Annotated in this window: 51 protein-coding genes, 2 tRNA genes and 1 riboswitch; of the genes, 18 read left to right on the top strand and 35 right to left on the bottom strand. The window is 65.3% G+C overall.

Annotated features, from left to right (window positions below; genetic code table 11):
• Positions 1 to 125 precede the first annotated feature (125 nt).
• Positions 126 to 455, top strand: a complete 330-nt coding sequence (locus tag EV663_RS10730; protein WP_132951801.1) for a lipid-A-disaccharide synthase N-terminal domain-containing protein — start codon at positions 126 to 128, stop codon at positions 453 to 455.
• Here EV663_RS10730 and htpX read toward each other — a convergent pair whose 3' ends face one another.
• Entirely contained in the window at positions 456 to 1,379 is a 924-nt protein-coding gene (gene htpX, locus EV663_RS10725; protein ID WP_132951800.1) for a zinc metalloprotease HtpX, read from the bottom strand.
• Between the two features lie 139 nt (positions 1,380 to 1,518).
• On the opposite strand from htpX, the gene EV663_RS10720 reads away from it, so the two are divergent.
• The gene (locus EV663_RS10720; RefSeq protein WP_132951799.1) at positions 1,519 to 3,957 is read left to right on the top strand and encodes a Lon protease family protein; all 2,439 of its coding nucleotides are present in this window, start codon (positions 1,519 to 1,521) and stop codon (positions 3,955 to 3,957) included.
• Complete coding sequence (locus tag EV663_RS10715; RefSeq protein ID WP_132951798.1) at positions 3,954 to 4,586, top strand: hypothetical protein; 633 nt, start codon at positions 3,954 to 3,956, stop codon at positions 4,584 to 4,586. The genes EV663_RS10720 and EV663_RS10715 overlap by 4 nt, the downstream gene beginning before the upstream one ends.
• Before the next feature lie 658 nt (positions 4,587 to 5,244).
• Here EV663_RS10715 and EV663_RS10710 read toward each other — a convergent pair.
• The 5 genes from EV663_RS10710 to dctP all read right to left on the bottom strand — a co-directional run bounded on the left by EV663_RS10710 (position 5,245) and on the right by dctP (position 11,011).
• The gene (locus EV663_RS10710) at positions 5,245 to 6,762 is read right to left on the bottom strand and encodes a malonate--CoA ligase (RefSeq protein WP_132951797.1); all 1,518 of its coding nucleotides are present in this window, start codon (positions 6,760 to 6,762) and stop codon (positions 5,245 to 5,247) included.
• On the bottom strand, positions 6,759 to 8,051 hold the full coding sequence (locus EV663_RS10705; protein WP_132951796.1) for a malonyl-CoA decarboxylase: 1,293 nt from the start codon (positions 8,049 to 8,051) through the stop codon (positions 6,759 to 6,761). The genes EV663_RS10710 and EV663_RS10705 overlap by 4 nt, the downstream gene beginning before the upstream one ends.
• Positions 8,048 to 9,364 (bottom strand): TRAP transporter large permease, encoded by a 1,317-nt coding sequence (locus EV663_RS10700; RefSeq protein ID WP_132951795.1) that lies wholly within the window; start codon positions 9,362 to 9,364, stop codon positions 8,048 to 8,050. The genes EV663_RS10705 and EV663_RS10700 overlap by 4 nt, the downstream gene beginning before the upstream one ends.
• A complete protein-coding gene (locus tag EV663_RS10695) occupies positions 9,364 to 9,951 on the bottom strand; it encodes a TRAP transporter small permease (protein ID WP_132951794.1) in 588 nt (195 codons plus the stop codon). The genes EV663_RS10700 and EV663_RS10695 overlap by 1 nt, the downstream gene beginning before the upstream one ends.
• A gap of 76 nt (positions 9,952 to 10,027) precedes the next feature.
• Positions 10,028 to 11,011 (bottom strand): TRAP transporter substrate-binding protein DctP, encoded by a 984-nt coding sequence (gene dctP / locus EV663_RS10690; protein ID WP_132951793.1) that lies wholly within the window; start codon positions 11,009 to 11,011, stop codon positions 10,028 to 10,030.
• Positions 11,012 to 11,145: 134 nt separating this feature from the next.
• Here dctP and EV663_RS10685 point away from each other — a divergent pair, with 134 nt between their 5' ends.
• On the top strand, positions 11,146 to 11,802 hold the full coding sequence (locus EV663_RS10685; RefSeq protein WP_132951792.1) for a GntR family transcriptional regulator: 657 nt from the start codon (positions 11,146 to 11,148) through the stop codon (positions 11,800 to 11,802).
• A 184-nt stretch (positions 11,803 to 11,986) separates the two neighbouring features.
• Here EV663_RS10685 and EV663_RS10680 read toward each other — a convergent pair.
• Positions 11,987 to 12,062: transfer RNA gene (locus EV663_RS10680), tRNA-Lys, on the bottom strand.
• 128 nt (positions 12,063 to 12,190) lie between these two features.
• On the opposite strand from EV663_RS10680, the gene dapF reads away from it, so the two are divergent.
• The 6 genes from dapF (at position 12,191) to EV663_RS10650 (ending at position 17,704) form a co-directional block, all read left to right on the top strand.
• Positions 12,191 to 13,009, top strand: coding sequence for a diaminopimelate epimerase (dapF, locus tag EV663_RS10675; protein ID WP_243697942.1), 819 nt, complete (start codon positions 12,191 to 12,193; stop codon positions 13,007 to 13,009).
• Positions 13,009 to 14,277 (top strand): tRNA (N(6)-L-threonylcarbamoyladenosine(37)-C(2))-methylthiotransferase MtaB, encoded by a 1,269-nt coding sequence (gene mtaB / locus EV663_RS10670; protein ID WP_132951790.1) that lies wholly within the window; start codon positions 13,009 to 13,011, stop codon positions 14,275 to 14,277. Before dapF ends, mtaB begins: the two co-directional genes overlap by 1 nt.
• 79 nt (positions 14,278 to 14,356) lie before the next feature.
• Positions 14,357 to 14,647: a hypothetical protein gene (locus tag EV663_RS10665; RefSeq protein WP_132951789.1), complete on the top strand. Its 291-nt coding sequence runs from the start codon at positions 14,357 to 14,359 to the stop codon at positions 14,645 to 14,647.
• A 343-nt stretch (positions 14,648 to 14,990) separates the two neighbouring features.
• Positions 14,991 to 15,548: a ubiquinol-cytochrome c reductase iron-sulfur subunit gene (gene petA, locus EV663_RS10660; RefSeq protein ID WP_132951788.1), complete on the top strand. Its 558-nt coding sequence runs from the start codon at positions 14,991 to 14,993 to the stop codon at positions 15,546 to 15,548.
• 11 nt (positions 15,549 to 15,559) lie between these two features.
• On the top strand, positions 15,560 to 16,897 hold the full coding sequence (locus EV663_RS10655) for a cytochrome b (RefSeq protein WP_132951787.1): 1,338 nt from the start codon (positions 15,560 to 15,562) through the stop codon (positions 16,895 to 16,897).
• An 18-nt stretch (positions 16,898 to 16,915) separates the two neighbouring features.
• Positions 16,916 to 17,704, top strand: a complete 789-nt coding sequence (locus EV663_RS10650; protein ID WP_132951786.1) for a cytochrome c1 — start codon at positions 16,916 to 16,918, stop codon at positions 17,702 to 17,704.
• A gap of 106 nt (positions 17,705 to 17,810) precedes the next feature.
• On the opposite strand, the gene EV663_RS10645 is transcribed toward EV663_RS10650, so the two are convergent.
• From EV663_RS10645 to thiB, 3 genes are read right to left on the bottom strand one after another with little or no spacing between them, the layout of a single operon-like run.
• On the bottom strand, positions 17,811 to 18,503 hold the full coding sequence (locus EV663_RS10645) for a thiamine ABC transporter ATP-binding protein (RefSeq protein ID WP_132951785.1): 693 nt from the start codon (positions 18,501 to 18,503) through the stop codon (positions 17,811 to 17,813).
• A complete protein-coding gene (locus EV663_RS10640) occupies positions 18,490 to 20,061 on the bottom strand; it encodes a thiamine/thiamine pyrophosphate ABC transporter permease ThiP (protein ID WP_132951784.1) in 1,572 nt (523 codons plus the stop codon). Before EV663_RS10640 ends, EV663_RS10645 begins: the two co-directional genes overlap by 14 nt.
• On the bottom strand, positions 20,037 to 21,026 hold the full coding sequence (thiB, locus tag EV663_RS10635; RefSeq protein WP_132951783.1) for a thiamine ABC transporter substrate binding subunit: 990 nt from the start codon (positions 21,024 to 21,026) through the stop codon (positions 20,037 to 20,039). Before thiB ends, EV663_RS10640 begins: the two co-directional genes overlap by 25 nt.
• Before the next feature lie 40 nt (positions 21,027 to 21,066).
• A riboswitch (TPP riboswitch) is annotated at positions 21,067 to 21,178 on the bottom strand.
• 89 nt (positions 21,179 to 21,267) lie between these two features.
• Here thiB and aroC point away from each other — a divergent pair.
• Positions 21,268 to 22,368: a chorismate synthase gene (gene aroC, locus EV663_RS10630; RefSeq protein WP_132951782.1), complete on the top strand. Its 1,101-nt coding sequence runs from the start codon at positions 21,268 to 21,270 to the stop codon at positions 22,366 to 22,368.
• Between the two features lie 112 nt (positions 22,369 to 22,480).
• On the opposite strand, the gene EV663_RS10625 is transcribed toward aroC, so the two are convergent.
• The 3 genes from EV663_RS10625 to EV663_RS10615 all read right to left on the bottom strand — a co-directional run bounded on the left by EV663_RS10625 (position 22,481) and on the right by EV663_RS10615 (position 25,366).
• Positions 22,481 to 23,374, bottom strand: a complete 894-nt coding sequence (locus tag EV663_RS10625; RefSeq protein ID WP_132951781.1) for a DMT family transporter — start codon at positions 23,372 to 23,374, stop codon at positions 22,481 to 22,483.
• Positions 23,375 to 23,454: 80 nt separating this feature from the next.
• Positions 23,455 to 23,742, bottom strand: coding sequence for an HU family DNA-binding protein (locus EV663_RS10620; protein WP_132951780.1), 288 nt, complete (start codon positions 23,740 to 23,742; stop codon positions 23,455 to 23,457).
• Between the two features lie 139 nt (positions 23,743 to 23,881).
• Positions 23,882 to 25,366, bottom strand: coding sequence for an AMP nucleosidase (locus tag EV663_RS10615; protein WP_132951779.1), 1,485 nt, complete (start codon positions 25,364 to 25,366; stop codon positions 23,882 to 23,884).
• Between the two features lie 107 nt (positions 25,367 to 25,473).
• On the opposite strand from EV663_RS10615, the gene EV663_RS10610 reads away from it, so the two are divergent.
• Both EV663_RS10610 and EV663_RS10605 read left to right on the top strand, forming a co-directional pair.
• Positions 25,474 to 26,331, top strand: coding sequence for an SDR family oxidoreductase (locus EV663_RS10610; RefSeq protein WP_132951778.1), 858 nt, complete (start codon positions 25,474 to 25,476; stop codon positions 26,329 to 26,331).
• Positions 26,324 to 26,926 carry an exopolysaccharide biosynthesis protein gene (locus EV663_RS10605; protein WP_165910179.1) on the top strand — a complete coding sequence of 201 codons (603 nt, stop codon included), beginning with the start codon at positions 26,324 to 26,326 and terminating at the stop codon, positions 26,924 to 26,926. Before EV663_RS10610 ends, EV663_RS10605 begins: the two co-directional genes overlap by 8 nt.
• Here the strand turns inward: EV663_RS10605 and dxs are convergent.
• From dxs to EV663_RS10575, 6 genes are all read right to left on the bottom strand, one after another.
• On the bottom strand, positions 26,923 to 28,851 hold the full coding sequence (gene dxs / locus EV663_RS10600) for a 1-deoxy-D-xylulose-5-phosphate synthase (protein WP_132951776.1): 1,929 nt from the start codon (positions 28,849 to 28,851) through the stop codon (positions 26,923 to 26,925). The genes EV663_RS10605 and dxs overlap by 4 nt on opposite strands.
• A 31-nt stretch (positions 28,852 to 28,882) precedes the next feature.
• Positions 28,883 to 29,752, bottom strand: coding sequence for a polyprenyl synthetase family protein (locus EV663_RS10595; protein ID WP_132951775.1), 870 nt, complete (start codon positions 29,750 to 29,752; stop codon positions 28,883 to 28,885).
• Between the two features lie 3 nt (positions 29,753 to 29,755).
• Positions 29,756 to 29,998, bottom strand: a complete 243-nt coding sequence (locus tag EV663_RS10590; RefSeq protein WP_132951774.1) for an exodeoxyribonuclease VII small subunit — start codon at positions 29,996 to 29,998, stop codon at positions 29,756 to 29,758.
• The gene (locus EV663_RS10585; protein ID WP_132951773.1) at positions 29,995 to 30,930 is read right to left on the bottom strand and encodes a histone deacetylase family protein; all 936 of its coding nucleotides are present in this window, start codon (positions 30,928 to 30,930) and stop codon (positions 29,995 to 29,997) included. Before EV663_RS10585 ends, EV663_RS10590 begins: the two co-directional genes overlap by 4 nt.
• A 100-nt stretch (positions 30,931 to 31,030) precedes the next feature.
• The gene (locus EV663_RS10580; protein WP_243697941.1) at positions 31,031 to 31,747 is read right to left on the bottom strand and encodes a response regulator; all 717 of its coding nucleotides are present in this window, start codon (positions 31,745 to 31,747) and stop codon (positions 31,031 to 31,033) included.
• Positions 31,740 to 32,252: a MarR family winged helix-turn-helix transcriptional regulator gene (locus EV663_RS10575; protein WP_132951772.1), complete on the bottom strand. Its 513-nt coding sequence runs from the start codon at positions 32,250 to 32,252 to the stop codon at positions 31,740 to 31,742. The genes EV663_RS10580 and EV663_RS10575 overlap by 8 nt, the downstream gene beginning before the upstream one ends.
• Before the next feature lie 187 nt (positions 32,253 to 32,439).
• Here EV663_RS10575 and EV663_RS10570 point away from each other — a divergent pair, with 187 nt between their 5' ends.
• Entirely contained in the window at positions 32,440 to 33,306 is an 867-nt protein-coding gene (locus EV663_RS10570) for a branched-chain amino acid aminotransferase (RefSeq protein ID WP_132951771.1), read from the top strand.
• Positions 33,307 to 33,311: 5 nt separating this feature from the next.
• On the opposite strand, the gene EV663_RS10565 is transcribed toward EV663_RS10570, so the two are convergent.
• The 6 genes from EV663_RS10565 to EV663_RS10540 all read right to left on the bottom strand — a co-directional run bounded on the left by EV663_RS10565 (position 33,312) and on the right by EV663_RS10540 (position 42,972).
• Entirely contained in the window at positions 33,312 to 34,235 is a 924-nt protein-coding gene (locus tag EV663_RS10565) for a DMT family transporter (protein ID WP_132951770.1), read from the bottom strand.
• 64 nt (positions 34,236 to 34,299) lie between these two features.
• Complete coding sequence (gene queG, locus EV663_RS10560; protein WP_132951769.1) at positions 34,300 to 35,340, bottom strand: tRNA epoxyqueuosine(34) reductase QueG; 1,041 nt, start codon at positions 35,338 to 35,340, stop codon at positions 34,300 to 34,302.
• Complete coding sequence (gene fzlA, locus EV663_RS10555; protein WP_132951768.1) at positions 35,337 to 36,002, bottom strand: FtsZ-binding protein FzlA; 666 nt, start codon at positions 36,000 to 36,002, stop codon at positions 35,337 to 35,339. The genes queG and fzlA overlap by 4 nt, the downstream gene beginning before the upstream one ends.
• 53 nt (positions 36,003 to 36,055) lie before the next feature.
• On the bottom strand, positions 36,056 to 36,817 hold the full coding sequence (mtgA, locus tag EV663_RS10550) for a monofunctional biosynthetic peptidoglycan transglycosylase (protein ID WP_132951767.1): 762 nt from the start codon (positions 36,815 to 36,817) through the stop codon (positions 36,056 to 36,058).
• Positions 36,818 to 36,919: 102 nt separating this feature from the next.
• The gene (gltB, locus tag EV663_RS10545) at positions 36,920 to 41,458 is read right to left on the bottom strand and encodes a glutamate synthase large subunit (RefSeq protein WP_132951766.1); all 4,539 of its coding nucleotides are present in this window, start codon (positions 41,456 to 41,458) and stop codon (positions 36,920 to 36,922) included.
• A gap of 80 nt (positions 41,459 to 41,538) precedes the next feature.
• On the bottom strand, positions 41,539 to 42,972 hold the full coding sequence (locus tag EV663_RS10540) for an NAD(P)-dependent oxidoreductase (RefSeq protein WP_132951765.1): 1,434 nt from the start codon (positions 42,970 to 42,972) through the stop codon (positions 41,539 to 41,541).
• A gap of 227 nt (positions 42,973 to 43,199) precedes the next feature.
• Between EV663_RS10540 and EV663_RS10535 the strand changes: the two genes are divergently transcribed.
• Complete coding sequence (locus EV663_RS10535; RefSeq protein ID WP_132951764.1) at positions 43,200 to 44,003, top strand: undecaprenyl-diphosphate phosphatase; 804 nt, start codon at positions 43,200 to 43,202, stop codon at positions 44,001 to 44,003.
• Here EV663_RS10535 and EV663_RS10530 read toward each other — a convergent pair.
• On the bottom strand, positions 44,000 to 44,986 hold the full coding sequence (locus tag EV663_RS10530) for a complex I NDUFA9 subunit family protein (RefSeq protein ID WP_132951763.1): 987 nt from the start codon (positions 44,984 to 44,986) through the stop codon (positions 44,000 to 44,002). The two genes, EV663_RS10535 and EV663_RS10530, sit on opposite strands and share 4 nt — an antisense overlap.
• Positions 44,987 to 45,131: 145 nt before the next feature.
• On the opposite strand from EV663_RS10530, the gene EV663_RS10525 reads away from it, so the two are divergent.
• The 3 genes from EV663_RS10525 (at position 45,132) to EV663_RS10515 (ending at position 47,398) form a co-directional block, all read left to right on the top strand.
• A tRNA-Leu gene (locus tag EV663_RS10525) sits at positions 45,132 to 45,218 on the top strand.
• A 186-nt stretch (positions 45,219 to 45,404) separates the two neighbouring features.
• Complete coding sequence (locus tag EV663_RS10520) at positions 45,405 to 45,872, top strand: NUDIX hydrolase (RefSeq protein ID WP_132951762.1); 468 nt, start codon at positions 45,405 to 45,407, stop codon at positions 45,870 to 45,872.
• Positions 45,873 to 45,916: 44 nt separating this feature from the next.
• Complete coding sequence (locus EV663_RS10515) at positions 45,917 to 47,398, top strand: inorganic phosphate transporter (protein ID WP_132951761.1); 1,482 nt, start codon at positions 45,917 to 45,919, stop codon at positions 47,396 to 47,398.
• Positions 47,399 to 47,526: 128 nt separating this feature from the next.
• On the opposite strand, the gene EV663_RS10510 is transcribed toward EV663_RS10515, so the two are convergent.
• From EV663_RS10510 to EV663_RS10470, 9 genes are all read right to left on the bottom strand, one after another.
• Positions 47,527 to 49,002 carry a sodium:solute symporter family protein gene (locus EV663_RS10510; protein WP_132951760.1) on the bottom strand — a complete coding sequence of 492 codons (1,476 nt, stop codon included), beginning with the start codon at positions 49,000 to 49,002 and terminating at the stop codon, positions 47,527 to 47,529.
• Positions 48,999 to 49,208, bottom strand: a complete 210-nt coding sequence (locus tag EV663_RS10505; protein ID WP_132951759.1) for a hypothetical protein — start codon at positions 49,206 to 49,208, stop codon at positions 48,999 to 49,001. Before EV663_RS10505 ends, EV663_RS10510 begins: the two co-directional genes overlap by 4 nt.
• A gap of 171 nt (positions 49,209 to 49,379) precedes the next feature.
• On the bottom strand, positions 49,380 to 51,434 hold the full coding sequence (locus tag EV663_RS10500) for a 3'-5' exonuclease (RefSeq protein ID WP_243697940.1): 2,055 nt from the start codon (positions 51,432 to 51,434) through the stop codon (positions 49,380 to 49,382).
• Positions 51,427 to 51,810: a response regulator transcription factor gene (locus EV663_RS10495; protein WP_132951757.1), complete on the bottom strand. Its 384-nt coding sequence runs from the start codon at positions 51,808 to 51,810 to the stop codon at positions 51,427 to 51,429. Before EV663_RS10495 ends, EV663_RS10500 begins: the two co-directional genes overlap by 8 nt.
• Positions 51,807 to 52,337, bottom strand: coding sequence for a hypothetical protein (locus EV663_RS10490; RefSeq protein WP_132951756.1), 531 nt, complete (start codon positions 52,335 to 52,337; stop codon positions 51,807 to 51,809). The genes EV663_RS10495 and EV663_RS10490 overlap by 4 nt, the downstream gene beginning before the upstream one ends.
• Before the next feature lie 3 nt (positions 52,338 to 52,340).
• Entirely contained in the window at positions 52,341 to 54,185 is a 1,845-nt protein-coding gene (locus EV663_RS10485; RefSeq protein ID WP_132951755.1) for a DUF294 nucleotidyltransferase-like domain-containing protein, read from the bottom strand.
• Between the two features lie 116 nt (positions 54,186 to 54,301).
• Complete coding sequence (locus EV663_RS10480) at positions 54,302 to 56,089, bottom strand: sodium:solute symporter family protein (RefSeq protein WP_132951754.1); 1,788 nt, start codon at positions 56,087 to 56,089, stop codon at positions 54,302 to 54,304.
• Positions 56,090 to 56,095: 6 nt separating this feature from the next.
• Entirely contained in the window at positions 56,096 to 56,356 is a 261-nt protein-coding gene (locus EV663_RS10475; RefSeq protein WP_132951753.1) for a DUF4212 domain-containing protein, read from the bottom strand.
• 86 nt (positions 56,357 to 56,442) lie between these two features.
• A partial coding sequence (locus EV663_RS10470) for an AMP-binding enzyme (RefSeq protein ID WP_165910178.1) occupies positions 56,443 to 57,003 on the bottom strand: 561 nt, incomplete at its 5' end.

Raw genomic sequence — 57,003 nt, 5'->3', positions numbered from 1 at the left:
CGTTTCATATCGCGCCCGCGCCGCTTTGCCAGCACGTCACGACCCGCGGGGCCGGTTTGCGCTGTCTTTGCGTGCCGCGACCCACTATAGCGGGCACAGCGTGGCCCGCAGCCCCGGAAAGACCCATGAAAGAGACCCTGTTTTCGTTCCTCGCCATAGATAACTGGACCGAGTTCTGGTGGGTCATGCTTGGCCTTGCCGCACAACTGACCTTTGCCGCGCGCTTTATCGTGCAATGGATCGCCTCGGAACGCGCAGGCCGGTCCTACGTGCCGGTGGCGTTCTGGTACTTGTCGATCCTGGGCGGTGCGATCCTGCTGACCTATGCGATCTACCGAAAGGACGCGGTGTTCATCCTGGGCCAGTCGACCGGGCTGCTGGTCTATGTGCGCAACTTGATGCTGATCCGCCGTGTCACCCGCGCCGAGGCCGAAGGGCGCGAAACTCAAGGCTGATCAGCCCCACGGCCCCGCGCGACCCTTTGGGGCGCGCCCCCAGGGGGCCTGCGGACGCGACCGTCCCGCGGCGCCGACGGCCGGGGTGTTTTGTGCCGCCATCCGGCGCAGCGCGGCGACCCGGTTGGCGGTCGCGGGATGCGTGGCAAAGAGGTTGTCGCGCTTGTGCGCATGCAGCGGGTTTACGATGAACATATGCGCGGTGGCCGGGTTGCGCTCTGCCGCGTCATTGTCGATACCGGCAGCCCCCTGCTGGATGCGTTCCAGCGCCGAGGCCAGCCACAGCGGGTTGCCGCAAATCTCGGCCCCTGCCTTGTCGGCGGCGTATTCACGGGTGCGGCTGATGGCCATCTGCACCAGCGCGGCCGCCATCGGCGCCAGGATCATCATCGCGAGGCTTCCCACGATTCCCGGCCCCGCGTCGCGCCGGCCACCAAAGAACAGCGCAAAATTGGCCAGCATGGAAATCGCCCCCGCAAAGGTCGCGGTCACGGTCATGATCGCGGTGTCGTGGTTGCGGATATGGGCAAGTTCATGCGCGATCACCCCGGCCAGTTCGTCGCGATCAAGGCTGCGCATGAGTCCAGTGGTCACCGCCACCGCGGCGTTTTGCGGGTTACGACCGGTGGCAAAGGCATTCGGCTGAGGTTCGTCGATGACATAGACCGCGGGCATCGGCAAACCGGCGCGCGCCGCAAGCCCGGCCACCATCTGGTGCAGGCCCGCCGCCTCGCCCGGCGTCACGGGCCGGGCATTATGCATCCTGAGCACCATCTTGTCAGAGTTCCACCAGGCCGCAAGGTTCATCCCCGCCGCAAGGATCAGCGCGATCAGGCCTCCCCCGGCGCCGGCCAGAAGATAGCCAAGCCCCATGAACAGCCCCGTCATCGCGGCCATCAACAACGCCGTGCGCGTGTATCCCATTGCCCTGTCCATCGTTGTTGCAAGGATCGGCTAGGATATGGGGTCCGTATGGCGGTGCTGCAACGCGCGTGGCGGGGCTTGAAACACGGGCAATGCCGGTGTTCGTTGAAAAGGTGAACCACCGAAGGAGGCCCGCGGGATGGACGAGATCGCCACCGGCCAGCCGATCGAACCCGCCCGATTGCGACCGGGCGCGGCATTCGCGCTGGACTTTGAGAGCACCGATACGCTGATCCCGCTGGAGGACTGGCCAGGCCAGGACCGTGCGCTAGAGGCGATGCGGCTTGCCGCCAGCACCCCGCATGAAGGGTTCAACCTGTTCGTGCTGGGCCCGCCCGGCAGCGGACGGCACAGCGCGACGCACAAGTTGCTGGCCGAAACTGCCGTCACCCGCCCCGCCCCCGAGGATTGGGCCTATGTCGGCAATTTCGACGACCCCCGGCGCCCCGTTGCCCTGGCCCTGCCCCCCGGCCGCGCCAATGCCCTGCGCGACGGGGTGCGCAAGGTCATCAACGACCTGGCCAACGACATTCCCGCGATCTTTGAATCCGAGGATTACCAGGCCCGGCGCCGCGCCATCGAGGAAACCTACGAGGAACGCCACGAGGCGGCGATGAGCGCGCTGGCCGACACCGCGCGCGAAAAGGGTGTGGCGATCGTGCGCACGCCCATGGGCTTTGGCGTGGCGCCCCGCAAGGATGACGACATCCTGCCGCCCGATGAGTATGAAAAGCTCTCGGACGAGGCGCGTGCCGCGCTGGACGCGGCGGTGGGCGAGGTGCGCGAACAACTGGAGGCGATACTCCAGGAGGTTCCCAAGGGCATGAAGGCACAGCGACGCGAAGTCGAAGAAATGAACATCGCCATGGCCCGCGACGGGGTTGAAAGCGCGATGGCCGGATTACTGGCAGAGTTCGCCGACCACGAGGGCGCGCTGCGCCACCTTCAGGCGATGCGCGACGATCTCATCGACAATGCCGAACTGTTCCTGATCCGCGAGGACGGCCCGCAGGCGGGCGCCTTTCCGGTGGCCACCGCCAAGCACTACCAGCGTCCGCAATTCAGCCGCTATGCCGTCAACGTCATCGTCTCGCGCCACGAGGATGCGACCGCGGGCGCGCCGGTGGTCGAGGAATCGCTGCCCACGCTGGCCAACCTGATCGGCCGGATCGAGTACCAGGCCGAACATGGCGCGCTGGTAACCAATTTCACCATGATCCGCGCCGGCGCGCTGCACCGGGCCAACGGGGGCTTCCTGATCCTCGATGCCGCGCAGGTATTGACCGAGCCTCTGGCCTGGGATGCACTTAAACGCAGTCTCAAATCCGGCGAGATCAAGATATTCTCGGCCGGAGAACGGTTCAGCCTGATCTCGACCGAAACGCTGGAACCCGACCCGATCCCACTGCGGCTGAGGGTCGTCCTGGTGGGCGACCGGATGCTTTACTACCTGCTGGTCGCGCTTGATCCCGATTTCTCGCGCCTGTTCAAGCTCGAGGCCGATTTCGATGACCGCATGCCACGCTCTGCGGCCAGCGCATTGTTATTCGCCCGGCTGATCGCGCGGATGGTCCAGACTTCGGGTCTGCGCGCGGTCAGTGCCGGGGGGGTTGAACGGCTGTTAGAAGAAAGCCTGCGCCTGTCAGACGATGCAGAGCGATTCTCGCTGAACCTCGCCGCGCTGGCCGACATCCTGCACGAAGCCGAACACCGCGCGGGCGAAAACGGCGCGGCACGCATCGGCGCGGACGAAATCGCCGCCACCATCGAGGCCGCCGAGCGCCGCGCGGGCCGCCTGCGCGATCTGAGCCAGGAAATGATCGCGCGCGGCACGCTGCTGATCGACACGGACGGTGCGCGGATTGGCCAGATCAACGCGCTGTCGGTGCTGGAAATCGGCAAGTCCCGCTTTGGCCGGCCCACCCGTGTCAGCGCGAGGGTGCGCATGGGTGCAGGCAAGGTCGTGGATATAGAGCGCGAGGCGGAACTGGGCGGGCCGATCCATTCCAAGGGGGTGATGATCCTGTCGGGCTACCTTGGGGGAACCTATGTGCCCGACCTGCCCATGTCGCTCTGGGCGAGCCTGGTCTTCGAACAAAGCTATGGCGGGATCGAGGGCGACAGTGCTTCGGCCGCGGAACTGTTGGCGCTGTTATCGGCGCTGGCCGAGGTTGCGATCGACCAGTCCTACGCGGTGACCGGCTCGGTCAACCAGTTCGGGGATATCCAGCCCATCGGCGGGGTGAACGAAAAGATCGAGGGCTTTTTCGACATCTGTGCGGCGCGCGGGCTGACCGGGCGACAAGGGGTGCTGATCCCCGCCACCAATCTCGGCCACCTGGTGCTGCGCCCGCGCGTCATCGAGGCGGTCGAGGCCGGAGCGTTCCGCATCATCCCCATGGCCCATGTCGACGAGGGCCTGGCCATCCTGACCGGCCACGAGGCGGGCGCGCGCGGAAAAGACGGGACCTTTGCGCCAGACAGCATAAACGCCAAGGTCGAGGCGCGGCTGACAGCATTCGCCGAGGCGCGGCGCCACTTCGGAAACAGAGGCAAGCACGAGGAGAACACCCCATGAGCGCCCGTGTCATCCTGGGCGCATCCAGCTTTGCCGATGCCGGCCCGGTGCTGGGGCTGGCCTTGGCGCTTGCCGCCGAGGCCGGGGCAGAGCTGCGCGGCCTGCTGGTCGAGGACGATGCCCATCTTGCACTATCGGGCCTGTCATCGGCCTGTATCGTCGACGCGGCGGGCCGCACGGTGGCCAGGCATGGGGCAGGCCCCATGCGCGCGGCCTTTCTGCGCGACGCGGCCCGGTTCGAACAGGCGCTTGCACGCGAGGCCGACCGGGCCGCGCTGACCTGGTCGTTCCAGCACCGCGCCGGGCGCCTCGCGGCGGTGCTTGCCGACACGCTTGGCCCTGACGACATGCTGGTTCTGCCCGCGGGACCCGTGCGTGCCCGCCTGCGCGAGGTGGTATTGTTACAGACCGGCGCGGCGGCGGGACTTGAACCCTTGGCCAGGGCGCTGGCAGAACGGCTGTTAAGCCCGTTACGGGCGCTGGCCGACGATCCCGAAACGCTGAAAGAACTGGGCCCCGGCAGCGTGGTGATCGGCGCAACCGCCGGAAAAGACCTGCCCGGCCTGCTGGCCCGGACGCGCTGTATTCATATCCTGCACAGCACCGGCGCGACCACCCCGCGCCTGTAGGCCGGAAAAGAGGCAAGACGCCATTGCCCCAGCAGGCCGAGACACACGAAGCCCGCCACGGGGAGGCTTTGTGTAATTTCTTGTCCGGCCACTCTTGTCAGTTGCATCAACGCCTTTCCGAGACAAAAATAAGGAACGTTGATTTTATTAAACAATTTTTAAAATATTCAAATCTGTCGATTTTCAGAAGGCGCCGCCGCCGTGATACATCGGTGATCTTTGTTCAAAAATACGAAAAACCCCAGCCTTCACAAGCCGGGGCAAACCACGGTCAGAAATTCAGCAGGAGGAAGGGCGATGCCTCGTCATCGGCGGCGTCGAGATCCCGGTCATTGCACACCAAGTCAGTGACCGGCGCAGGTGACGGCCCGCGAAACGGTCCATGGCAAGCCTGCGCTGGACATCGTGACAAGGCGGTGGGCTGGCATCAGCCCGGATCGTGTCCGACTTCGGGTTGTCAGCCATCACGCCTCGGCGTCTGCGGGAGGGCGTTCAGATCGGTCCAGGCCTGGCGCCATCCCGGCATATACTGGTTCAGCGCAGTCAAGAACACGTCATCATACCGGTGAGACATGAAATGCTGAACCGATGCCATGGATCGCGGCCGCAACATCGGCCCAATGTCAGACTGTGTTCGAATGGCTTCGCCCTGCTTTGTTCAGGCAGGAACGAAACGGGCGCGATAGGTCTCGCGCAGAACATTCTTCTGTACCTTGCCCATGGTATTGCGCGGCAGTTCGTCGACAATCAGCATGTCTCGGGGATGCTTGTAGCGCGCCAGGGCATCGCGCAGTTCGGCCGCTATAGCATCCAGATCCGGCGTGACACCCGGCTGCGGCACGATCAGCGCCAGCGGCGTTTCGCCGAAATCGGGATGCGGCACGCCGATCACGGCCGATTCCAGCACACCGGGCTGGGCGTCCAGCACGACCTCGATCTCCTTGGGATAGACGTTGTAGCCGCCGGAGATGATCAGATCCTTGTCGCGGCCCACGATCTGCACATAGCCGTCCTCGTCCAACCGCCCGAGGTCGCCGGTGATAAAGAAGCCGTCGGGGCGCAGTTCGGCCGCCGTCTTCTCCGGCATCTGCCAGTAGCCCTTGAACACATTGGGCCCGCGCACCTCGATCCGGCCGATCTCGCCGGGTGCCACCTCTGCATCCGTGTCCGGGTCGGTGATCTTCAACTCGACCCCGGGCAACGGGAAGCCGACGGTACCCGGCCGACGCTCCCCGTCATAGGGGTTGGAGGTGTTCATGTTGGTTTCCGTCATCCCGTAGCGTTCCAGGATGCGGTGCCCTGTCCGCGCCTCGAAACGTTCATGTGTCTCGGCCAGAAGCGGCGCACTGCCCGAAACGAACAGGCGCATATGCTCGGTCAGGTCGCGGGTCAGGCGCGCATCGTCCAGAAGCCGGGTGTAGAAGGTGGGCACGCCCATCATGGCGGTCGCGCGCGGCATCGCCTCGATCATCCGGTCGGTGTCGAATTTCGGCAGGAAGATCATTGCCCCACCCGCCGCCAGCGTGGTGTTGGTCGCCACGAACAATCCGTGGGTATGGAAGATCGGCAGCGCATGCAGCAGCACGTCATCCTTGGTAAAGCGCCAAATATCGGTCAGCGCCTGCGCGTTGGACAGCAGGTTGTCATGGCTCAGCATCGCGCCCTTGGAGCGCCCCGTGGTGCCCGAGGTGTAAAGGAACGCCGCCAGATCGTCCCGCCCGCGCGGGACGGTATCGAAACCGTCGGGCTGGCCCGCCGCATCGGCCATCAGCGTGCCCGTGCCATCCGCGCCCAGCGTATGCAGCACCGCGTCGGCGGCATGGGCCAGCGAGGCCAGCGCCCCGGCCCGATCCGGGTCGCAGACGAGCATGCGCGCGCCGCTGTTCTCGACGAAATAGCGCAGTTCCTCGACGGTGTAGCCGGTGTTGAGCGGCAGGAAGATCACCCCGGCCTGCACGCAGGCGGCATAAAGGGCCAGCGCCTGGGGACATTTCGGCACCTGCGCGGCAAGCCGATCACCGGGCGCCAGGCCCGCCTGCGTCAGCACATGCGCGATCTGTGCCGCCTGCCCGAGGAAATCGGCATAGGTGACGATGCCACCATCAGGCAGATGCAGGAATGGCGCGTCCCGGCCGGCATGCGGCGCGAAGAGGGCGTCGTAAAGAATGTTGGTCATGTCTTCTCTTCCTCGACCTGGTCTGCCCTTGTCTGCTCTGCCTTCGACAGGGCCTTTTCTGCTGTCGCGGCCAGCCTCCGCACCTCGCCAGAGGTCGCGATCTCTTGCGCCCCGGCGAAGCGTTCATGGTTCTGCGCCACCTTCGACAGATCGTAAAGGTAGTTGACCATCACACCGAGGGACTGCGCCTGTCCCTTGCCCGAAATGTCGGCGCGGGCGTGGACCTGGTGGATCGACGCACCGTTGCCCAGATGGAACCGCGCGACCGGGTCAAGCGGCTGAGCGTCGGTCCGCTTGGCCTGGGTCAGGTACAGCGCGGCAAGGCTGCGCATATGTGCGTCGTCCTCAGGGTCGTTTGGAATGCCTTCGTCCGCCAGCCAGCGGGCGAAACCGGGCAGAGGCGACAACGTGACAAAGGTCTTGAGGCCCGGCAGCTCTACCGACAGGTCGGCTGCGACCTGCTTGATCAGAGAGTTACCGAACGAGATGCTGGCCAGCCCCGCCTGGCAGTTCGAGATGGAATAGAACACCGCCGTGTCGGCACGATCACCGGGCAGTTCCTCGCGATCCTCTGCCAGAAGGCCCTGGATCGAACCGGGCACGCCGCGGGTCAGCGCCACCTGGACAAAGATCAGCGGCTCGTCCGGCATGGCGGGGTGAAAGAAGGCAAAGCAGCGACGATCCGACGGCTCGACCCTGCGGCGCAGGTCGGCCCAGCTGCGGATCGCGTGCACCGCCTCGTAGGCAATGATCTTGTCCAGGATCTGCGCGGGGCTTTCCCAGCTGATCGGCCGCAACACCAGGAACCCGCGGTTGAACCAGCTTGTGAACAGGTGCCGGAAGTCGAGATCGAGCGCGCGAAGCGCGTCGTCGTCGCGCCCCAGCCGCAGCAGATCGGCGCGCATCTGGACCAGCGCATGTGTCGCACCAGGCACCTGGTTCAACCGCCGGATCAACTCTTGCCGCGGGGGCTCCGTGGCCTCGACAAAGGCACGGTAGGTCGCCTTGGTCTGGCCTGCCTCGTAGGCGTCGATGGCGGCGCGCACGCGGTCGGGTTTAACGCCCATGTCCTGTGCCAGATGGTGGAAGAAGGCGCACTTGCCCTCGTCGTCCAGCGTCGCGTAGCGATCCAGTATCGAGCGGGCCAGCGTCAGGCCGGAAATCTCGCCCCGCGCACCAATCAAGTCGGCGGTCAGCTCCGGCAGGGGGCGTGTGTCGTACTCGTCGTCGCGCCAAGGCACGAACCGGCGCTCAAACAGGGTCGACATCATTTCGGCAAGCAGGGTCACAGCTCAGCCCCCATCACAAGGTCCGGCAGCCACAGCGCAAGGCCAGGGAACAGGCACAGCAATAAGATCGCAACCACCATGCAGGCAACGTAGGGCAGCGATCCCACCAGGATCGTCTTCAGCTTGATGTCCGGCGCGATGCCGTTGATGACATACAGGTTCAACCCCACCGGCGGCGAGATCAGCCCGATTTCCATATTGATGGTCAGCACCACCGCGAACCAGATCGGGTCGAACCCGGCACTGGTGATGATCGGCAGCAGGATCGGCGCGGCCATCAGGATGACGGCCACCGGCGGCAGGAAAAAGCCCGCGACCAGCAGGAACAGGTTGATCATCCCCATCAGCACCCAGCGGTTCACATCCAGCCCGCCGATCCATTCGGCGATGGACTGGGTAATGTAGAGCGAGGACAGCATGTAGCTGAACACCCCCGCAGCCCCGATGATGAACAGGATCATCACCGATTCCCTGGTGCTGTCGCGCAGCACGTCCCAGATCCTCGCCGGACTCCACAGCCGGTAGATCACCATGGCGATCAACAGGCACAGCAGCGCGCCGACCGCGGCGGTTTCCGACGGCGTGGCAATGCCGCCATACATCGCGTAAAGCACGCCCAGGATGATCGCGAGGAAGGGCAGGACCCGCGGCAGGATTTCCACCTTCTCCCGCCAGCTATAGGTGGTGGCGCGCAGCACGCGCGCGTCGCCCGACGACCAGGTTGAATATAGCGACCAGGCCATGAACAGCCCGACCAGCATCAGCCCCGGCACCACGCCGGCCAGGAACAGCCGGCCGATCGAGGTCTCGGTCGCGATCCCGTAGACGATCATCGTGACCGAGGGCGGGATCAGGATGCCCAGCGTGCCCCCCGCGGCGATGGACCCCGCTGCGACCGAGTCCGGGTAGCCGCGCTTGCGCATCTCCGGAATGCCCATCTTGCCGATCGCGGCGCAGGTGGCGGGGCTGGACCCCGACATCGCCGAGAACAGCGCGCAGGCCCCCAGATTGGACACGACCAGCCCGCCCGGCACGCGGGTGAGCCAGCGCTCCAGCGCCTCGTACAGGTCCGCGCCCGCGCGGGTCGAGGCGATTGCCGCGCCCATGATGATGAACATCGGAATCGACAGCAGGGCAAAGTTGTCCAGTTTGCCGAAAAAGACCTCGGGCATCAGCTGCAGCGAGGACAGCCCATCGAACAGGATCAGGAAACCGGCCGAAACCACCAGCAGGCCCGCGGCCACGGAGATGCCGGAAAACAGCACGATGATGGTGGCAAGCGCGACCAGGGCGCCAAGGGAAAGCGGATCCATCAGTCAGCCCTTTCGGCGATATCGTCGACCAGCCCCGCGCCAGGGTCGAGTCCGAAGGGCGGCTCGATTTCAGAAAGCATCGCCCAGGTGTCGGCGGCCAGTTGCAGCGCATACAGGCCAAATCCCAGTGGCAGCGCAAGGTAGGGCACCCAGAGCTTGGGGTTCCAGGGCGTGTTCGATGTCTCGCCCCAGTCCCACGCCTCGAACCAGAAGTGATACCCGTGCCACAGCATCACGCTGACAACCGCCAGGGTCAGCACCAGCACGAGGGCCGCCAGCCCCTTGCGCGCCGCCGGCGGCAGCATCAGCGGCAGAAGGTCCACGTTCACATGGCCCCGCAAGTACTGGACATAAGGCAGGCCCAGCATCGTGGCGCCAATCATCATGTAGGTGACACCCTCGGTCTGCCAGATCGTGGACTGGTTCAGCACGAAGCGCACCCAGATCATCTGGCAGGTCACGCCGACGGAGGCGACGATCAGCAGCGCCGAGGCTATGCCGGACAGACGGCTGAGCAAGCCGATGACGCGCAAGACGGGGTTTCCGCCATGCTGCGCGGGCAGGGTGGCGTGGGGCGAGCCGGACATTGCGGCGTCTCCGTTTTCGGGGTCGAATTGCCGGGGGCGCGCGGTGACGCCCCCGGCCGACGAGGTCAGTCGCGGATCACTCGACCGACAGTGCGAGGTCCAGCAGGCGCTGCCCGTCCGGCGAGCCCTCCAGGAAGGCGGCATAGGCGGTTTCCTGCGCGATCGCGCGCCAGGCGTCGAACTCTTCCTCGGTCATCTCGGCGATCTCGACGCCGTTCTCGGCGAAAACCTCGCGCGCCATGCCGTCCTGCTTCTTGGCCTCTTCCAGGTAATAGGCCTGTGCTTTCTCGGCGCCGGCCATCAGCGCCGCCTGCTGCTCTTCCGTCAGGCCCTCGAACACCGACTTGTTCATCAGCATCGGCTGGTACATGAACCACAGCGCGTAGTCGCCCGCAGGCGTGAAGCAGGCGACCTGCTCGTAGATCCTGTAGGATACGAAGGACGAGGACGAGGTGATCGCCGCATCCAGAACGCCCGTCTGCATCGCGTTGTAGATCTCGGACGAGGCCATTGAGGCGATCGAGGCCTCCGCACCGGCCAGCATCTGCTCGAACGCCTTGCCGGCGGCGCGCATCTGCTTGCCTTTGACATCCTCGGGGGCAGTGATGCACCCGTCCTTGCCCGCAAAGCCACCCGCGAGATAACCGTGGACAAGGACCATGATGTCGTCCTCGGCCATGATCGCCTCGATCTCGTCCATGAACTCGGACTCGTTCAGGCGCGCGGCGTGGTCATGGTTCTTCACCAGACCGGGCATCAGGGTCAGATTGTAGGCGTTGCGCAGCCCGCCGGCGTAGGACAGCGGCAGCACGATCATGTCGACCTGACCACGCGCCAACGGCTTGTATTGCTCGCGCGCCTTGAACAGCGACTGGCTGGGGAAGATCTGCAATTCGAGGTCGACATCGGCCGCGGCGACCTCGTCGGCGACGATCTGGGCGACCTTGTGGCGCACGTCGCTCTCGGACCATTGATGCGAAACGCGCAGGGTCTCGGCCCCGGCAGCGCCGGCCACGGCAGCAAAGGCCGCCGCGATGGCGGCAGTCGTGAAACGGTTCATATTTTCCTCCCTAGGTGTGGCCCTGTTTCGGGCCATCCCGGGGAAGAGTTGCAGCCGAATCGCGCGTCGTCAAGATTTTTGTATACAAGAATGCCAAGCTTGTCGCACAGATGGGGTGGTCGTATACTTGCGCCATGACGCAGAAGCGATCCGATACCATTGCCGAAACGCTGGAGGGCATGATCCTCGACGGCACCTTCGCCGACGGGGAGCGCCTGGACGAAACGCAGCTCGCGCAGCGCTTTTCGGTCTCGCGCACACCGCTGCGCGAGGCGCTGCAGCGTCTTGCCGTGTCGGGTCTCGTCGAACAGCAGCCGCGCCGCGGTGTTTTCGTGCGCCAGCCCGGCCCGGTGGAACTGCTGGAGATGTTCGAGGTCATGGCCGAACTGGAGGCCGCCTGCGCGCGGTTCGCGGCCGTTCGCATAAGCGACGACGCCCTGGCCGCGATGCGCGCGGCGAATGCCCGCTGCCAGGCCGCGGTGGAGGCCCGCGACGCCGACGGCTACTATCGCGAGAACGAACATTTTCACGCGATCCTCTATCGACAGTCGGGCAACGCCTATCTCGAACAGGAATGCCGCCGGTTACATCGCCGGCTGACCCCCTTCCGCCGCCTGCAATTGCGCCTGCGTGGCCGGCTTGCCCAGTCCATGGCCGAACACGAGGCCGTGGTTGCCGCATTGGAAAAGGGCGATGCCCAAGCCGCGTCAGACGCAATCCGGTCCCATGTCGCCGTACAGGGCGAGAAGTTTCATAACCTGATGGCCAGCCTTCGCTCGGCTGCGGAATAAGGCCCACGCCAACGCTCGCCCGCGGGTGTGGCTGGGGCTGGATCGGATTCAATGCCTCCGAGCCGTCCGCAACAGCCCACACGAGACCGCCTCGATCCAGGTGATTTGCGCGCCCCGAATGCGGCCCAAGTAAAGAACCGCAAGACCGCAATCAGCCGTATTACCAAGAAACCTTTGATTTCAGTGGTGAGCCGTGCAGGATTCGAACCTGCGACCCACTGATTAAAAGTCAGTTGCTCTACCAACTGAGCTAACGGCCCACGTGAGGCCTGCTACCTAGAAAAACGCGCGAGGGCGGTCAAGGGCAAAATCGGCGTTTTTTCATGCCATCGCTGGATTCGTCGCGGGCGCCCCGCTATATGCGCTGTCCATGACGCAAGAGGCACATATGAACGGCCTGCCCTTCCTCAAGATGCATGGGCTTGGCAACGATTTCGTCGTGATCGACAATCGGCGGGGCAAGGTGGCCCTGCCCGCCGGGCTGGTCACGGCAATCGCCGACCGCCATCGCGGTGTGGGGTTCGACCAGCTTGCAGTGATCGAGGCCCATCCCGACGCCGACGCACGGCTGGTGTTTTACAATGCCGACGGCTCTGTTTCGGCGACCTGCGGGAATGCCACGCGCTGCATCGCGCGCCACCTGATGACAGAAAGCGGCGCAAGGGAACTGGCGCTCGTCACGGAACGCGGGCGGCTGGCCGCGGTCGATGCGGGGGACGGGCTGACCTCGGTCAACATGGGGTTGCCACTGCTGGATTGGGCCTCGGTGCCGCTGGCAGGGGATACGGATACGCTTCACCTGCCGATCGAGGGCGACCCGGTGGCCACCGGCATGGGTAATCCGCATTGCACCTTTTTCGTCACGGATGCCGAGGCGGTCGACCTCGCCTCCTTTGGTCCAGAACACGAATACCATCCGCTCTTCCCCGAACGCACCAACGTGCAGGTCGCCCACCTGGTCGGCCCGGATCACCTGCGCATGCGGGTCTGGGAACGGGGCACCGGCATCACGCTGGCCTCGGGGTCGTCGTCATGCGCAACGGCGGTGGCCGCGGCCCGGCGGGGGCTGACCGGGCGGCGGGTACGGATCGACCTGGACGGCGGCACGATCCTGATCGACTGGCGCGAGGATGGCGTCTGGATGACCGGGCCGACAGCGCATGTCTTTGACGGGGTTTTCACCGCCGCATTCGTCGGGAGCGCGTGATGGACCGCCCCGCCCCCCTCTTTGCCACCTTTGGCTGCCGGTTGAACGCCTATGAAACCGAGGCGATGAAAGAGCTTGTCGCGCAGGCCGGGCTGGACAACGCGGTGATCGTGAACACCTGCGCCGTGACCGCAGAGGCCGTGCGCAAGGCACGGCAGGAAATCCGGCGCCTGAAACGCGAGAATCCCGGGGCTCGGATCGTGGTGACCGGCTGCGCGGCACAGACGGAGCCTCACCGTTTTGCCGAGATGGACGAGGTCGATCTCGTCCTCGGCAATGCCGCGAAAATGCACGCCGATACATGGGCCGATATCGCCCATGGCCCTGACTTCATTGGTCAGGGCGAAAAGATTCGGGTCGATGACATCCTGTCGGTGCGCGAAACCGCCGGCCACCTGATCGATGGGTTCGGCACGCGCTCGCGCGCCTATGTGCAGGTTCAGAACGGCTGCGATCACCGCTGTACCTTTTGCATCATTCCTTATGGCCGCGGAAATTCCCGGTCCGTGCCCGCCGGCGTGGTGGTGGACCAGATCGCGCGCCTTGTGGCCGGCGGCTATAACGAGGTGGTCCTGACCGGGGTCGACCTGACAAGCTGGGGTGCCGATCTGCCCGGCACACCGCGGTTGGGCGATCTGGTGCGGCGCATCCTGAAACTGGTGCCCGAGCTTCCGCGGCTGCGGATTTCATCGATCGATTCCATCGAGGCCGACCCGGCGCTTATGGCCGCCATCGCCGATGAAGAGCGGCTGATGCCGCATCTACACCTATCGCTGCAATCGGGTGACGACCTGATCCTGAAACGGATGAAGCGGCGCCATTCCCGCGCCGATGCGATCGGGTTCTGCGCCGAGGCGAGGCGGCTGCGCCCGGACATGACCTTTGGCGCCGACATCATTGCGGGCTTTCCCACAGAGACCGAGGCGATGTTCGAAAATTCGCTGCGTCTGGTCGAGGACTGCGCGCTGACCTGGCTGCATGTCTTTCCCTATTCGCCCCGGCCGGGCACACCCGCCGCCCGGATGCCCCAGGTGGACGGCGCCGCGATCCGCGACCGCGCAGCCCGGCTGCGCGCGGCCGGAACGGCTCGGGTCGAACAGCATCTGGACGGCCAACTGGGCAAGACCCACAAGATCCTGATGGAACACCCCCGCATGGGCCGGACCGAGCAGTTCACAGAGGTTGCCTTTGCCGTCGACAGGCCCGAGGGCCGGATCGTCACCGCCACCATCACCGGCCAGGCCGACGGGCGGCTTTGCGCCACCTGAATGGGCTTGCATACACGTGAATGGACAGTCGCCGCATGGCTGGCCTAAACTCTTACCCGTTCCATTCGGAGATGCCGCGATGCCCCTGCCCCTTGCGACGCTTGCGCCAGTCCTCGCGCGAACAGCGCTGCGTTACGGCACGGTCGCACTCGCGGTTTATGCACTCACCAGCCTGCGCGAGCCCGCCCGCCGCGACCAGCGGGCAGAGGATGCGATGGACGATATAGACGAGGGGCTGCGCCTGCGCCATGAGCCCGGACAGACCAATGGCACCGCCCGTTGGCGCCGCACGATTCGCGTCGGCAGTAACGGTCCGGGGGTCGAGGTCGACGCCACGGCGTTGGGACGGCTGCGCCTGCGCCGCGTCTGAGCCTTTCGCGCCCCGGTGCGCCAAGCGGGCGCCCACAACCACCCTTGCGGTCAACACGGCGTGAACGTCAAGCGGCACCCGCACCGCCATGCGGCCCCGCCGCTGCGCCAGAACGTCCCAGAACGACCACTTAAAACGAATTTAAGGTAGCTGCCCGTCAGGCCCGGGGGTATACCAATGTCGACGATATGCCATTCGCCCCCTTGACACTGCGCTGCGCGACTATGTCCGCTGGACGCAAGTGATTACGGGGGATAGGTAAGTCAAGCAAACGGCCGGGCCATGCCCCGGTTCCGTTGTCATGGAATCGGCCGGCACACCGGCCACGGAAAGGAGAATTCTCGTGTCGCACGCAGAAGATACCGACGGCTCCCGCCGCGATTTCCTTTATTACGCCACGGCGGGCGCCGGTGTTGTCGCCACCGGGGCGGCAGTCTGGCCCCTGGTGGACCAGATGAACCCCTCTGCCGATGTTCGCGCGCTCAGCTCGATCCAGGTCGATGTCAGCCAGGTGGTCGAGGGCCAGCAGATTACGGTCAAGTACCTGGGCAAGCCCGTCTTTATCCGCCTGCGCACACAAGAAGACATCGAGCTGGCCCGCAGCTTTGACGTCAACAGCCTGCGCGACACCGACTCGCGCAACCCCAACAAGCCCGGCCCTGCGACCGATCAGAACCGCACCATGGACGAAGAAGGTCGCTGGCTGGTGATGATCGGGGTCTGCACGCATCTGGGCTGTGTGCCGATCGGCAACCAGTCGGGGGATTTCGGCGGCTGGTTCTGCCCCTGCCACGGCTCGCACTATGACTCCGCGGGTCGCATCCACAAGGGCCCCGCGCCCGAGAACATGTACATCCCGGTCGCGTCTTTCGTTGACGAGACGACGATCAAACTCGGTTAAGGGAGAGCCCGATGTCCGGTATTCCTCACGATCACTACGAGCCGAAAAGCGGCTCTGAAAAGTGGCTGCATCGGCGCTTGCCGATTGTCGGACTGCTTTACGACACCCTGATGATCCCCACCCCCAAGAACCTGAACTGGATGTGGATCTGGGGCGTCGTTCTGTTCTTTGCGCTGGTGCTGCAAATCATCACCGGCATCGTTCTGGCAATGCATTACGTGCCGCATGTCGACATGGCCTTTACCTCGGTCGAACACATCATGCGCAACGTCAACGGCGGCCATTTCCTGCGCTATCTGCACATGAACGGCGCCTCGCTGTTCTTCGTTGCCGTTTACCTGCACATCTTCCGCGGCATCTATTACGGCTCGTACAAATCCCCGCGCGAGGTGACCTGGATCATCGGCATCCTGATCTACCTGGCGATGATGGCGACCGCGTTCATGGGCTACGTGCTGCCTTGGGGCCAGATGTCCTTCTGGGGGGCCACCGTGATCACCGGCCTGTTCGGCGCGATCCCGTGGGTTGGCGAACCGATCCTGATCTGGTTGCAGGGCGGGCCCGCCGTGGGCAACGCAACGCTCAACCGGTTCTTCTCGCTGCACTACCTGCTGCCCTTCGTGATCCTGGGCCTGTCGATCGTGCATGTGTGGGCCTTCCACACGACCGGCAACAACAACCCCACCGGGGTCGAGGTGCGCCGCACTTCCAGGGAAGAGGCCGACCGCGACACCCTGCCGTTCTGGCCCTATTTCGTGATCAAGGACCTGTTCGCGCTGGGGATCGTTATGATCGTGTTCTTCGCGATCGTGGGCTTCATGCCGAACTATCTGGGCCACCCGGACAACTACATCCCGGCCGACCCGATGGTGACGCCGACCCACATCGTGCCCGAATGGTACTTCCTGCCGTTCTATGCCATCCTGCGTGCCTTTGACGGCGACGTGTGGCTGGTGCAGATCCTCGAATGGGTATCCTTCGGCGTGATCGACGCCAAGTTCTTCGGCGTGATCGCGATGTTCGGCTCGATCATCGTGATGGCCCTGCTGCCCTGGCTGGACACCTCGAATGTGCGTTCGGGCCGCTATCGTCCGATGTTCAAGGTCGCTTTCTGGATCTTCTTCATCGACTTCTTCGTCCTGATGTGGGCGGGGGCGATGCCGGCCGAGGGTATCTACCCGACCATCGCGCTGATCGGTTCGGCGGTGTGGTTTGCCTACTTCCTGGTGGTCCTGCCGGTTCTCGGTGTGATCGAGAAGCCGCTACCGCAGCCTGAAACCATCGAAGAAGACTACAACGCGCACTACGGCGACGGCGCTGCCTCCGGCACCGCTACCCCGGCCGAGTGAGAGAAGGGATCGTAAAAGATGTTCAAGAAACTCACGATCACCGCGCTGACCGCCCTCACGCTGGGGGCGGGCAGTGCCCAGGCCGCCGGAGGTGGCGGGCATGTCACCGACTTCGACTTCCCGTTCGAAGGGGTCATGGGCACCTATGACCAGGCCCAGTTGCAGCGCGGGCTTCAGGTCTTCACCCAGATCTGTTCCGCCTGCCACGGCCTGGAACTTCTGCCGTTCCGCGCCCTTTCCGAACCCGGCGGGCCTGCCCTGTCGGAACAGGCAATGCGCGACTACGCGGCAAGCTGGGAGGTCTTTGATCCCGAGATCGAGGATTGGCGCCCCGGCAAGCCGACCGATCACTTCCCGGCCGGCACCTATCCGGGCGCGCCGGACCTGACCGTGATTGCAAAGGCGCGCGCAGGCTTTCACGGGCCGAACGGCCTGGGTCTGAACCAGCTGTTCAAGGGTATCGGTGGCCCCGAGTACATCGCCACCTACCTGCTGAGCTTCAGCGACGAGACCAAGGAAGAGGCGGGGACCTTCTACTACTACAACGAGGTGTTCCCGGACAACTGGAGCGCCATGGCCCCCGCGATCTTTGGCGATGACGTGGATTACGCCGACGGCACCGAGGCAACCGCCGAACAGGTTGCCCAGGACGTTTCCGCCTTCCTGATGTGGACAGCCGAGCCCAAGCTGATGCAGCGCAAGCAGGCCGGGTTCATCTCGGTCGGCATCCTGCTGGCGCTGACGGTCCTGCTCTACCTCACCAACAAGCGGCTCTGGGCCCCTTACAAGCCCAAGAAATCCGTCTGATCCGGCCAACGGCCTGACCAAGCGGGAAACGCGCCCCTCGGGGCGCGTTTTCTTTTCGCGATCGTTCTGCTGACACCCTCCGGGCCAGATGCGCCCAACGGCGCGATCACCCCAGGTAACGGCGCAACGCCTCTGGCGGATCGGCCAACAGCGCCCCGGTCGGATGTGGGGGATGGACACGACCATCGGCCACCAGCGCGGTTTCCGACGCGATGGCACGCGCATCTTCGGGATCATGGGTTACCATCAGAACCGTCGCGCCGGCATCCTTGGCAAGCGCGGCAACAAGGTCCAGCATCTCGGATTTCAGCGCAGGCCCAAGCGCGGCAAAGGGCTCGTCCAACAGCATCACCGGCCGTCCGCGCAACAGTGTTCGCGCGAGGGCAACCCGGCTGCGCTGTCCACCAGAAAGCTGGCCCGGCATGCGCCCCCCGAACCCCGCCAGCCCGACCCGCGCCAGCGCCCCCGCCACCGCATCATGTTGCGCGGATGAAAGACGCAGGTCGGGGCGCAGGCCAAGCCCTACGTTCTGCGCCACGCTCAGGTGGGGAAAGAGATTGTTATCCTGGAACAGGATCGACACGGGCCGGTCCGCGGGTGGCCGCAATGTAATATCCTGGCCCTGCCAGGTGATCCGACCCGATCGCGGGGTCACGAACCCCGCCACCGCGTCGATCAGCGTTGATTTTCCCGCCCCCGAAGCACCAAGCAGCGCCAGGATGCGACCCGGGGCCACCTCGAAATCCGCCCTCAGGCAAAAGCTGCCCTGCCGGATCTCGACGCCGTCAAACCGCAGCATTCGCACGCCCTCCCCTGTCGAAAATCCAGAACAGCCCCAGGCTGAGCGCCAACAGCAAAAGCGCAGCCCCCGCGGCGGCCTCCATCCGGTAGGCGCCCATCAGGCCATAAAGCTGTAGCGGCAACGTTGCCTGCGCCGGATCGGCAAACAGCGCGATCACCCCCAGGTCACCCATAGACAGCGCCGCCGACAGCCCCAGCACGAAGCCCAGCGGGCGGCGCAGACGTGGCAGGGTCACCAGTCGCAGCCGTGTGTAACCGTGCAACCCCAGGCTATCGGCCAGCCGGCCATGGCTGCGCTCGGTCTCGGCCAGGACCGGGCCAAGCGCACGCAGCGCGAAAGGCAGACTCATCGCGGCATTGACCACGGCCGTCACCGGCAGGGCCAGCGCAACCGGATCGACAACCGGGAACAACAGCAGGAAAAGCCCGGTCCCCATCACCAGCGGCGAGGCGGCGATGGCCAGCATCCCCGCCCCCTGCAACGCCGTACCGCGCAGACCGCCCAACCGGTTCGCCGCCAAGGCAAGGGGCAAGGCCAGGCCCACCGTCACCGCCGCCGAAACCAAGGCCACCACCAGCGACCGCAGCGCAGCGGCGTAGACGGCGGCGGGCATCTCGGCCAGCCCCGCCAATCCGCGCAAGACGATCAGCGCCAGCGGCACCAGCAGGAACAACCCGGCCAGGCCCAGCCATGCCGCGTCCTGCATCCGCAAGCCCAGATGATCGGCATCCCAACGCTTCAATGGCCGGTCCAGTCCCGCGCCAAAGCCCCCGGGTACCGTAACCGCCAAGGCCATCAGCGCCGCGGCCGCGCACATCCCGAACTGGATCAACGATAACAGCGCAGCGCGTCCGAGATCGAACTCGAACCGAAAGGCATGGTAGATCGCAAGTTCCACAGTCGTGGCCCGCGGACCGCCCCCAAGTGTCAGGACGACGGCGAAACTCGTCACGCAGATCAGGAAGGTGACGAGAAAGGCGCCGGGCAGAACCTCGCGCAGCATCGGGACTTCCAGGCGCCTGACCACGTCACCGGGGCCAAAGCCAAGGGCTGCGGCCAGCCGGAACCGTTCCGCCGGGATCGCCAGCCATCCTTGCAGGATCAACCGCGTGGCCAGCGGCAGGTTGAAAAAGACATGCGCCAGCAAAACACCGTGCAGCCCATAGATATCAACCGGCCCCAGGCCCAGGGGCGCCAGTGCCGCCGAGACCATCCCGTTGCGGCCGAACAGGGCCAACAGGCCCACCACCCCCACGATCACCGGCAGGATGAAGGGCGCGCCCAACAGCGTGATCAAAAGGCCACGCCCGGCAAACTGGCGCCGAGCCAGCGCCCGCGCCACGGGGATGGCCAAGGCACAACTCAGCCCCGCCGACAAGGCGGCCTGAAACAGCGTAAAGCGGATCGCCGCCCAATCGGCCGCGCCCAGACCCCCGCCCGCCTCGGCCCGCCACGCCACGGCCGCCAGCGTACCCAGGCAGAGCGCCAGCACCAGCGCCCCTGCGGCCACCCCTGCGGGAACCACCGCCCCTAGCGGCTGAGCCCGTCGCGCCATTCGGCCAATGCCTCCTCGCGCAGCTTTGCCGCCTCGCCCGGGGCGAAGATCAGCGCGGTCTCGGGGGTGATCAGGGTCTCGAACCCTCTCGGAAGGCCCCCCTCGGGCGTGACCGCCGGATACATCCAGTTGGTCGTCGCGATCACCGACTGGAACGCATCGCTCAACATGAAGTTCAGGAAAGATTGCGCCAGTTCCGGTTGTTCCGAAGAGGCGATCCGCCCGGCGACCTCGATCTGCATGTAATGTCCCTCGTCAAAGGGCGCGGCCGCCTTGGTGTCATCTCCCTCCGCGATCAGGTGATAGGCTGGCGAGGTGGTATAGCTCAGCACCATGTCAGCCTCGCCATCGAGAAACATGCCATAAGCCTCCGACCAGCCCTTGGTCACGGTCAGGACATGCGGCGCAAGCCCCGCCCAGATTTCGGGCGCGCGCGCGCCATAGGCCGCCTTGACCCACAGCATCAGGCCCAGGCCAGGCGTAGAAGAGCGCGGGTCCTGGATCACCACCTTGAGATCATCGGGGGCCGCGATCAGCTCTTCGAAACTGTCCGGTGCATCGGGCAGACGCGTCTTGTCATGGACAAAGGCGAAATACCCCCAGTCGAAGGGCAGGAACATGTCATCATCCCAGTCCACCGGCAGATTGAACTCGGCTTCGATCCCGTGTTTGGCAAAAAGCCCGGTCCCGGCGGCGGCGGCTGTCAGGTTGGTATCCAGCCCCAGCACGACATCGGCCCTCGTGCGCACCCCCTCAAGCTGGAGCCGCGCCAGCAGCGCCGCCCCGTCGCCCGCGCCCACGAATTTCAGGTCGCAGCCGCAGACCTCCTCGAACGCGGTCTCGATCTGCGGGCCGGGGCCCCAGTCGGCCACGAAGCTGTCATAAGTATAGACGGTCAAGACGGGCATATCGGCCAATGCCGTGGTGGCGCCCAGCACCGCGGTGGCGATGATCGGAAATTTCATGGTCCTCCTCCAACGATGGGGGCGGACGGGCAAGGGTGGAGCGATATCCATTAACCTTCCCTCCGCCGGTTCTAACCGGGTCAGGTTCAACGGGTTCGCGGGCCGGTCCCGCATCTCAGCCCACTCACAGAAGGGCACCCCGAGGCGCACCCAGCCTATCCCCTCGACCCACCCGCGGCAAGTGAAAGCGCTTGAGGGGCCGGGGCCTGCCCGCTATGCCGGGGCCAAAGGAGTGCCTGCCATGAGCCTGAACACCTTCGGTCACCTGTTCCGCGTCACCACCTGGGGCGAAAGCCACGGCCCCGCGCTTGGCGCGACGGTGGATGGCTGCCCGCCGGGCGTGGCGCTGGATGCCGACGCGCTGCAATACTGGCTGGACCGACGCAAACCGGGTCAGAACAAGTACACCACCCAGCGCCGGGAACCGGACGCTGTGGAAATCCTGTCGGGCGTGTTCGAGGGGCAGACCACCGGCACGCCGATCCAGCTGATGATCCGCAACACCGACCAGCGGTCCAAGGATTACAGCGAGATCGCCGAGAAGTTCCGCCCCGGCCATGCAGACATCACCTATTGGCAGAAATACGGCATCCGCGATTATCGCGGTGGCGGCCGGTCCTCGGCGCGCGAGACGGCGGCGCGGGTCGCCGCCGGCGGCGTGGCGCGCGCGGCACTGGCCATGCTGGCCCCCGAGGTCTCGATCACCGGCTACATGGTACAGATCGGCCCACACCGCATCGACCCGAACCGCTTCGAGTGGGATCAGATCGAACGCAACCCGTTCTGGGTGCCCGACGCGCAAGCAGCCGAGGATTGGTCCGCCTATCTCGACGGGCTGCGCAAGTCCGGCGATTCCGTCGGCGCGGTCGTCGAGGTCGTCGCCCGCGGCGTGCCCGCGGGGCTGGGCGCACCGATCTATGGCAAGCTGGATACCGATCTCGCCGCCGCGATGATGAGCATCAACGCCGTCAAGGCCGTCGAGATCGGCGAGGGCATGGCCGCGGCCACCCTGACCGGCAGCGCGAATGCCGATGAAATCACGATGGGGCCGGACGGGCCGATCTACTCGTCGAACCACGCGGGCGGCATCCTTGGCGGCATCTCGACCGGTCAGGACATCGTGGTCCGTTTCGCGGTGAAGCCGACCTCGTCGATCCTGACACCGCGGCGCACCATCACCCGCGGCGGCGAGGAAACGGATATCGTGACACGCGGGCGACATGATCCTTGCGTCGGTATCCGCGCGGTGCCCGTGGCCGAGGCGATGATGGCCTGCGTGATCTTGGACCACTGGCTGTTGCATCGCGGACAGGTGGGGGAAAACCGCGGACAGATCGGTTAATCCTGCCATCCTCTTGCCCGCGACGACCGCCCCTTCTTCTTGGCCGAAATACCCCGGGGGGTCCGGGGGGCAGCGCCCCCCGGCCGTCGACAGGCGCCAAAGGGCCGTGCGCTCAAGCCCCCTGCGACCCGCGTGCTGGATTCGCCTGCTTGGACAGTTGCACGGCCAGGATGCCTGCCATGATGACCGCCACCCCGGCGATGTCCCACGGCCCAAGCCGCTCGCCCAGCAGGATCGCGGCAATGCCGACACCGAAAAACGGGCTGAGGAAATGAAAGGTCGCCGCGCGCACCGCGCCGATACGGCGCACCAACAGGAACCAGATCAGCGTGGCGACCAGGCCGGGAAACACCGTCGTATAGGCAAAGGCCGCGATAAGCCTCGCACTCCAGGTCACCTCCCATGCCTCGCCCGCGACCAGCGCCGCACCACCCAGCGCCGCCGCTCCCAAAAGCATCTGCAACCCCACGATCATAAGCACGTTTCCTCCCGAGGATGCGCCGCGCACCGACAATGTCGCAGCCGTCAGTGCAAAGACAGCGGCGATACACAGAACAAGCCCAAAGAGATCCACGCCGCCCGAAATGCGCGTTCCCATGATCAGGGCGACCCCAGAAAACCCCACCACCAGCCCCAGCACGCCAAGCGGACGCAATCTTTCGCCCAGCACCAGCCACCCGAACAAGCCCACCAATAGCGGCATGGTCGAGGCGATGATCGAGGCCATCGACGCCTCCAGCGTCTGCATGGCGACAAAATTCAGCCCTAGATAAAGCCCGTTCTGGCTGATTCCGAACACTGCGGTCGCGCGCCATTGCGCGCGCGTCAGCCGCCAGCTCTGGCCCAGCGCGGCCGCGATCCCGACCCCCAGAAGACCCGAGATAAGAAACCGCAGCGCCAGCGCGCTCAGGGGCGGAGCATCGGCCACGATGATCCGCGCCGAGGTAAAGGCCGAGGCCCAGATGAAGGCAAAAGCCAACCCCATCGCCAATGCACGGAAATCCATCATCCCTCCCCGAACGGCCGGCCAAACAAAAAGGGCCGCCCCGAGGCGACCCTAGAAGAATTCTGCCGTGCGCGTAAGGCTCAGCCGTTGACGCTGTCTTTCAGCGCCTTGGCGATGGTCATCTTGACCACCTTGTCGGCCTCTTTCTTGAACTGCTCGCCGGTGGCGGGATTGCGCACCATGCGCTCGGGACGCTCGCGGCAATAGATCTTGCCGACGCCCGGCAGGGTCACGGCGCCACCTGCGGATACTTCGCGGGTGATGATATCGGTAATCGCGTCCAGCGCGGCAGAGGCCACTTTCTTGTCGGCGTCCATCTCTTCGGCCAGGGCAGCGACAAGCTGCGTCTTGGTCATCGGTTTTGCCATGTGTCGTCTCCTCGTTCGGGCCCTTTTATTGGGGGCAGATCGCAGTGATTTAACGTCATCTTGGGGGGGCACACAACGATTTGTGGTGGAATCGGGGCGATTTCCAAGGGTTTTGTGGCCGTATTCCCCCAATTTTCCCTTACAGAAAGGCGGTTTCCTCGAAACTGCGCAACTTGCGGCTGTGAATTCGTTCGAGTGGCATCTCGCGGAGCCGCTCTATCGCCCGTATTCCGATCGCAAGGTGACGTGCGACCTGCGTCTTGTAAAAATCGCTGGCCATGCCCGGCAGCTTCAACTCGCCATGCAGCGGCTTGTCGGAGACACATAAAAGCGTGCCATAGGGCACACGGAACCGGAACCCGTTTGCCGCGATCGTCGCGCTTTCCATGTCCATCGCGATGGCGCGGGATTGCGACAGGCGCTGCACCGGGCCGGACTGGTCGCGCAGTTCCCAGTTGCGGTTGTCGATGGTGGCAACCGTGCCGGTGCGCATGATCCGCTTCAACTCGAACCCTTCCAGCCGCGTGATCTCTTCGACCGCGTCCTCCAGCGCCACCTGGATCTCGGCCAGCGCCGGGATCGGCACCCAGACCGGCAAGTCGTCATCCAGCACGTGATCCTCGCGCAGATAGGCATGGGCGAGCACGAAATCGCCCAGCCGCTGGGAATTGCGCAGCCCCGCACAATGCCCCACCATCAGCCAGGCATGGGGGCGCAGCACCGCGATATGGTCGGTCGCGGTTTTAGCGTTGGACGGCCCCACCCCGATATTGACCAGCGTGATCCCCTGCCCGTCGGGCCGTTTGAGGTGATAGGCTGGCATCTGCGGCAACTTCGAAAGCACAGGCAGCGGCGCGCGCGGCTCGGTGATTTCGTGATTGCCGGGACCGATCAGCGCACAATAGCCGCTGGCGGGATCGGCCAGGGCGGTGCGGGCATAGGCCTCGAATTCATCGACATAGAACTGGTAGTTGGTGAACAGGACGTGGTTCTGAAAATGCTCGGGCGCGGTGGCCGTGTAATGGGAAAGCCGCGCCAGCGAGTAATCGACGCGCTGCGCGCTGAATGGGGCAAGAGGGCGGGCTGCGCCCTCGGGCAAGCACAGCGTGCCATTGACGATATCGTCATTGGTGGTGCCCAGGTCGGGCACGTCGAAAAGATCGCGCAGCGGGAAATCCAGCACCCCCTCTTGCGGAACGCTGATCCCCTCGGCCCCGGTCATCGCGAAATGCACCGGGATGGGCGTGTCAGAGGGACCGATCACCACCGGCTGACCATGGTTTTCCACCAGGAGTCCGATCTGTTGGCGCAGATAATTGGCAAACAGATCGGGCCGTGTCACCGTGCTGGCATAGGGGCCGGGCTGGGCGACATGACCGAAACTGAGCCGGCTGTCCACTTGCGCGTGACTGGTGGTGACAAACCGGATTTCGGGATAGACCGCACGGAACCGGGTGCGCGATGCGTGTCCTTGCAAGGTTTGCGAGAACCGGTCGCGCAGGAACCCGACCGAGGCCGCGTAGATCTCGATCAGGCGGGTCACCGCCGCGGCGGGGTCGGTAAACGCCTCGGGCGCGGGCAGTCGGGGCGTTTCGATCGGGTGCTCGCAGGCCGGTATCTGCATCGCGGTTCCCCTGTTTGCGCTCAGGAAAAGATGTCGCACAAGGACGCGTCGTTCAACCCCGGCAGTGACACCTTGCGCTTGCGGGCGGGCTATACGATCTAAAGGGGATGGAAAACGTACTTCTTTCGATTGGCCATGGCTATTGCGCGCAGGAACTGGCCCGGCAGCTTGGCCCCGGCTGGCGCGTGATCGGCACCACCCGCAGCCCCGCGCGCGCGGCGGCGTTGCGCGATGCGGGGGTCGAGCCGGTGATCTGGCCCAGCGGAGACCTTGACCCGGCTTTGGCCAAGGCCACCCATGTCCTGAGCTCTGTCCCCCCTGGCCCAGAGGGCGATCCGGTGGTGGCCGCGCTGAGGCCGGCACTGATGGCTGCGTCGAAACTGCGTTGGGTCGGATACCTGTCGACTACGGGGGTTTATGGCGATCATGCTGGCGGCTGGGTATCCGAGGACACCCCCCCCGCCCCCATGACCGAACGCGGGCAGGCACGGCTGTCGGCCGAACGGGCCTGGGCCGGGCTGGGGCTGCCGTTGCACATCTTCCGGCTGGCGGGGATATATGGGCCGGGACGCGCGCCCTTTGACCAGATACGCGACGGGACCGCGCGGCGCATCGTCAAGCCCGGACAAGTGTTTTCACGCATCCATGTCGAGGATATCGCGCAGGTGCTGGCCGCCTCGATGGCCGCACCAGCCCCCGGTGCGATCTACAACCTTGCCGATGACGAACCGGCCGCGCCGCAGGACGTGATCGGCTTTGCCGCCCGGTTGCTGAACCTGCCGGCGCCGCCCGAGATTCCCCTTGAGGCGGCCGGGCTCGGCCCGATGGCACGCGGGTTCTATGCCGAATCCAAGAGGGTGGGAAACGACCGCATCAAGACTGACCTGGGCATATGCCTGCGCTATCCCGATTACCGTGAGGGGCTGGCGGCCATCCTCGCAGCGGATCAAAAACAGCATGGATGACGGCCAGGGGATGCACCGGTCCGGCGAGGCGTTGACCGTCAACGCAGTTCTGGACCGACTGGTTGCCAGTATCCAGAGCGACCGGGTCAGCGTGGCCGAGATCGTGCAAGGCTTGGGCGAACGGTCCTTTGCCCCACTCTTGTTGCTGCCCGCGCTGATCCTGGTCTCGCCGGTCTCGTCGATACCCGGAATGCCGACAATGGGTGCGCTGATCATGGGGCTGGTGACAGTGCAAATGCTGTTTGGCCGTTCCAGCCTGTGGCTGCCGCGGACGCTGGCCCGCCGCAGTATCCCGGCCAGGCGGATGTGCCGGGCGGTCAAGTGGCTGCGCCGCCCTGCCGGCTGGGTCGACCGGCATGTCCGCCCCCGCCTGCTTCGCCTGACGCGCCAGCCGCTGAGTTCGGTCGCGCTGTTGACCTGCCTCGCGGTGACGCTGGTGATGCCGCTTATGGAATTCGTGCCCATGCTGGCCACGGTCGCGGCAAGTGCGATCACTTTGTTCGCGATCGGCCTGATGACGCTGGACGGCGCCTATATCATCGCAGGCTACGCCTTTGTCAGCGCCGGTGTGGCGCTGGCGGGCGTATTTTTCTAGGCCCGCCTGGCCGCCGCGTCTGCCTCGCCCAACACGTCCAGGACCTTGGCCTCGATATCGGGGGCGTTCATCCCCGCAACCGCATACATATCGGCCGGGTTTGCCTGGTCGATAAAAATGTCGGGCAAAACCATGGAACGGTATTTCACCCCCGTATCAAAGACGCCCTTTTCAGCCAGAAGATGCGCCACGTGGCTGCCAAAGCCGCCAACCGCGCCCTCCTCGACGGTGATCAGCGCCTCGTGATCGCGCGCCAGTCGCAGGATCAACTCCTCGTCCAGCGGCTTGGCGAAACGGGCATCCGCGATGGTCGGCGTGATGCCCTTGGCGGCCAACATCTGCGCGGCCTCTTTCACTTCTTTCAGCCGGGCGCCAAAATTCAAAAGCGCGACCCTGGCGCCCTCCTGGATCATGCGGCCCTTGCCGATTTCCAGTGGCACACCCCTATCGGGCAGGTCCACGCCCACGCCCTCGCCCCGCGGAAAGCGAAAGGCGATGGGCCCCTCGTCATGGGCCGCGGCGGTGGCAACCATGTGCATCAATTCAGACTCGTCGGCGGCGGCCATCACCACGAAACCCGGCAGGTTGGCCAGGAATGCCACGTCATAGGCCCCCGCATGGGTCGCACCATCGGCACCGACCAGCCCGGCCCGGTCAATGGCAAAACGGACCGGCAGGCGCTGGATCGCCACGTCATGCACGATCTGGTCGTACCCGCGTTGCAGGAAAGTCGAGTAGATCGCGACAAAGGGTTTCTGCCCACCCGCCGCAAGGCCCGCGGCAAAGGTCACGCCATGCTGTTCGGCGATTCCCACGTCGAAACAGCGTTCGGGGAAGCGTTCGGCAAACAGGTTCAGCCCGGTTCCATCGGGCATCGCGGCCGTGATCGCAACCACCTTGCGATCGGCCTTGGCCTCGGCGATCAGGGCATTCGCGAATACCTTGGTATAAGAGGGGGCGTTGGCCGGGCTCTTTTTCTGCTCGCCCGTAACGATGTCGAATTTCGAAACCCCGTGACACCGGTCGGCGGCCGCCTCGGCGGGGGCATAGCCCTTGCCCTTTTGCGTGATGACATGAAGCAGCATCGGCCCGGTGGCCCGCGTCTTGACGGTACGCAGGATCGTCAGCAACTGATCCATGTCATGCCCGTCGATCGGGCCCACATAGGAAAAGCCCAGCTCCTCGAACAGGGTGCCACCGACCGTGACATGCTTGATCAGGTCCTTGGCGCGCTTGGCTCCCTCTTGCAGCGGCGAGGGCAGGTGGCGCACCGCGCCCTTGGCCAGCGACTTGAACTCCTGGAAGGGCGCACCGGCATAAAGGCGGTTGAGATAGCGCGACATCGCCCCCACGGGCGGCGCGATGGACATCTCGTTGTCGTTCAGGATCACGATCACCCGCGTGCCCAGGTGGCCGGCGTGATTCAACGCCTCGAACGCCATGCCCCCCGTCAGCGCACCGTCGCCGATGATCGCGATGGCATCGCCTACCCCTGCCTCGGGGGCACTGCCCAATTCGCGCGAAACTGCAAACCCGAGGGCGGCGGAAATCGAGGTCGAACTATGCCCCGCACCAAAGGCGTCGTATTCGCTTTCCTTGCGCTTGCAAAAGCCCGACAGACCATCCTTTTGGCGCAGCGTGGTCATGCGGTCGCGCCGCCCGGTCAGGATCTTGTGCGGATAGCATTGATGGCTGACATCCCAGACCAGCCGGTCGCGCGGCGTGTCGAACACTGCATGCAACGCGACGGTCAGTTCCACCACGCCCAGCCCGGCACCCAGATGGCCACCGGTCTGTGACACCGCGCCGATCATTTCCTGCCGGACCTCGCCCGCCAGTTCTGTCAACTCGGCATCGGACAAGCCCTTGAGATCGGAGGGGCTCGACACACGGTCCAGCAGCGGGGTGGTCGGAAGATCGGTCAAATCCTTGCCCTCCTTGGGCGTTTTGCGCATCTCAGGCTTCGCGGGCAATAACGAAGCGGGCCGCCGCCCGCAAGGGATCTGCCCGGTCACCGAACACCGCAAGCGCGGTTTCGGCCTCTTCGACCAGCGCGCGCGCACGGGCACGAGCCCCGTCCAGCCCCAAGAGCGAGACAAAGGTCGCCTTGCCCGCCGCGGCATCCTTTTGCACGCGCTTGCCGGTCTTTTCGCTGTCGCCTTCGACATCAAGAATGTCATCGGCAATCTGAAAGGCCAGTCCCAGCGCGGTGGCATAGCCCGACAGCGGCGCGATATCGGCACGGGCCAGACGCGCACCCGCCTCGGCAGACCAGCGGATAAGCGCGCCTGTCTTGTTGGCCTGCAAGTCGGTGATCTCGTCCAGCGTCAGGGGCCGGCCGGCGGTTTCGGCGGCGATATCCTGGGCTTGGCCCAGAACCATCCCGTCGATCCCCGAGGCCCGGGCCAGCGAGGCGACCAGATCGATCCGCACGGTCGGGTCCTGGTGGCAAGACGGATCGGCCAGCATCTCGAAGGCCAGCGTCTGCAACGCATCGCCCGCCAGAACGGCGGTGCCGTCGTCCCATTTGACATGCACGGTCGGCTGGCCGCGGCGCAGATCGTCATTGTCCATGCAGGGCATATCGTCATGCACGAGGCTATAGGCGTGCAACGCCTCGATCGCGGCGGCAGCGTGGACCGCCTGTTCCGCCGGAATGCCGTAAAGCGCCGCGCCCTCGATCACCAGGAAGCCGCGCAGCCGCTTGCCCCCCGACACCGCATAGCGCATCGCGTGGGTCACGGGCTGGTCTGCGGCCCCTGCCAGGGCCGATGCAAGGCGGGTTTCGATCCGCGCGGCGGCGGATTTCAGTTGCGCCTCGAACATGAGTCAAAGACCCTCGACCGGCGCGGTGCCCGTCGGGTTGCCCTCGCCATCCAGCGCGATGGCGGCGACCTTTTCCTCGGCGTCCTTGAGCTTCTTCTCGCAATGGCGTTTCAGTTCCGCGGCATGCTGCGAGAGGTTGATCGACTCTTCCAGCGGCACGTCGCCCCGTTCCAGCGCGGCCACAGCGGCCTCCAGCGCGGCCATGGCCTCTTCGAAACTCATCTCGGCAACAGGCTTGTCGGTCATACCCCCCGCTCCATCAGAACCTTTACATGCGCCGCAACGCACGCGGCCAGCGCATCCAGATCATATCCACCCTCCAGTGTCGAGACCAGCCGCCCGCCGCAATGGGCGTCGGCGATGTCGCACAGGCGTTCGGTGACCCAGGCGAAATCATCCTCGCGCAGATGCAACTGCGCCAGAGGATCGGCGGTATGTGCGTCGAACCCCGCCGAGACAAGCACCAGCTCGGGGGCAAAGGCCTGAAGCCGCGGCAGCACGCGGCCCTCAACCTCGCCGCGAAAGCGTTCCCCATCCGAACGGGGTGGCAGGGGCACGTTCAGCACGTTGTCGTGGGCCCCTTTTTCATCCGGCGAACCGGTAAAGGGCCATAGCGGCATCTGGTGGGTCGATACGAACAGCGCGCGCGGTTCGTCCCAGAGAATCGCCTGGGTGCCGTTGCCGTGATGCACGTCGAAATCGATCACCGCGACGCGGGACAGGCCGTGGTGATCCAGCGCGTATTTCGCAGCGATCGCCACGTTGGAAAACAGGCAGAATCCCATTGCGCGGTTTTCCTCGGCATGGTGGCCGGGCGGGCGCACGGCGGCAAAGGCGTTTGTCACCTCTGCGCCCATCACCATGTCGACCCCGCGCAAAACCGCCCCCAGCGCGCGCAACGCGGCCTCTATCGAACCGGGCGACACATGCGTATCGGCGTCAAGCGCCACGAAACCAGAGGCCGGGATCTCAGCCTTGAGGATATCGAGATAAATCCGGGGATGGGCACGCAGCACCGCCTCTTCATGGGCCAGCGGCGCGGGGATGCGCAAAAGCGGCGCAAAGGAATCGGCGGCCAGGACCTCGGTCACCGCCTTCAACCGCTCGGGCCGCTCGGGATGGCCCGGCGGCACCAGGTGGCCCAGGCAATCGGGATGGGTCAGGAGCGCGGTAGTCATTTCGCAACGCTAGACCAAGCCCGGCGCGATTGGAACAGGCGCGGCGCCATGACGGCATCGGGCCTGCGGGCGGTTCGCCCTGCCACGGATATCCCTGCCCTCAATCAGGGGCCAGCATATAGCCCGCCCCGCGCACGGTTTGCAGATAACGGGGCTGCTTGGGGTCGGATTCCAGCTTGCGGCGCAGGCGGGTAATCTGCACGTCGATTGCCCGCTCCTGCGCCTGCCCGTCGTCGCGGCCCAACTCCTCGACCAGGCGCGCCCGGCTGACCGGCTCGCCCGCGGCGGCGGAAAAGATGCGCATGAGCTGTGCCTCGGTCCCAGTCAGGCGCACGCGCGTCTCACCTTGCCATAGCTCGCCGCGGGCGACGTCATAGCGCAAGGGGCCCAGATGCAGCACCTTGGGCAGATCCACCGACCCCTCTTCGGCGGGCATCCGGCGCAAGATCGCGTTGATCCGCAACAGCAATTCCCTGGGCTCGAACGGTTTGACAAGATAGTCGTCGGCCCCCGCCTCCAGCCCAGCGATACGATCCGTGGCTTCGCCCCGCGCGGTCAGCAACAGGATCGGTGTCGCGATCCGGGTCCGCAATGCGCGGGTCAACGCGATCCCGTCCTCGCCCGGCATCATGACATCCATGACGATCAGATCGAATTCCAGCCCATCCAGCAACCGCCGCGCATGTGCCGCATCGCGCGCCACGCTGACCCAGAACCCGTGCCGCACCAGGAATTTTCGCAAGAGATCACGGATACGGGCATCGTCATCGACGATCAACAGATGTATCCCGGCCGGCCCGTTCACGGTCTCAGACACCCCTGTCCGAAAGCCGCTGGAAATGACGGCGCTGCTCGGGGTCCATCATCGCCTCCAGCACCTGGCGAAACCCCGCCACGGCCTCGGGCCCGGCCGCGCGATAGGCCGCGCGCATCCGCTCACGCTGGGCATCGGAAAGCTGGCGTTCCAATTCGGCACCCGTTTCAGTCAGGAAAAGATGCCGCTCACGCTTGTCGCGGGCACCTATCCGGCTTTCGACCAGGCCATCCGCGATCAGCGCGCGCAGAACGCGGTTGAGCGATTGCTTGGTCACCCCCAGGATCGACAGCAAGTTGTTCACCGTTGTGCCCGGCGCCCGGTGGATGAAATGAATTGCCCGATGATGGGCCCGGCCATATCCATGCTGTTGCAGGATACGGTCAGGATCGGCGGTAAAACCCCGATAGGCAAAGAACATCGCCTCGGTCCCTTTTCGAAGCTGCTCGTCGGTCAGGTAAAGCAGGCTTTTGCCGGTTTGGGCCACGGCTGGCATTCCTTCGGCCATAGAATACCCCAATAGCTATGCAGATAGTTCAATACTCGGGCAACCTTATGTCAGCCTTGTTGACTTTCCAAGACTCAACTGATAGCGAACCGTGAATTTGGCGCAACATTGTGCCCATATCGGACCTAATTTGCGCAATATTCGACAAATGAAAGCGTATTTCAGCGCAGAGGAAAGGACAAAGGCGATGTCTGCCTATGACGACCGCGACGGCTTTATCTGGATGGACGGGACACTACAGCCTTGGCGCGAGGCCAACGTCCACATCCTGACCCACGCGATGCATTATGCCTCGTCCGTATTCGAGGGCGAACGCGCCTATGGCGGCAAGATCTTCAAGTCGCGCGAACATTCAGAGCGGCTGAGGCAGTCAGCCAACCTCATCGACTTCGAGATCCCCTATTCGGTGGAGGAGATCGAGGCCGCCAAGGCCGAGGTGATGCAGGCCAACGGCCTGTCCGACGCGTATGTGCGCGCGCTGGCCTGGCGCGGCGCCGGCGAGGATATGGGCGTCGCAAGCCGCCGTAACCCGGTGCGCATGGCTGTCGCGGTCTGGGAATGGGGCGCCTATTACGGCGATGCCAAGACGCGCGGCGCCAAGTTGGACATTTCTAAATGGAAACGCCCAAGCCCCGAAACCGCGCCCAGCCAGGCCAAGGCCGCCGGTCTTTACATGATCTGCACCATGTCCAAACACGCGGCCGAGGCCAAGGGTTGTTCGGATGCGATGATGTTCGACTATCGCGGCTATGTGGCCGAGGCGACCGGGGCCAACATTTTTTTCGTCAAGGATGGCGAGGTCCACACCCCCAAACCCGACTGTTTCCTCAACGGCATCACCCGGCAAACCGTGATCGCGATGCTCAAGGAACGCGGCGTATGCGTGCATGAACGCCATATCGAGCCCACCGAACTGGAAGGGTTCCAGCAATGCTGGCTGACCGGCACCGCGGCAGAGGTGACGCCCGTGGGCCAGATCGGCGATTACAATTTCGAGGTGGGCGCGCTCACCCGCGACATGGCCGACGCCTATGAACGGCTGGTGCGGGAATAGCCCACCTAGCCCTGCGGGGTTGTGCCCTGACGGGCGCGACCCCGTTCCAGCCCCAATTGCCGCTCGCGCCAGATGATCAGGATACCCGCCGCGATCACCAGCCCCGCGCCGGCCAGCATCGCAGGCGTGGGCACCTCGTCGAACACCGCATAGCCCACCACCAGCGCAAGCAGGAGCGAAGCATAATCGAAGGGCGCAACCACCGCAGCCTCGGCATGACGGTAGGACAGCGTCAGGCAGACCTGCGCCACGCCCCCGATCAGCCCCGCCAGAACCAGCATGACCGCGACCGCTGGGCTGGGCCATGTCCAGCCAAAGGGCATCGTCAACAGCGACAGAACCGAGGCGATGATCGAGAACCAGAACACGATGGCCTCTGTGCGCTCGCGTTGAACCAGCTTGCGCACCATGACCTGTGCCAGGGCCGCACAGGTAGCACCGCCCAGCATGATCAGCGCACCGATCGCCTCTTGCCGGCCGGTTTCGCCCCCATCCAGCGCCGACAGGCGCGGCCACAGCACGATCAGCACCCCCACCAGGCCCAACCCGACCGCCGCCAGGCGAAACATCCGCACCCGTTCACCAAGGAAAAGTGCCGCGAAAATCACGATCAACAGCGGCGTGGCATAGCCGATCGCCGTAACCTCGGGCAGCGGCAACAGCCCCAGCGCAGTGAACATCAGCCCCATCGCCATCACCCCGATCACCCCGCGGCCCAGATGCCCCAGCGGGTCGCGGGTGCGCAGCCCCGCGGCCAGGTCGCCACGCGCGGCCAACCAGATCACGATCACCGGGATTGCAAAGAACGAACGGAAAAACACGGCCTGGCCTGGCGGCACCTCGGCGGCGCTGACCTTTATCAGCGCGGACATCGCCACGAACAAAGTCACGGCGGCAAGTTTCAGGGCAATGGCGCGGGCGGGATTCATGGCAACGGCATGTAAGGAAACAAGACCTTCTTACGCCCGCCCCCGTGACTTGCAAAGCGCCGGATCAGGCCCCTCCAAGACGCGCCAACGCCCATCGCGCCGCATCGGCCACGGCCGCGTCCTGGTCGTCGGTCAGTGCCGCAACCACGGATGACAGCGTCGGGTCACCCGAATTGCCGATGGCATAGCAGACATTACGCACGAACCGGCCGCGCCCGATCCGCTTGACCGGCGAGCCGGAAAATCGCGCGCGAAACGCGGCATCGTCCAGCGCCGCCAGCTCGGCCAGGGGCGGTTCGATCAGGTCAGGGCGGGCAAGGTATTTCACCTCACGCGCCGCGACCGCAAACTTGTTCCAGGGGCAAACGCCCAGGCAATCGTCACAGCCATAGATGCGGTTGCCCATCAAGGCGCGCAATTCCCCATCCACCGGCCCCTTGTGCTCGATCGTCAGATACGAAATGCAGCGCCGCGCATCCAGTTGGAACGGGGCCGGAAACGCGCCCGTGGGGCAGGCGTCCAGACAGGCGGTGCAACTGCCGCAATGTTCCGCCTCGGGCGCATCGGGAGGCAGGTCCAGCGTGGTGAAGATCAGCCCAAGAAAGAACCAGTTGCCCAGATCGCGGCCCAACAGGTTCGTGTGCTTGCCCTGCCACCCCAGGCCCGCCGCCTGCGCCAGCGGCTTTTCCATCACCGGGGCAGTATCGACGAAAACCTTGATCTGGTGCTCCGGCGCCTGTTCCAGCAGCCAGCGTCCCACCCGTTTGAGCCGCTTTTTCAAAACGTCATGGTAATCGCGGTTTTGCGCGTAGACCGAGATCGCGCCCCGGTCAGGCCGGTCCAGCACCGCCAGCGGATCATGCGCCGGGGTGTAGGGTTCGGCGAAACTGATGATGGCGCGCGCCTCGGGCCAAAGCGCGGCGGGATTTCCCCGCCATCCCATGCGCTCGGCCATCCAGGCCATCTGGCCCTGCCGGCCCTGCGCAACGAATTCGGCCAGCCGGGCGGGGGCATGGGGGATCGCATCGGGGCGGCACACGCCCATCGCGGCAAAGCCCTCGTCGCGGGCCGTCTCGGCAAGGCGGGCTTTCAGCGCGGCGCTCAAAAGTCCAGGTTCGCATAATGCGCAGGCGGCGGGAATCCCGGCACCTGGTCGGCCAGGATGCTGCGAAAGGCAGGGCGCGACTTTATCTTCGCGTACCAGTCCTTGACATTGGCGTTGCGGTTCCAGTCCACGTCCGAGATATAGTCGAGGCTGGACAGATGCGCAGCGGCGGTAAAATCGGCCAGCGTCATCGTATCGCCCGCCAGCCACCTGCGCTGATCCAGCAGCCAGCCCATGTAATCGAGATGATACTTGATCGCCTGCGCACCGGCCTTGACATTGCGGCTGTCGGGATAGCCCTGGCCGGAAACCTTCTTGTTGACGCGCTCGTATAACAGTTTCGACGTCACCTCGGAATGGAACTTGTCATCGAACCAGCCTGTCAGGCGGCGCACCTCGTAACGCTCGCCGGCAGAGGCGGGCATCAGGCGCGGATCGGGATGAACCTCTTCGATATATTCGCAGATTGCATGGCTTTCGGCCATGGTGCGGCCATCCATGCGCAACACCGGAACTTTCGCCGCCGGGTTGCGGCGCAGGAAATCGGGGGCTCGTTCCCAATAGCGTTCCTCGACCAGTTCAACCTCGATCCGCTTTTCGCCCAGAACAAGACGCACCTTGCGGCAGAACGGAGAGAGGGGCACGTGGTAGAGACGGTTCATTCGGGTCACCGATGGGTTGATCTTTCCCCTCTTGCCGCGCGAGGGGCGGATTTTCAACTCTGGAAACAGGCAGCGCGGCCATCGGCCCGGATCGTTGCCGCCCCGTCGCGCACCGCGCGGGCACGGCGCTCCAGCGCGGGTGTCAGCCGGGCGGCGTCGCGATCCTTGGGGTCGGGCAGAACAACGGCCAGCGCGGCGGCCTGCGCGGCAGTCAGTTTCGAGGCCGGAATGCCGAAATAGTGGCGCGCGGCAGCCTCGACGCCAAAGACACCCTCGCCGAATTCTGCCACGTTGAGATAGACCTCGAGAATGCGCCGCTTGGACCATGTCAATTCGACCAGCGGGGTCAACACGCCCTCTATCGCCTTGCGCGACCAGTTGCGCCCCTGCCAAAGATAGACATTCTTGACCGTCTGTTGGCTGATCGTCGAGGCGCCGTATCGCCCGCCTGCAGCCAGCGCGCCACGGATCGCGGCCATATCGAATCCCCAGTGCAGGCAGAAATTGGCATCCTCCGCAGCCACGGTCGCGCGCAGCATCACCGGCGCCACGGCCTCGATCGGCACCCACTGGCGTTCGACCTCGCCCAGCCGGCGTTTTTCCGACCAGATCGTGTAGGTGATCGGCGGGTTCAAGACCGACGGCCCGATCACGGCCAGCGCCAGCAGCAGCACCAAGCCCAGCAACACCCGCCGCCGCATACGCCGCAGCAACATGCCCAGCCGTGCGAGTAGGCCGGGTGCTGCCGGGGCGGCGGATCGGCCACGGGCCGGTTTGCGCGTCTTGCGCGGGGTGGGGGCTTTGCGTTTCGCCATGGCGGGGTCATAGCGCGGCACGGGCCGCTTGGCTATCGGCGGCGGAAAGGATAGGGGCCGCGCAATGCGCGGCCCCGATATGTCGACACGGAAGGGCCGTGCCTATTCGGCCGGAACCGCGCGTTCCTCGATGCCCAGCGGGTGCGAGAGCTTGTCGAGCATTTCCTGCGGGCAGACCTGCACGAAATTGCCCTTTTCCAGCTCCCAGTGGCCGAGGATGTCACGTGCGCGGCGGCTGCCGGTTTCCTCCACATGGGCGGCGATCAGGCCCTTCAGCTCGGCCTCCCAGTGCTGGACGGTGACTTTGCAGGTGACAAGCGTCTCCATGTTCAGCCGATCCGCCACCTTGCCTTCGGGATCATAGAGATAGGCCATGCCACCTGTCATGCCCGCGCCGAAATTGGCCCCGATCTCGCCCAGGATCACCGCGACCCCGCCGGTCATGTATTCGCACCCGTTCGAGCCGCAGCCCTCGACCACCACCTTGGCGCCCGAGTTGCGCACACAGAAGCGTTCGCCGGCCCGGCCCAGCGCAAAGAGATGACCGTCCGTCGCCCCGTAAAGAACGGTATTGCCGATGATCGTGTTGTCGGCCGCCACCAGCGGCGAGGACAGCGGCGGACGCACCACGATGGTGCCGCCCGACAGGCCCTTGCCGACATAGTCGTTGGCATCGCCCGCCACCACGATCTTGAGCCCCGGCGCTGCGAAGGCGCCCAGCGACTGGCCCGCGCTGCCGGCCAGTTTTACCGTCAGGTGGTCACGCTGCAACTTGTTGCGCATGCCAAAGCGGCTGACGATGTGGCTGGAGACGCGGGTGCCGATGGTCCGGTGCGTGTTGCGCACCGCATAGGAAAGCTGCATCTTTTCGCCATCCTCGAAGAACCGCTGCGCATCGCGCAGGATTTCCGCGTCCAGCGTGTCGGGCACCGCGTTGCGCGGGCGCAGGCGATCCAGTTTCGGCCGGTCGCTGGCATCGACCTGCACCAATAGCGGGTTGAGATCGAGGTCGTCCAGATGCGCCGAGCCACGGCTGACCTGGCACAGCAGGTCGGTGCGCCCGATCACCTCGTCCAGCGACCGCGCACCGATCGAGGCAAGGATTTCCCGCACCTCCTGCGCGTAGAAGGTGATCAGGTTCACCACCTTGTCGGCATTGCCGGTGAACTTGGCCCGCAGGCGTTCGTCCTGCGTACACACGCCCACCGGGCAGGTGTTCGACTGGCACTGTCGCACCATGATGCAGCCCATCGCGATCAGCGCGGCGGTGCCGATGCCGTATTCCTCGGCCCCCATCATCGCGGCCATGACGATGTCGCGCCCGGTGCGCAGGCCACCATCGGTGCGCAGCGTCACCCGGTCGCGCAGGTTGTTCATGGTCAGAACCTGGTTGGCCTCGGTCAGGCCCATTTCCCAAGGCAGGCCCGCATACTTGATGGACGTCGCCGGGCTGGCCCCCGTGCCGCCATTGTGCCCCGAGATCAGGATCACGTCGGCCTTGGCCTTGGCCACGCCCGCCGCGATCGTGCCAACGCCCGAGGCCGCCACCAGTTTCACCGTCACCTTGGCACGCGGGTTGATCTGTTTGAGGTCATAGATCAGCTGCGCCAGGTCCTCGATCGAGTAGATGTCGTGATGCGGCGGGGGCGAAATCAGCGTCACGCCCTTGGTGGAATGGCGCAGCCGCGCGATCAGGTCGGTGACCTTCATGCCCGGCAACTGGCCGCCCTCGCCGGGCTTGGCACCCTGGGCGACCTTGATCTCCAGTTCCTCGCAGGCGTTCAGGTATTCCGCCGTGACGCCGAACCGGCCCGAGGCCACCTGCTTGATCTTGGCCGAGGGGTTGTCGCCATTGGGTTCGGGGTGGAAATGCGCCGGATCCTCGCCGCCCTCACCGGAATCCGACTTCGCGCCGATCCGGTTCATCGCGACGTTCAGCGTCTTGTGCGCCTCAGGCGACAGCGCGCCCAGCGACATGCCCGGCGTCACGAACCGCTTGCGGATCGAGGTGACGCTTTCGACCTCTTCGATCGGCACCGGCTTGCCGATCTTCTGGATCGCGAGCAGGTCGCGCAGATGGATCGGCGGGTTGGCCTGCATAGCGGCCGAGAACTGTTTCCACACCTCGAAACTGGCAGTGTCGCAGGCTCGCTGCAACAACGCCATGGTCTTAGCCTCCCAGGCATGGGTTTCGCCGGTGCGCCGCGCCTTGTAAAAGCCGCCGATGGGCAGGACATCCTGGCCGCCGCGCCAGCCAAGGCGATGCACCTCTTCCAGCTTGCGCTGGATACCCGACACACCGATACCGGAAATCCGGCTATGCATGCCCGGGAAATACTCGGCGCACATCGCGCGGGACAGGCCCACGGCCTCGAAGTTCAGGCCGCCGCGATAGGAGGACAGAACCGAAATGCCCATCTTGGACATGATCTTGAGCAACCCAAGGTCGATGGCCTTGCGGAAACGTGCCACCGCCTCTGTCAGGGTGCCCTCCAGCAGGCCGCGCTGAATCCGGTCTGCAAGCGTGTCCTCGGCAAGATAGGCGTTCACGGTTGTCGCACCACACCCGATAAGCACCGCGAAGTAATGCGGGTCGACACATTCGGCAGAGCGAACGTTGATCGAGGTAAAGGTCCGCAGCCCCTTGCGCGTCAACCAGCTATGAACGGCCGATGTCGCCAGGATCATCGGCATCGGCACCTTTTTCTCGTTCTGGTGCTGATCGGTCAGCACAAGGTGCCCCGCCCCCGATCGCACCGCGTCCTCGGCCTCGGCCCGGATGCGTTCCAGCCCGGCGCGCAGGGCATCAGGCCCGGCATCGGCCGGGAAGGTGCAGTCGATCTCTGTCATCGGGACGACGAATTCGCTGACCAGCTTGGAGAACTGGGCATTGCCCAGGAACGGGCTTTCCAGGACGATGATGCGGGTCTGGCTACCATCCTCGTCCAGCACGTTACGCAGGTTGCCGAACCGGGTCTTGAGGCTCATCACCCGGTATTCACGAAGCGAATCGATGGGCGGGTTGGTCACCTGGCTGAAGTTCTGCCGGAAGAAATGGCTGAGCGGCCGGTACTTGTTGGACAACACCGCCGAGGGCGTGTCGTCGCCCATCGAGGCAATCGCCTCTTTGCCCTCTTCCGCCATGGGCATCAGGATCTGTTCGATCTCTTCGACCGAGTATCCCGCCGCGATCTGGCGGCGGCGCAATTCGGTGCCCTCGAACAGCGGGGCCTCGGATTCGACGGCCAGGACGTCGTCCAGTTCATCGACCTTTTCCAGCCAGTCGCCAAAGGGGTGGCTGGCGGCCAAAAGGTTCTTCAGCTCGGCATCGTGGTAAAGCTTGCCCTCTTTCATGTCGACGGCGATCATCTGGCCCGGGCCCAGCGCGCCCTTTTCGCGCGCGGTGGCCTCGTCGGTCGGGACCATGCCGATTTCAGAGCCGGCCACCAACAACCCGTCACCGGTGATGACATAGCGCATCGGCCGCAGGCCGTTACGGTCCAGCCCCGCACACACCCAGCGGCCATCGGTCATGGCCAGCGCCGCGGGACCGTCCCAGGGTTCCATCACCGAGTTCACGTAGGCATACATGTCGCGCCAGCTTTCAGGCAGTTCGACCGCCTGTTTCGACCAGGCCTCGGGAACCAGCATGGTCTTTGCCATCGGCGCGTTGCGCCCCGCCCGCACCAGCACCTCGAACACCGAATCCAGTGCCGCCGAATCCGACGAGCCCTGCGCCACGATCGGCTTGATATCCTCGGCCAACTCGCCAAAGGCCGATGATGCCATGCGGATCTCATGGCTTTTCAGCCAGTTCAGATTGCCCTTGAGCGTGTTGATCTCGCCGTTATGGGCCAGCATGCGGAACGGCTGGGCCAGCCACCACTGCGGGAAGGTGTTGGTCGAATAGCGCTGGTGGTAGATCGCGAAGGACGACACGAAACGTTCGTCCTGAAGGTCGGGATAGAACTCGGCCACCTGTTCGGCCAGCATCATGCCCTTGTAGATCACGCTGCGGCAGGACAGCGAGCACAGGTAAAGCGTGGGCACCTGCGCGGCGGCGGCGGCCTTTTCGATGCGGCGGCGAATGACGTAAAGTTCGCGCTCGAACGTTTCCTCGTCCACGCCCTTGGAGTTCGAAATCAGGATCTGTTCGATCTCGGGGCGCGTGGCATTGGCCTTTTCACCCAGAACATCCGTGTTCACGGGGACATGGCGCCAGCCATAGATGTAATAGCCCAGCCGCAGCACCTCTGTCTCGACAATCGTGCGACAGACCTCTTGCGCGCCGAAATCGGTGCGCGGCAAGAACACCTGGCCCACCGCGATCAGGCGGTCGGGATTGGGTTCGTGCCCGGTCTGGCGGATCTGGTCGTAGAAAAACGGCACGGGGATCTGCACATGAATGCCCGCGCCATCGCCGGTCTTGCCATCGGCATCGACGGCGCCACGGTGCCAGACCGCCTTTAGCGCGTCGATCCCGTTTTCAACCACTTTTCGCGACGGCTTGCCATCGACCGACACGACCAGCCCCACCCCGCAAGAGGAATGTTCGTCCTCTGGGGAATAGAGGCCATTCTCGGCCAGTTGAGCGCGCTTGGCTTCTTCCTGGGCTACCCAGGCGGCATCGAATTTCGTCATGGTCTTACCCTTTTCTCCGGAGGGTCGGGGCGCGCATCGCTTGCGGGCCCGGCTCATGTGTCACTGCGGGAAAGCCCCGGTTATTCCGCCGCCACCTGCGCAGGCTGCGCCAGGAAGTCGAGGATGGCATCGGCCGCCTCGCGCCCGTCGCGGATCGCCCACACAACCAGCGAGGCCCCGCGCACCACGTCGCCCACGGCGAACACACCGGGCAGCGACGTCGCGTGCGTGCCGAACTCGGCCCTGACGGTGCCCCAGCGGGTCACTTCCAGCGCGTCCTCGCCCCAGAGCGTCGGCAAATCCTCGGGTTCGAAGCCCAGCGCCTTGATCACCAGGTCGGCAGGTTCGGCGTAATCCGCGCCCTCGATGACCTCGGGGGTCTGACGGCCGGTGGCATCGGGCGGACCCAGGCGCATCTTTTGCACCATGACCGATTCCACCGGGTCGCCAGCAAACCCTTTCGGGGCCGAAAGCCACACGAATTCAACACCCTCTTCCTCGGCGTTCTGCACCTCGCGCTGACTGCCTGGCATGTTGGCGCGATCACGGCGATAGAGGCATTTCACGCTGACAGCCCCCTGCCGGATCGCGGTGCGCACACAATCCATCGCGGTGTCGCCGCCGCCGATCACGACCACGCGCTTGCCATTGGCATTCAGCGTGCCCGCCTCGTACTCCGCCACCTCGTCGCCCAGGCTGACGCGGTTGGACGCGGTCAGGTAGTCCAGCGCGGCCACGATGCCTGCGCCCCCCGCACCGGGGCCGGACAGGTCGCGAGCCTTGTAGACGCCCGTTGCGATCAGGGCGGCGTCATGCTTGCCGCGGATCGCGTCAAAGCTGATATCGGTGCCGACGTTGCAGTTCAGCACGAATTCGACACCGGCCTCTTGCAACTGTGCGACACGGCGCAACACCACGTCCTTTTCCAGCTTGAAACCGGGGATGCCATAGGTCAGCAAGCCGCCCGCGCGGTCATGCCGATCATAGACCGTGACCTGGATACCAGCGCGGCGCAGCCGGTCGGCCGCGGCCAGACCACCGGGGCCGGCACCGATGATACCCACGCTTTCGGGGCGCTCCTCGGCCGGCTGGATCGGTTTGACCCAGCCCTCGTCCCAGGCGGTGTCAGTGATGTATTTTTCCACCGCGCCGATGGTCACGGTGCCGTGGCCCGACTGTTCGATCACGCAATTGCCCTCGCACAGGCGATCCTGCGGGCAGATGCGGCCGCAGATTTCCGGGAAGGTGTTGGTGAACTGGCTCATCTCATAGGCCTCTTGCAACCGCCCCTCGGCGGTCAGGCGCAGCCAGTCGGGAATGTTGTTATGCAGCGGGCAATGCGCCTGGCAGTAAGGCACACCGCATTGGCTGCATCGGGCGGCCTGTTCGGCGGCCTTTTCGGCAGCGAACTCGGTGTAGATCTCGTGGAAGTCTTGCGCGCGCGCATCGGCGGCACGTTTCTCGGGCATTTCCTTTGCCACGCTGACGAATTGCAGCATCTTCCGCTTCGACATCGTGCTGTCCTCCGGCACAGAGTTCGGGCCAATCAAGCGCCTTCTATACGGGGGGCGCCCCGCAAATAAAAGTCACACACATTGACCTAATTACATTTTATTTTCCAGTCGCCGTCGCGATTTGGCTGGATCGCACCCAAAATAAGGTCAATAACACTGATCTTTATGCACCCTTCTCTTTCCGAATCAGCCTACTATGCTGAGACTGATCCAACGCGAGCCCCGCCATGGCCCTTTATCACCTGCTCCTGATCGCGATCATCCAGGGCGTGACCGAATTTTTGCCGATCTCGTCCTCGGGGCACCTGATCCTGTTGCCCAACCTCACCGGGCTGGACGACCAGGGGCAGGCCATCGACGTGGCGGTGCATGTGGGCACGCTCGGGGCGGTGGTGCTGTATTTCCGCAAGGATGTGGCGCTGGCCGTCGCGGGGCTGGGCCGGGTGCTGCGCGGACAGATCGACACGCCCGGCGCATTCCTTGCGCTCTGCCTGATCGTGGCGACGATCCCGGTGATGATCCTGGGGCTGATCGTCGAACTGACAGGGCTGGACGCGGCACTGCGCAGTATCGCGGTGATCGGCTGGACGATGCTGGTCTTTGGCATACTGTTATGGGCCGTTGACATGCGCGCACCGCGCATCCGCAAGGCGCCGCAATGGACACTGAAACATGCCGCCATCATGGGACTGTGGCAGGCGGTTGCCCTGATTCCCGGCACCTCGCGCTCGGGCATCACGATCACGGCGGCACGGGCGCTTGGCTATGACCGGGTGGGCGCGGCACGGCTATCGATGCTGATGTCGATCCCGACCATCACGGTCGCGGGCCTGTTGGTCGGCGGCGAGGTGGCAGCCGATGCCAACCTCGCAATGGCGCGGGACGGGGCAATAGCGGCCGCCTTCGCCTTTGCCTCGGCACTGGCGGCATTGGCGGTGATGATGCGCCTGGCCCGCACCGTCAGCTTTACACCCTACGTGATCTATCGCGTGATCCTTGGCCTGGTGCTGCTTTCCATTGCCTATGGCTAGGGGCGCAGGCGCTTGGCCGATTCACGCACCTCGTAGAACTGGCCCGCCGGACGATAGCGCCACAGGTATTCCGGCAGCACCGCGTCCATCGCGGTGGGCGCGATGCCCAGCTCCGGCAGCCCCGGCATATCCTTGCCAACCACGTTGTCCAGCCCCAGGCTGCGCACCTGGTCGCGGGTCAGGACCGAGTTGGTGAACAGCCCCAGCGACAGCGCCTGAAGCAGGTCGAACACAGCCCCCATCAGCGCCGAAACCGGCAAGGGCAGGTTCAGAACCAGAACCTTTGGCCGCCGGATCACCTCGAGCATCTCCTCCATCAGATCGGCGAAACTGCGCGTTTCGGGGCCGCCCAGTTCGTAGATACCCGGCGCCGCGTCGCCCGTCACCCCCATCGCCGCCGCATGCGCCACGTCATCGACATAGACAGGCTGGAACATGCTCGCTCCGCCGGTTACCGGCAGAACCGGCAGGAATCGCGCCATGCCGGCAAAACGGTTGAAGAACTGGTCCTCGGGCCCGAACACGATCGAGGGGCGCAGGATCACCGCCTGCGGAAACGCCTCTGTAACCGCCGCTTCGCCCAGTCCCTTGCTTTGGGCATAGGCGCTTTTGCCGTGCGGGTCCGCGCCGATGGCAGATATATGCACCAGCCGCGCAATACCGGCCTTTGCGGCCTCTTGTGCGACATGCTCGGCACCGTGATGCTGGACCAGGCCAAACGTGTTGCGACCCACCTCGTTGAGGATACCCACGCAGTTGACCGCGGCATCGGCCCCCCGCAACGCGGCGGCGACCGAGTCGCAGTCGCGGATATTGCACAGAACCGGCTCTACCTGGCCGACCGCGCCATAGGTGCGCACGAACAGCGCCTCGTTGGGGCGCCGCACGGCGACGCGCACGCGCCAGCCCTCTTGCGCCATGCGGCGCGCAACGTATCGGCCGACGAATCCAGAGCCCCCGAAAATGGTAACAAGCCGCGACATGGCAATTCCTCCCGAGCTGGATGCCCAGCATTGGATATATGCACAACCGCCTGCAAACAAGCGCGCGCGACAGCATCACATTTTTCCTTCAGATCGCCGTTGACACCACCCGCCGCCCCCGTTATTGCACCGCCTCACGACACCGGCCCAGGTGGCGGAATTGGTAGACGCGCTAGCTTCAGGTGCTAGTGTCTGTATGGACGTGGAGGTTCGAGTCCTCTCCTGGGCACCATTGTCAAGCCCAAAAGCCCCTGGAAACCCTGGTTTCCAGGGGCTTTTGCTTTCTGGGCAGGATTTTGCCCACCCGCGTGGCATCCTTGACAGGAAGGCGCCGCGCGATCCCGTTGACGACACGGAGCCACTCGTATCAGCATACGAATGCTGATAGGAACAAGGCTTTGCTCGTATGAGGAATTGAATGCTCAAGACCTTTTGGAATGCCGCGCTATCGCCACTGCTGCGTCGACCCGCCCGGTTTCAGGTCGCCGCCCTGTGTTTCCGCAAGGGTCCCGACGGACCAGAGATCCTGATGATCACCTCGCGCGATACCGGGCGCTGGATTCTGCCGAAGGGATGGCCAAAACCCGGCCTGAACGCAGAGGGCACCGCCTGCGAGGAAGCCTGGGAAGAGGCCGGGGTCCGCGCGAAAAAAGCCCCCGCCCGCAAGATAGGGCAGTACCATTACGACAAGCGGCTGAAAGGTGGCGTGCCGGTCCTGACCGAAGTCGATGTCTATGCCGTTGAGGTGGAAAACCTCCACAAGACCTTTCCCGAGATGTCGGAAAGAACCCGCCGGTGGATGAGCCCGCCGGAGGCCGCGGCAGCGGTGGATGAGCCCGACCTGAAAGAACTCCTTGAAAACCTTCCATCCGATCTTGGGACCTGATACCCGCTCGGGAACTTTAACGGCCCACAAGACCGGACAAGCGCGTGACCGACAGTTCAAAGCGTTACCAGTGGCGCACGCTGGACAAGGATCTCAACCGTCTGACACGGGTCGAGTCCGCTACCATGTACGTGTCACGCCCGCTGATCGGCGTGGGTATCTCCCTTGCGTTCATCGTGCTCGCGGCGCTGGTGGCAGGTGTCATCGTCGGCCAGGCGCCCGGAATGCTGTTCATCGTCGCGGCGGCGGGCTTTGGCGCCTATATGGCGCTGAACATCGGGGCCAACGACGTCGCCAACAACATGGGGCCCGCCGTCGGGGCCAGCGCGCTGTCCCTGAGCGGTGCCATCATGATCGCGGCCATCTTCGAAAGCGCCGGCGCGCTGATCGCGGGCGGCGACGTTGTTTCGACCATTTCCAAGGGCATCATTGACCCGGCCGCGGTAGAGAATGCACAGGTCTTTACCTGGGCGATGATGTCGGCGCTGTTATCCGCGGCGATCTGGGTGAATATCGCGACCTGGTTCAGCGCCCCGGTCTCGACCACGCATTCCGTGGTGGGGGGGGTCCTGGGCGCCGGGGTCGCCGCCGCGGGGGGCGCGGCGGTGAACTGGTCCACGATGGGCGCCATCGCGGCAAGCTGGGTAATCTCACCGCTCTTGGGCGGGGTAATCGCGGCGGCTGTCCTGGCCTTTATCAAATGGCGGATCATCTATGTCGAGGACAAGATCGCGGCGGCCCGCAGATGGGTTCCGGCACTGATCGGTCTGATGGCAGGAACCTTCGCGAGCTACCTCGCGTTGAAGGGCCTCAAGCGTATTGTCGATATCGACCTTTCGCACGCGCTCGCAATCGGGGCGGGGGTAGGTATCGCGGCCTGGCTGATCGCGATTCCGGCCATCCGGCGCCAGTCACGGGGAATGGAAAACCGTAATAGATCGCTCAAGGCGCTGTTCGGCTTTCCGCTGGTGGTCTCGGCGGCGCTCTTGTCCTTTGCGCATGGTGCGAATGACGTGGCCAACGCCGTGGGGCCGCTGGCAGCCATTGTTCATGCGCAGGAATTCGGCGCGGTGGCCGGCAAGGTGGCGATCCCGGCCTGGGTGATGGTGATCGGCGCCTTCGGCATCTCGTTCGGGCTGATGCTGTTCGGGCCCAAGCTGATCCGCATGGTCGGCAGCCAGATCACCAAGTTGAACCCGATGCGCGCCTATTGCGTGGCACTGTCGGCGGCGATCACGGTGATCGTGGCATCCTGGCTGGGTCTGCCTGTCAGTTCCACCCACATCGCGGTGGGCGGCGTGTTCGGCGTGGGCTTTTTCCGCGAATGGCATGCCGAACAGCGCGCCCGCCAGATCAACATGGCACGCCCCCCCGCAAAACGCATCCCCGCAGAGGAACGCCGCCGCCGCAAACTGGTGCGCCGGTCGCATTTCATGACCATCATCGCCGCCTGGGTTGTCACAGTACCGGCCGCGGCGATCTTGTCTGGCGCCATGTTCGTCGTTATGCGAGGCTTGATGGGGTGAGATGCGGCCGCGCCGAGCCGTTTGACCGCGCACGGCCCCGGCCAGATCACCTCCCCATCCGCACCTGTGAATGCCGCGACGGGCGGGGGACTGGCACAGCGTTCCCCGCCCGGCGCCTGTGGGCCGGACTACCAGGCCCGGTGACGCGACATGTCGTCCGCGATCTCGGCCGCGAAATCCAATGCGCCCGCGCGGGGCCGCGTGGCAAGGCTGACGCCCACGAACAACGCCGCGCTGACGCCGCCCACCGTGAACGGAAGCAACGGGTTGAACACGCTGACCCCTTGCAGGATCGCCATCCAAACCGCGACCGCGGCCCCGCCGAGGATACCGGCCAGCGCCCCCGCCGCCGTCCCCCGCGACCAGAAGAACGCGCCGAAGATCGGCGGGACAGTCACCAAGAGGCCGGCCGCCGACAGCGCCGCCAACTGGTCGACGACCTGGGCCTTTTGCAGGGCGAAATAACTGGCAAACAGGATCACGCCAACGATCACGACGCGCCCGGCCAGGATTTGCAGCCCGTCATTGGACACTCCCTCGCGCCGGACGAAATCACGCGCGATCATCGCGCCCACCGCAAGCGCGATGGAATCAAGTGTCGAAATCGCCGCCGACAGGATACCGAGGATCAACAACAGCCCCACCCAGACCGGCACCGCCCCCGAGGTCAACAGCGCGGGCGTAGCCATGGAACTGTTTTCCAGCCCAGGCACCAGTTGCAACGCCGCAAACCCCCAGGCCACCGCGATCAGCGTAAAGACAAAGCCAAAGCCCAGAACCCATAGGATCATACGCCGCATTGCGCGGAAATCGCGCAGCACGAACAATCGCTGGCTGACCTGCGGGTTCGATAGCGCGAAAAAGAACCACGGAAAGGCCAGGGCAACAAAGGTTGGCAGGCTCCACAATCCCGAACCCGGCACGCCCAGCCAGGCGCCGTGATCGGCGACCAGCCCCTGGCCAAAGGCCGCAAGCCCCCCCAGTTCGGACACAGCGAACCCCACCGCAAGCAGACCCGATCCCAGCATCACCACCGACAGCGCCGCATCCGTCCAAGCGACCGAACGCAGACCGGCCAGAACCGCCCAGAACATCGAGAGGGCCGCGCCCGTGGCCACGGCACCGAACAGGGTGATGCCGCCATCGGTCACCCCCGACAGCAACAGGCCGATCCCGGCCATCTGGGTGGTGCAATAGGGCAACAAGAACACCAGGCTGACCAGCGCCATCGCCCGCGCGACATTGCGGCTTCCATAGCGGGCGCCGATCATCTCGGCCGGGGAAATAAAGCCCCAGCGGCGGGCCACCAGCCAGAAGCGTGGCGCAAAGACCACCAAAAGCGACAGCCCCGCGAAATAGATCAGTTCAAACCCAAGCGCACCTGCGCCGCCGCGATAGGTCAGCCCGGTCAGCACCACCAGCATGAATGCAGAATAGGTGGTCGCGGCATAAGACAGCCCCGCCACCATGCCCCCGACATCCCGCCCGGCGATATAATAATCGCCCGCGGTTCCGCTATTGGCGCGCGCGGCGCGCAGGGCGATGACAAAACCCAGGACGGTGAACAGGCCGATCGCGGCCCATACGATCAACGGGGACATCATGGCGCGACCCTCCAGCGCAGAACGGCCAGCGCGACCAGCGCGATCACGACCAGCCCGAAACCACCCCAGAACAACAGGACTGCATAGCCAGGCGCGGCCCCGGCAAGAACACCGTAGGGCACGGCGATGCCCAGTACGATGACGACGGCCATGGCCGCGATCCAGAACCGCCGCCCCCAGGGCGGCCGCATGTCTTTGTCGTGCATCTGCGCTCCTCCGCTCTGCGTTCCGTAGATACAAGCGACGTTTTATAGGGCGTTGACGACATCGGCTCAAGCCGAGGCTGCAAGGCCATGCAGCGGCGCATCGTCTCGGCCCGTCAAGCCCCGCACGAGACGTACCAGGCTGGCCCGGCCCGGGCGCCCCCTGGCGTCGGGCTAGTAACGCTGCGCGCGTCGGATGCGGTGCATCTCGTCGCTGCGCGCCAGCGCCTCGCCGAGGGTGCGCAGGCCAGCGCCCTCCATCTCGCCCAGCATGTGGCGAAAGACTTCGGCCGTCGCCAGCGCGTCGCCCAGCGCGGTATGCCGGTGATCCTCGGGCAGGTTGACGCCGAACCGGGCGGCCAGCGCATCCAGCGTCAGGTCGTCGGCATGGGGGTAAAGGCCGGCCGACAGCAAAACGGTGCACAGAACCGGATGGTCAAACATGACCCGAAGTCGCGATTCCTTCATTCGCAGGAAGGCCATGTCGAAAGCCGCGTTATGGGCGACCAGAACCGCGCCCTCGCAAAAATCGTGGAACCGTTGCGCCGCCGCGATCAGGTCGGGGGCGCCGCGCACGCGGGCATCGTCGATCCCGTGGATCGCGGTCGAGCTTGCGGGGATGTGCCGGCCGGGATTGACCAGCGTGTCGAACACCTCGCCCCGCAGGATGCGGCCGTTGACGATACGAACGCCTGCGATCTGCACGATCTCGTCGCCACCTTTCGGGGACAGGCCGGTGGTCTCGGTGTCGAACACCACGAAGCGCAGCTCTGACAGCGGGCGCTCGGCCAGCCCCTCGGTGGCCGGCGGCGGCAGGGTAAAATCGTAGAATTCCGGGCGCGGATCGGCCGGGGTCAGATCCGGCGCATCGGCCGCGCGCAGCGGCAGCACAAGCCGGTGACCGGTCTCGGTCGGTTCCGACCACAGGTCGGTACCATGGCCTTCCAGCGCGTCGCGGCCGGTATATTGGCCGTAGCCGGCCGAAAGCGGTTCCTCCAGCCACGCGTCCAGCTTGCCGTCGGGCACGTCCGGCCCGCACCAGCCCAGCGCCAGGCGCACCTCGCGGCCCTCGGCTTCGGCGCTGAGAACGAAATCGCCGCGCGTATCCTGCCCGGCCAGCCCCTCGATCACCCGCACCAGCAATTCGGTCATCGCGAACCCGTCGCAGCGGATGAAATGCCGGCGGCCCTTGTGGTTCAGCGGCAATGGCAGGCGGGCCTGCAACGCATCGAAAATATCATCAGAGGCGACGGCAGGCATCGGCCAGTGCCGCGCAGTCGCCGCGCCATGCCGTTCGGCCACCTCGTGGACGGTATCCGCAAGGGCAGACTGTTCCTTTCCCATCATGGCCAGGAAACCGGCGCGTCGATCCCCTGACAAATCGGGGTCGCCCACCGCATCCAACAGCGCGCCCAGCGCGGCGGTCGGGCGGCGCACCTTGTCGAGCAGCATGTTGAACAGGTGATCTCTCTCGGCATGGGCACGCAAATCCTCGGTCGCGTCGTGAAAGATCATCACATAGCCCGCGCGCTGTCCCTCGACGCCAACGGGGCTGACGCGCACCATCAGGAAACGTTCGCCACAGGCGGTGGCGGCGAGGAATTGCTCGGCCTCGTGCTCGCCGCGGGCGGCGCGCGCGACCATGCGGTCCAGCGCGTGCGACAATGGCTCGGGACGCAGGAAAGCGGTCAGCGACCGATCCAGCCCCAGATCACCCAGAAGTCCCTGCGCCGCGCGGTTATAGAGCATGATCCGATGGTCTGGAGTCGCCACCACCACGCCCTCGGCCAGATCGCGCAACAATGCCTCGAACATCGCCTTTTCGCGGTTGATCTGCGCCGTGCGCTCGGCCACCACGCGGTCCTGCGCGGCGCGGGTGACGGCCAGCGCATCGTGGATCGCGTTCGCCGCGGGCGCCAACGCCCCCAGATAGCGCGCGCGGGTCTCGTCGATGCCTGCGTCGATATCGGCGCGGGCGCGGGTTGTCAGATCGGCGGCCAGCGCCAGGATCGGGCGAGCCACATGTTCATCGAACAAAAGCCCCACCCAGGCCGCCAGCCCCGCCACACCAATGCCCGAGACCAGCCCCGCGATCAGATAGCCCTCGAAAGGGCCACCCGCGCGCGCATGACCCAGCCACAGCCCCACTGCCAGCGCCGTCACGCCACCCGCCGCAAGCGCGGCGAAAAACAGGGCGAACCGTAATCTTAACCCAAGCCGCTCATGCATCCACCTCTCCCCCCAGCAACGCGCGGATCTGGGCCAAGAGATCCGCGGTTGCAAAGGGTTTGGCCAGGAACGCATCCGCCCCCAGCGCCAGCCCCTTGCGCCGCTCGACCTCCCCGCCGCGCGCCGTCATCATCAGGATCTTGAGGGCCCCGAGATCCCGTTTGCCCCGGATATCCTGACAGATCTCGTAGCCCGTCTTGCCGGGCAGCATCACGTCCAGGATCACCAGGTCCGGCGGCGTCTCCTCCAACGCCGCCAATGCCGTCTGCCCGTCTGCAACGCGGGCCACCTCATATCCGGCCCGCGACAGCAGATAGTCAAGCGCCAGGGCGATGCCGTCCTCGTCCTCGGCCAGCAGAATGCGCCGCCCCTTCACGAGCCGTCCCCGCCCCAATCTGCGCCGTCGCAGACCGCGCGGCGCAGCGGATCGTCCGCCGCCAGCGCGCGCCAGTCCGCCGCCGCCGGATCTGCCAGCACCGCGTCGGTGACATCGGCACGTGCGCCACCGGTGCAATCGACAAGTTGCGGGATCGCCCGGGTCGGCTGCCATCGGGCAAAGGCGTAGAGCGTGACCAGACGCAGACCCGGGGCATCCGCCCGCGTGGCCGCCCCGCCCACATCCGCCGTCATCAGCCGCGTGACTTGTGGCACCGCATAGGTCCAGGGTTTCCAGGGCTTACGCTCGGCGATGCGCTCGATCTCGACCACGCCCGAGGGCAAGCCCGCCACGGTGCGCGGCGCCCAGCTATATTCCGACCATACCGCGTAACCGATCATCGCTCCCCCCGCGGCCAGCGGGACCAGCCAGCGCGGCAGATGCCGCCCGGTCAGCCGGTCCAGTGCCAGCACCAGCCCCACCGCGCCCAGACCGGCCACGAAACTTGCGATCAGTTCCAGGAACATCGCCTACCCCATCACGCCGCGGCCCTGGCTGGCCGCGGATTGCATCGTCTTGACCACCATGAAGGCATCGCGCAGGTGCTTGCGCTCCAGTTCCGACAGGTGCGCGGGGGCCATGAAATTGTCCGGCGCCCGGCCGGCCTGGATCTGCTCGGCCTGGTGGCGCAGGCGGGTTTCGGCGATCAGGTCGTAGGCGTCGATCAGATCATGGGCCCCGGCCTGGGAAATCACCCCGGCGGCGCTGGCCTCGACCAGCCGTTCGCGGGTGTTGACCGCCGTCAGGTTGCCCTGCAGCGCATAGACCCGGCCCAGATCGACCACCGGCACCACGCCGGACAGCTTGAGATCGACCATGTCCTTGTGCTCGCCCGAGCGGATCAGCGCAAAGCCGCGCAACAGGCCCAGGGGCGGCGCGTGCTTCAGCGAGTTCGACACCATATGCGCCACGAAGATCGAGTTCTTGCGCGCCATCTCCAGCGTTTCGGCCTGCAACGCCTCGAACAGCGCGGCCTCACCGCCGATCGGGCGCAGGTCGAACATGACCGAGGCCAGCATCTGCGCCTCGTTGTCGGGCTGGGCGATCCAGCCGGCGAAGTAGTCGCGCCAGACCCGGCGCGGTTGGCGCCAGCGCGGGTTGGTCGCCATCATGTCGCCGGGGCAATAGACGAAACCGCAGGTGTTCAGCCCGTCCGAGACGAATTTTGCCAGTTCCGCGAAATAGGCGTCATGGTCCGGCGTGGCGGCGTCGTCCAGGATCAGGCAGTTGTCCTGATCGCTGACGCCGGTCTGTTCGCGCCGGCCCTGGCTGCCGCAGGCCAGCCACAGATAGGGCACCGGCGGCGGGCCCAGACGCGCCTCGGCCAGGGCCAGCAGGCGGCGGGTGATCGCGTCGGTGATGTCGGTGATCCGCCGGGTGATCGCGCCCGCATCCACGCCCGCGCGCACCAGCTGTGCCAGCAGGGCCGGCACCTGGGCGACGACGCGGGCCATGTCCTGCGCGTCCTCGGCATCGACGATTTCCACGATCATGTGGCTGGCGGTGGCGGCCTGTTGGCGGAACAGGTCGGTGCGCCCGATCAGCCCGACGATGCGCCCACCCTCGGCCACCGGCAGGTGGCTGATATTGTTGTCGGCCAGCACCATCAACGCATCCAGCCCCAGCGCGTCGGGGCCGATGGTGATCGGATCGCGGGTCATCACTCGCGTTACCGGCGTTGTGCCGTCCAGCCCCTCGGCCAGCACCTTGCCGGACAGGTCGCGCACCGTGACGATACCCACGGGCGCCGCCCCCGCCATCACGATGACCGAGGAAATCCCGTGCTGGCGCATGATCCGCGCGACATCGGTCGCCGTCGCCCCCTCTGGGCAGGTGACCGGCGTATTGGTCATCAGGTCGGCCACCTTCAACGCGGTCAGCCCTGCGGCCTCTTCCTCGGCCGGGGCGGCGCGGCCGGGGATGGCGCGCGCGAACCAGGTGGCAAAGGCCGGCACGTCGTCCATAAGGTCGTGGAACGCGTCCTTGGGCAGCAACAGCAGGGTGGCGGCCTCGGCGGCCCGCGCGCTGAGCGTGGCGCGGCCCAGCCGCAGCAGCCCGCGTTCGCCGATCACGTCACCGCGTCCGCGATGGTCGATCAACCGCCCGCCATCATCCTCCAGGTCGGCGCTTCCGGTCTCGATCACGTAAAGCCCGTCCAGCTTTTCGCCCATCCGGCAAATGGTCTGGCCCTCGGCCAGGGTTCTTCGCGTGACCTGCCCTGTCAATCCCCTGCGCGCCCCCTCCGGCAGCCGATCGAACGGCGGCAGGCAGAGCAGGCTGGCCAGCGGGTCGGCCATCGGCACGGCGTCGGGCATCGGAACCTCTTGCGTGAAAACAGGCGCTTTGACGGAAATAGCCTAAAAGGCGGGCCGGGTCTGCAAAATGACAGCCGGTGTGAAAAGGGGGCGGCGCGCCGCCCCCCTTCCCGGTTTCAGTGGTCGGCCGCGGCCGCACCCGCCCCGCGGGGGATGCGCACGCTTTCGACCAGGTCCCGGATCTCTTTCGGGGGGGCCTTGGTCATGCTGGCCACGGCATAGGCGGTGGCAAAGTTGATCATCGCCCCGATCGCCCCGAACGAGGTCGACTTGACCGTGAAGAACAGCGGATCGCTATCGTCAAAGCTGTTCGTGCCGGGGATGAAGAACCAGCCCTTGTGCAGGAAGATGTAGATCAGCGTGGTCAACAGACCCGCCAGCATCCCCGCAACCGCGCCCACGTTGTTGATGCGGGTCGAGAAGATCCCCATCATCAGCGCCGGGAAGATCGACGCCGCCGCAAGGCCAAAGGCCAGGGCCACCGTCTGCGCGGCAAAGCCCGGCGGGTTCAGACCCAGGTAGGTCGCCACCGCGATGGCCACCGCCATCGCGACCCGCGCCGACAGCAACTCGCCCCGCTCGCTGATACGCGGGTTGATCGCGCCCTTGACCAGGTCGTGGCTGACCGCTGACGAGATCGCCAGCAGCAGGCCGGCCGCCGTGGACAGCGCCGCGGCCAGACCGCCCGCGGCCACCAGGCCAATCACCCAGCCCGGAAGGTTGGCGATTTCCGGGTTGGCCAGAACCAGGATATCACGGTTGAAGTTGGTCAGCTCGTTGCCTTCCCAGCCTTCCTCGGCCGCGCGTTCCTGCATCGCGGGCGACGCGTCGTTGTAATACTGGATCAGGCCGTCGCCGTTCTTGTCCTCCCAGCCGAGAAGACCGGTCTTGGCCCAGGTCTGCATCCAGTCATACTTTTCGTCATTCTCGATGGTCTCGACCGAAACGGCGGCGTTGTCGGTGCCGTTGGGCCACATCTGTTCGGTGATGTTCAGACGTGCCATCGCGCCCACGGCCGGGGCCGTCAGGTACAAAAGCGCGATGAAGACCAGCGCCCAGCCCGCCGACCAGCGCGCATCCGATACCTTGGGCACGGTGAAGAACCGCATGATGACGTGGGGCAGACCGGCGGTGCCGATCATCAGCGACAGGGTAAACAGCACCATGTTGACCGTGTCGGCATGGTGCATCGTGTATTCCTTGAAGCCCAGCTCGGTCACGATCTGGTCCAGCTTGGCCAGTAGCGGCTCGCCACTTGCCTGGTGCTCGCCGAACAGGCCCAGCGGTGGGACAGGATTGCCGGTCAGTTGCAGCGAGATGAAGATCGCCGGGATCGTGTAGGCGAGGATCAGCACGACATATTGCGCGACCTGCGTATAGGTCACGCCTTTCATGCCGCCGAACACCGCATAGGCGAACACAACCGCGGCCCCGATCAACAGGCCGGTGGTGTTGTCCACTTCCAGGAACCGGCCAAAGGCTACGCCCACGCCGGTCATCTGGCCGATCACGTATGTCAGCGAGGCGACGATCAGGCACAGCACCGCCACCAGGCGCGCGGTCTGGCTGTAGAACCGGTCACCGATGAATTCCGACACGGTGAACTTGCCGAACTTGCGCAGGTAGGGCGCAAGCAACAGCGCCAGCAGCACGTAACCGCCGGTCCAGCCCATCAGGAAGGTCGAGTTGTCATAGCCGACAAACGCGATCAGACCGGCCATCGAGATGAACGAGGCCGCCGACATCCAGTCGGCCGCGGTGGCCATGCCGTTGGTCACCGGGTGCACGCCGCGCCCGGCGGCGTAGAACTCGCTGGTCGATCCGGCCCGCGCCCAGATCGCGATCCCGATATAGAGCGCGAAGGACGCACCCACGAAAATGAGGTTAAGCGTAAACTGATCCATCGTGACTTACTCCTCGTCCACGCCGTGTTCGCGGTCCAGCCGGTTCATGCGCCACGCGTAGAAGAAGATCAGGCCGAGAAAGACCAGGATCGATCCCTGCTGCGCGAACCAGAAGCCCAGATCGGACCCGCCCACGGCGATGCCCGACAGAAGCGGCCGCAGCAGGATGCCGAAGCCGAAGGACACCAGCGCCCATATGACGAGGCTGATGAGGATGATGCGGATATTGGCCTTCCAGTAGGCCATTGCAGAGTCCTTGCCGGACATGTCGGGGTCCTCCCGTTGTTGAAGGGGGTCGCCTGCGCCCGGCTCCTCTCCGGGCGCAAGCCTGGTGCGGTTGCATCAGGGCGGTCTCAGCCCTTGTTCATGCGGTTTTCGATCAGGTCGTCGACCACCGACGGATCGGCCAGGGTCGAGGTATCACCCAGGGCGCCGAAATCGTTCTCGGCGATCTTGCGCAGGATACGGCGCATGATCTTGCCCGACCGGGTCTTGGGCAGGCCCGGCGCCCACTGGATCACGTCCGGCTTGGCGATCGGGCCGATCTCGGTGCGCACCCATTTCTCCAGCTCCTTGCGCAGCTCGTCGCTGGGCTCGGCGTCGTTCATGAGCGTCACATAGGCGTAGATGCCCTGGCCCTTCAGGTCGTGCGGGTAGCCTACGACGGCGGCCTCGGCGACGGCGGCATGGGCCACCAGCGCGCTTTCGACCTCGGCCGTACCCATCCGGTGGCCCGACACGTTGATCACGTCATCCACCCGCCCGGTGATCCAGTAATAGCCATCCGCATCGCGCCGACAGCCGTCGCCCGAGAAGTAATAGCCCTTGTATTGCTGGAAATAGGTTTCCTGGAACCGCTGGTGATCGCCATAAACCGTGCGCATCTGGCCCGGCCAGCTGTCCTTGAGGCACAG

The organism is Rhodovulum bhavnagarense, from assembly GCF_004343505.1.
GTDB classification, from domain to species: Bacteria; Pseudomonadota; Alphaproteobacteria; order Rhodobacterales; family Rhodobacteraceae; genus Rhodovulum; species Rhodovulum bhavnagarense.
Note: the sequence above shows the minus strand (reverse complement) of the source record. Positions and strands in the feature narration are given on the sequence as shown.

Excerpts from the sequence above, each read along its gene's own strand:
- thiB (WP_132951783.1), bottom strand. The coding sequence starts at position 21,026 with ATGAAATTTCCGATCATCGCCACCGCGGTGCTGGGCGCCACCACGGCA.
- EV663_RS10585 (WP_132951773.1), bottom strand. The coding sequence starts at position 30,930 with ATGACTACCGCGCTCCTGACCCATCCCGATTGCCTGGGCCACCTGGTG.
- EV663_RS10535 (WP_132951764.1), top strand. The coding sequence starts at position 43,200 with ATGGCCCTTTATCACCTGCTCCTGATCGCGATCATCCAGGGCGTGACC.
- htpX (WP_132951800.1), bottom strand. The coding sequence starts at position 1,379 with ATGGGATACACGCGCACGGCGTTGTTGATGGCCGCGATGACGGGGCTG.
- EV663_RS10575 (WP_132951772.1), bottom strand. The coding sequence starts at position 32,252 with ATGGCCGAAGGAATGCCAGCCGTGGCCCAAACCGGCAAAAGCCTGCTT.
- EV663_RS10475 (WP_132951753.1), bottom strand. The coding sequence starts at position 56,356 with ATGTCCGGCAAGGACTCTGCAATGGCCTACTGGAAGGCCAATATCCGC.
- EV663_RS10595 (WP_132951775.1), bottom strand. The coding sequence starts at position 29,752 with ATGTTCGAGGCGCAACTGAAATCCGCCGCCGCGCGGATCGAAACCCGC.
- EV663_RS10505 (WP_132951759.1), bottom strand. The coding sequence starts at position 49,208 with ATGCACGACAAAGACATGCGGCCGCCCTGGGGGCGGCGGTTCTGGATC.
- EV663_RS10620 (WP_132951780.1), bottom strand. The coding sequence starts at position 23,742 with ATGGCAAAACCGATGACCAAGACGCAGCTTGTCGCTGCCCTGGCCGAA.
- aroC (WP_132951782.1), top strand. The coding sequence starts at position 21,268 with ATGAGCCTGAACACCTTCGGTCACCTGTTCCGCGTCACCACCTGGGGC.
- EV663_RS10610 (WP_132951778.1), top strand. The coding sequence starts at position 25,474 with ATGGAAAACGTACTTCTTTCGATTGGCCATGGCTATTGCGCGCAGGAA.
- dapF (WP_243697942.1), top strand. The coding sequence starts at position 12,191 with ATGAACGGCCTGCCCTTCCTCAAGATGCATGGGCTTGGCAACGATTTC.
- EV663_RS10500 (WP_243697940.1), bottom strand. The coding sequence starts at position 51,434 with ATGCATGAGCGGCTTGGGTTAAGATTACGGTTCGCCCTGTTTTTCGCC.
- fzlA (WP_132951768.1), bottom strand. The coding sequence starts at position 36,002 with ATGAACCGTCTCTACCACGTGCCCCTCTCTCCGTTCTGCCGCAAGGTG.
- EV663_RS10720 (WP_132951799.1), top strand. The coding sequence starts at position 1,519 with ATGGACGAGATCGCCACCGGCCAGCCGATCGAACCCGCCCGATTGCGA.
- EV663_RS10565 (WP_132951770.1), bottom strand. The coding sequence starts at position 34,235 with ATGAATCCCGCCCGCGCCATTGCCCTGAAACTTGCCGCCGTGACTTTG.
- EV663_RS10520 (WP_132951762.1), top strand. The coding sequence starts at position 45,405 with ATGCTCAAGACCTTTTGGAATGCCGCGCTATCGCCACTGCTGCGTCGA.
- mtgA (WP_132951767.1), bottom strand. The coding sequence starts at position 36,817 with ATGGCGAAACGCAAAGCCCCCACCCCGCGCAAGACGCGCAAACCGGCC.
- EV663_RS10715 (WP_132951798.1), top strand. The coding sequence starts at position 3,954 with ATGAGCGCCCGTGTCATCCTGGGCGCATCCAGCTTTGCCGATGCCGGC.
- EV663_RS10625 (WP_132951781.1), bottom strand. The coding sequence starts at position 23,374 with ATGGATTTCCGTGCATTGGCGATGGGGTTGGCTTTTGCCTTCATCTGG.
- EV663_RS10695 (WP_132951794.1), bottom strand. The coding sequence starts at position 9,951 with ATGTCCGGCTCGCCCCACGCCACCCTGCCCGCGCAGCATGGCGGAAAC.
- EV663_RS10700 (WP_132951795.1), bottom strand. The coding sequence starts at position 9,364 with ATGGATCCGCTTTCCCTTGGCGCCCTGGTCGCGCTTGCCACCATCATC.
- EV663_RS10530 (WP_132951763.1), bottom strand. The coding sequence starts at position 44,986 with ATGTCGCGGCTTGTTACCATTTTCGGGGGCTCTGGATTCGTCGGCCGA.
- EV663_RS10540 (WP_132951765.1), bottom strand. The coding sequence starts at position 42,972 with ATGTCGAAGCGGAAGATGCTGCAATTCGTCAGCGTGGCAAAGGAAATG.
- EV663_RS10685 (WP_132951792.1), top strand. The coding sequence starts at position 11,146 with ATGACGCAGAAGCGATCCGATACCATTGCCGAAACGCTGGAGGGCATG.
- EV663_RS10490 (WP_132951756.1), bottom strand. The coding sequence starts at position 52,337 with ATGTTCCTGGAACTGATCGCAAGTTTCGTGGCCGGTCTGGGCGCGGTG.
- gltB (WP_132951766.1), bottom strand. The coding sequence starts at position 41,458 with ATGACGAAATTCGATGCCGCCTGGGTAGCCCAGGAAGAAGCCAAGCGC.
- dctP (WP_132951793.1), bottom strand. The coding sequence starts at position 11,011 with ATGAACCGTTTCACGACTGCCGCCATCGCGGCGGCCTTTGCTGCCGTG.
- EV663_RS10615 (WP_132951779.1), bottom strand. The coding sequence starts at position 25,366 with ATGCAGATACCGGCCTGCGAGCACCCGATCGAAACGCCCCGACTGCCC.
- EV663_RS10655 (WP_132951787.1), top strand. The coding sequence starts at position 15,560 with ATGTCCGGTATTCCTCACGATCACTACGAGCCGAAAAGCGGCTCTGAA.
- EV663_RS10605 (WP_165910179.1), top strand. The coding sequence starts at position 26,324 with ATGGATGACGGCCAGGGGATGCACCGGTCCGGCGAGGCGTTGACCGTC.
- EV663_RS10570 (WP_132951771.1), top strand. The coding sequence starts at position 32,440 with ATGTCTGCCTATGACGACCGCGACGGCTTTATCTGGATGGACGGGACA.
- mtaB (WP_132951790.1), top strand. The coding sequence starts at position 13,009 with ATGGACCGCCCCGCCCCCCTCTTTGCCACCTTTGGCTGCCGGTTGAAC.
- EV663_RS10640 (WP_132951784.1), bottom strand. The coding sequence starts at position 20,061 with ATGGCGCGACGGGCTCAGCCGCTAGGGGCGGTGGTTCCCGCAGGGGTG.
- EV663_RS10510 (WP_132951760.1), bottom strand. The coding sequence starts at position 49,002 with ATGATGTCCCCGTTGATCGTATGGGCCGCGATCGGCCTGTTCACCGTC.
- EV663_RS10710 (WP_132951797.1), bottom strand. The coding sequence starts at position 6,762 with ATGACCAACATTCTTTACGACGCCCTCTTCGCGCCGCATGCCGGCCGG.
- EV663_RS10645 (WP_132951785.1), bottom strand. The coding sequence starts at position 18,503 with ATGCTGCGGTTTGACGGCGTCGAGATCCGGCAGGGCAGCTTTTGCCTG.
- EV663_RS10480 (WP_132951754.1), bottom strand. The coding sequence starts at position 56,089 with ATGGATCAGTTTACGCTTAACCTCATTTTCGTGGGTGCGTCCTTCGCG.
- EV663_RS10730 (WP_132951801.1), top strand. The coding sequence starts at position 126 with ATGAAAGAGACCCTGTTTTCGTTCCTCGCCATAGATAACTGGACCGAG.
- EV663_RS10665 (WP_132951789.1), top strand. The coding sequence starts at position 14,357 with ATGCCCCTGCCCCTTGCGACGCTTGCGCCAGTCCTCGCGCGAACAGCG.
- EV663_RS10650 (WP_132951786.1), top strand. The coding sequence starts at position 16,916 with ATGTTCAAGAAACTCACGATCACCGCGCTGACCGCCCTCACGCTGGGG.
- EV663_RS10485 (WP_132951755.1), bottom strand. The coding sequence starts at position 54,185 with ATGCCCGACGCCGTGCCGATGGCCGACCCGCTGGCCAGCCTGCTCTGC.
- EV663_RS10590 (WP_132951774.1), bottom strand. The coding sequence starts at position 29,998 with ATGACCGACAAGCCTGTTGCCGAGATGAGTTTCGAAGAGGCCATGGCC.